56 protein-coding genes and 1 tRNA gene (1 of these 57 only partly in view) are annotated in these 57174 nt (G+C 45.6%); 32 read left to right on the forward strand and 25 right to left on the reverse strand.

The annotated features are described in order from the left end of the window. The first annotated feature begins 194 nt into the window (after window positions 1-194). From ACN0QW_RS17540 to ACN0QW_RS17595, 12 genes are all read left to right on the forward strand, one after another. Window positions 195-1103 (forward strand): hypothetical protein, encoded by a 909-nt coding sequence (locus ACN0QW_RS17540; RefSeq protein WP_417433303.1) that lies wholly within the window; start codon window positions 195-197, stop codon window positions 1101-1103. Further along, window positions 1100-4636 carry a hypothetical protein gene (locus tag ACN0QW_RS17545; protein WP_417433305.1) on the forward strand — a complete coding sequence of 1179 codons (3537 nt, stop codon included), beginning with the start codon at window positions 1100-1102 and terminating at the stop codon, window positions 4634-4636. The genes ACN0QW_RS17540 and ACN0QW_RS17545 overlap by 4 nt, the downstream gene beginning before the upstream one ends. A 2-nt stretch (window positions 4637-4638) precedes the next feature. Next, complete coding sequence (locus tag ACN0QW_RS17550) at window positions 4639-5193, forward strand: hypothetical protein (protein ID WP_417433307.1); 555 nt, start codon at window positions 4639-4641, stop codon at window positions 5191-5193. Then, the gene (locus tag ACN0QW_RS17555) at window positions 5190-5390 is read left to right on the forward strand and encodes a hypothetical protein (RefSeq protein WP_299075791.1); all 201 of its coding nucleotides are present in this window, start codon (window positions 5190-5192) and stop codon (window positions 5388-5390) included. The genes ACN0QW_RS17550 and ACN0QW_RS17555 overlap by 4 nt, the downstream gene beginning before the upstream one ends. Next, window positions 5387-5758, forward strand: a complete 372-nt coding sequence (locus ACN0QW_RS17560) for a D-Ala-D-Ala carboxypeptidase family metallohydrolase (RefSeq protein WP_417433309.1) — start codon at window positions 5387-5389, stop codon at window positions 5756-5758. The genes ACN0QW_RS17555 and ACN0QW_RS17560 overlap by 4 nt, the downstream gene beginning before the upstream one ends. 2 nt (window positions 5759-5760) lie before the next feature. Further along, window positions 5761-6078: a hypothetical protein gene (locus ACN0QW_RS17565; RefSeq protein WP_417433311.1), complete on the forward strand. Its 318-nt coding sequence runs from the start codon at window positions 5761-5763 to the stop codon at window positions 6076-6078. Next, complete coding sequence (locus ACN0QW_RS17570; protein WP_417433313.1) at window positions 6075-6263, forward strand: hypothetical protein; 189 nt, start codon at window positions 6075-6077, stop codon at window positions 6261-6263. Before ACN0QW_RS17565 ends, ACN0QW_RS17570 begins: the two co-directional genes overlap by 4 nt. After that, window positions 6256-6678, forward strand: coding sequence for a DUF1353 domain-containing protein (locus ACN0QW_RS17575; RefSeq protein WP_417433314.1), 423 nt, complete (start codon window positions 6256-6258; stop codon window positions 6676-6678). The genes ACN0QW_RS17570 and ACN0QW_RS17575 overlap by 8 nt, the downstream gene beginning before the upstream one ends. A gap of 280 nt (window positions 6679-6958) precedes the next feature. After that, window positions 6959-7174, forward strand: coding sequence for a hypothetical protein (locus ACN0QW_RS17580; protein WP_417433316.1), 216 nt, complete (start codon window positions 6959-6961; stop codon window positions 7172-7174). A gap of 204 nt (window positions 7175-7378) precedes the next feature. Continuing rightward, a tRNA-Ser gene (locus ACN0QW_RS17585) sits at window positions 7379-7469 on the forward strand. 141 nt (window positions 7470-7610) lie between these two features. Continuing rightward, on the forward strand, window positions 7611-8438 hold the full coding sequence (locus ACN0QW_RS17590; protein WP_417433318.1) for a substrate-binding periplasmic protein: 828 nt from the start codon (window positions 7611-7613) through the stop codon (window positions 8436-8438). Between the two features lie 490 nt (window positions 8439-8928). Beyond that, window positions 8929-9531, forward strand: coding sequence for a paraquat-inducible protein A (locus ACN0QW_RS17595; protein ID WP_417433320.1), 603 nt, complete (start codon window positions 8929-8931; stop codon window positions 9529-9531). On the opposite strand, the gene ACN0QW_RS17600 is transcribed toward ACN0QW_RS17595, so the two are convergent. Beyond that, entirely contained in the window at window positions 9528-10463 is a 936-nt protein-coding gene (locus ACN0QW_RS17600; RefSeq protein WP_417433322.1) for a DMT family transporter, read from the reverse strand. The genes ACN0QW_RS17595 and ACN0QW_RS17600 overlap by 4 nt on opposite strands. Window positions 10464-10701: 238 nt before the next feature. Between ACN0QW_RS17600 and ACN0QW_RS17605 the strand changes: the two genes are divergently transcribed. Next, window positions 10702-11601: a glycosyl hydrolase family 18 protein gene (locus tag ACN0QW_RS17605; RefSeq protein WP_417433457.1), complete on the forward strand. Its 900-nt coding sequence runs from the start codon at window positions 10702-10704 to the stop codon at window positions 11599-11601. A gap of 16 nt (window positions 11602-11617) precedes the next feature. Here ACN0QW_RS17605 and ACN0QW_RS17610 read toward each other — a convergent pair whose 3' ends face one another. Continuing rightward, entirely contained in the window at window positions 11618-11971 is a 354-nt protein-coding gene (locus ACN0QW_RS17610) for a winged helix-turn-helix transcriptional regulator (protein ID WP_417433324.1), read from the reverse strand. A gap of 184 nt (window positions 11972-12155) precedes the next feature. Here ACN0QW_RS17610 and gstA point away from each other — a divergent pair, with 184 nt between their 5' ends. The 3 genes from gstA to ACN0QW_RS17625 all read left to right on the forward strand — a co-directional run bounded on the left by gstA (window position 12156) and on the right by ACN0QW_RS17625 (window position 13478). Continuing rightward, a complete protein-coding gene (gene gstA / locus ACN0QW_RS17615) occupies window positions 12156-12764 on the forward strand; it encodes a glutathione transferase GstA (RefSeq protein WP_299372668.1) in 609 nt (202 codons plus the stop codon). An 80-nt stretch (window positions 12765-12844) separates the two neighbouring features. Further along, on the forward strand, window positions 12845-13225 hold the full coding sequence (locus tag ACN0QW_RS17620) for a nuclear transport factor 2 family protein (protein WP_417433326.1): 381 nt from the start codon (window positions 12845-12847) through the stop codon (window positions 13223-13225). 46 nt (window positions 13226-13271) lie between these two features. Then, complete coding sequence (locus tag ACN0QW_RS17625) at window positions 13272-13478, forward strand: tautomerase family protein (protein ID WP_299372662.1); 207 nt, start codon at window positions 13272-13274, stop codon at window positions 13476-13478. 85 nt (window positions 13479-13563) lie between these two features. Here ACN0QW_RS17625 and ACN0QW_RS17630 read toward each other — a convergent pair whose 3' ends face one another. From ACN0QW_RS17630 to ACN0QW_RS17640, 3 genes are all read right to left on the reverse strand, one after another. Beyond that, window positions 13564-14982, reverse strand: a complete 1419-nt coding sequence (locus ACN0QW_RS17630; protein ID WP_417433328.1) for an HD-GYP domain-containing protein — start codon at window positions 14980-14982, stop codon at window positions 13564-13566. A 150-nt stretch (window positions 14983-15132) separates the two neighbouring features. Continuing rightward, window positions 15133-16644, reverse strand: a complete 1512-nt coding sequence (locus tag ACN0QW_RS17635; RefSeq protein ID WP_417433330.1) for a malonate--CoA ligase — start codon at window positions 16642-16644, stop codon at window positions 15133-15135. Window positions 16645-16683: 39 nt separating this feature from the next. Further along, window positions 16684-17343, reverse strand: a complete 660-nt coding sequence (locus tag ACN0QW_RS17640; RefSeq protein ID WP_417433458.1) for a GntR family transcriptional regulator — start codon at window positions 17341-17343, stop codon at window positions 16684-16686. A gap of 262 nt (window positions 17344-17605) precedes the next feature. Here ACN0QW_RS17640 and dctP point away from each other — a divergent pair, with 262 nt between their 5' ends. From dctP to ACN0QW_RS17665, 5 genes are all read left to right on the forward strand, one after another. Continuing rightward, window positions 17606-18613, forward strand: a complete 1008-nt coding sequence (gene dctP / locus ACN0QW_RS17645; RefSeq protein WP_417433332.1) for a TRAP transporter substrate-binding protein DctP — start codon at window positions 17606-17608, stop codon at window positions 18611-18613. A gap of 84 nt (window positions 18614-18697) precedes the next feature. Next, window positions 18698-19225, forward strand: a complete 528-nt coding sequence (locus tag ACN0QW_RS17650) for a TRAP transporter small permease (RefSeq protein ID WP_417433334.1) — start codon at window positions 18698-18700, stop codon at window positions 19223-19225. A gap of 2 nt (window positions 19226-19227) precedes the next feature. After that, window positions 19228-20544, forward strand: a complete 1317-nt coding sequence (locus ACN0QW_RS17655; protein ID WP_417433336.1) for a TRAP transporter large permease — start codon at window positions 19228-19230, stop codon at window positions 20542-20544. Window positions 20545-20873: 329 nt separating this feature from the next. Continuing rightward, window positions 20874-21803 (forward strand): glutaminase, encoded by a 930-nt coding sequence (locus tag ACN0QW_RS17660; RefSeq protein ID WP_417433338.1) that lies wholly within the window; start codon window positions 20874-20876, stop codon window positions 21801-21803. 111 nt (window positions 21804-21914) lie between these two features. After that, complete coding sequence (locus ACN0QW_RS17665) at window positions 21915-22079, forward strand: hypothetical protein (protein WP_299372641.1); 165 nt, start codon at window positions 21915-21917, stop codon at window positions 22077-22079. Window positions 22080-22127: 48 nt separating this feature from the next. Here the strand turns inward: ACN0QW_RS17665 and ACN0QW_RS17670 are convergent, their stop codons facing one another. The 5 genes from ACN0QW_RS17670 to ACN0QW_RS17690 form a co-directional block, all read right to left on the reverse strand. Continuing rightward, window positions 22128-23234, reverse strand: a complete 1107-nt coding sequence (locus tag ACN0QW_RS17670; RefSeq protein WP_417433340.1) for a heparan-alpha-glucosaminide N-acetyltransferase domain-containing protein — start codon at window positions 23232-23234, stop codon at window positions 22128-22130. A gap of 236 nt (window positions 23235-23470) precedes the next feature. Next, window positions 23471-23929, reverse strand: a complete 459-nt coding sequence (locus tag ACN0QW_RS17675) for a hypothetical protein (protein ID WP_417433342.1) — start codon at window positions 23927-23929, stop codon at window positions 23471-23473. A gap of 143 nt (window positions 23930-24072) precedes the next feature. Beyond that, entirely contained in the window at window positions 24073-25479 is a 1407-nt protein-coding gene (locus ACN0QW_RS17680) for an RNA polymerase sigma factor (RefSeq protein ID WP_417433344.1), read from the reverse strand. A 95-nt stretch (window positions 25480-25574) separates the two neighbouring features. Further along, window positions 25575-27443, reverse strand: coding sequence for a type I secretion C-terminal target domain-containing protein (locus ACN0QW_RS17685; protein WP_417433346.1), 1869 nt, complete (start codon window positions 27441-27443; stop codon window positions 25575-25577). Window positions 27444-27569: 126 nt separating this feature from the next. After that, complete coding sequence (locus ACN0QW_RS17690; RefSeq protein WP_417433348.1) at window positions 27570-28253, reverse strand: GntR family transcriptional regulator; 684 nt, start codon at window positions 28251-28253, stop codon at window positions 27570-27572. Between the two features lie 158 nt (window positions 28254-28411). Between ACN0QW_RS17690 and ACN0QW_RS17695 the strand changes: the two genes are divergently transcribed. From ACN0QW_RS17695 to ACN0QW_RS17720, 6 genes are all read left to right on the forward strand, one after another. After that, entirely contained in the window at window positions 28412-29389 is a 978-nt protein-coding gene (locus ACN0QW_RS17695) for a tripartite tricarboxylate transporter substrate binding protein (protein WP_417433350.1), read from the forward strand. A 26-nt stretch (window positions 29390-29415) separates the two neighbouring features. Continuing rightward, window positions 29416-29862: a tripartite tricarboxylate transporter TctB family protein gene (locus tag ACN0QW_RS17700; protein ID WP_417433352.1), complete on the forward strand. Its 447-nt coding sequence runs from the start codon at window positions 29416-29418 to the stop codon at window positions 29860-29862. A gap of 11 nt (window positions 29863-29873) precedes the next feature. Next, window positions 29874-31379 (forward strand): tripartite tricarboxylate transporter permease, encoded by a 1506-nt coding sequence (locus ACN0QW_RS17705; protein WP_417433354.1) that lies wholly within the window; start codon window positions 29874-29876, stop codon window positions 31377-31379. Between the two features lie 29 nt (window positions 31380-31408). Next, on the forward strand, window positions 31409-31789 hold the full coding sequence (locus ACN0QW_RS17710) for a hypothetical protein (protein WP_417433356.1): 381 nt from the start codon (window positions 31409-31411) through the stop codon (window positions 31787-31789). A gap of 73 nt (window positions 31790-31862) precedes the next feature. After that, window positions 31863-33143: a hypothetical protein gene (locus tag ACN0QW_RS17715; protein WP_417433358.1), complete on the forward strand. Its 1281-nt coding sequence runs from the start codon at window positions 31863-31865 to the stop codon at window positions 33141-33143. Window positions 33144-33161: 18 nt separating this feature from the next. After that, the gene (locus tag ACN0QW_RS17720; protein ID WP_417433360.1) at window positions 33162-33890 is read left to right on the forward strand and encodes a sulfite exporter TauE/SafE family protein; all 729 of its coding nucleotides are present in this window, start codon (window positions 33162-33164) and stop codon (window positions 33888-33890) included. A gap of 63 nt (window positions 33891-33953) precedes the next feature. Here ACN0QW_RS17720 and ilvA read toward each other — a convergent pair whose 3' ends face one another. Further along, the gene (ilvA, locus tag ACN0QW_RS17725) at window positions 33954-35231 is read right to left on the reverse strand and encodes a threonine ammonia-lyase IlvA (RefSeq protein WP_417433361.1); all 1278 of its coding nucleotides are present in this window, start codon (window positions 35229-35231) and stop codon (window positions 33954-33956) included. 304 nt (window positions 35232-35535) lie between these two features. Between ilvA and ACN0QW_RS17730 the strand changes: the two genes are divergently transcribed. Continuing rightward, window positions 35536-35958: a hypothetical protein gene (locus ACN0QW_RS17730; protein ID WP_417433363.1), complete on the forward strand. Its 423-nt coding sequence runs from the start codon at window positions 35536-35538 to the stop codon at window positions 35956-35958. Window positions 35959-36141: 183 nt separating this feature from the next. Here the strand turns inward: ACN0QW_RS17730 and ACN0QW_RS17735 are convergent, their stop codons facing one another. From ACN0QW_RS17735 to ACN0QW_RS17755, 5 genes are all read right to left on the reverse strand, one after another. Next, on the reverse strand, window positions 36142-37434 hold the full coding sequence (locus ACN0QW_RS17735) for an amidohydrolase family protein (RefSeq protein WP_417433365.1): 1293 nt from the start codon (window positions 37432-37434) through the stop codon (window positions 36142-36144). A 72-nt stretch (window positions 37435-37506) separates the two neighbouring features. Continuing rightward, window positions 37507-38454, reverse strand: coding sequence for an ABC transporter permease (locus tag ACN0QW_RS17740; protein ID WP_417433367.1), 948 nt, complete (start codon window positions 38452-38454; stop codon window positions 37507-37509). Window positions 38455-38458: 4 nt separating this feature from the next. Further along, on the reverse strand, window positions 38459-39508 hold the full coding sequence (locus ACN0QW_RS17745) for an ABC transporter permease (RefSeq protein ID WP_299377162.1): 1050 nt from the start codon (window positions 39506-39508) through the stop codon (window positions 38459-38461). After that, entirely contained in the window at window positions 39498-41075 is a 1578-nt protein-coding gene (locus ACN0QW_RS17750) for an ABC transporter ATP-binding protein (RefSeq protein WP_417433369.1), read from the reverse strand. Before ACN0QW_RS17750 ends, ACN0QW_RS17745 begins: the two co-directional genes overlap by 11 nt. A gap of 250 nt (window positions 41076-41325) precedes the next feature. Next, entirely contained in the window at window positions 41326-42330 is a 1005-nt protein-coding gene (locus tag ACN0QW_RS17755; protein ID WP_417433371.1) for a BMP family protein, read from the reverse strand. Window positions 42331-43058: 728 nt separating this feature from the next. Between ACN0QW_RS17755 and ACN0QW_RS17760 the strand changes: the two genes are divergently transcribed. After that, window positions 43059-45218, forward strand: coding sequence for a YgiQ family radical SAM protein (locus ACN0QW_RS17760; RefSeq protein ID WP_417433460.1), 2160 nt, complete (start codon window positions 43059-43061; stop codon window positions 45216-45218). 74 nt (window positions 45219-45292) lie between these two features. Here ACN0QW_RS17760 and ACN0QW_RS17765 read toward each other — a convergent pair whose 3' ends face one another. The 3 genes from ACN0QW_RS17765 to ACN0QW_RS17775 form a co-directional block, all read right to left on the reverse strand. Next, window positions 45293-45982: a 50S ribosomal protein L11 methyltransferase gene (locus ACN0QW_RS17765; protein WP_417433373.1), complete on the reverse strand. Its 690-nt coding sequence runs from the start codon at window positions 45980-45982 to the stop codon at window positions 45293-45295. A gap of 131 nt (window positions 45983-46113) precedes the next feature. Next, window positions 46114-47244, reverse strand: coding sequence for a vWA domain-containing protein (locus tag ACN0QW_RS17770; RefSeq protein ID WP_417433375.1), 1131 nt, complete (start codon window positions 47242-47244; stop codon window positions 46114-46116). 161 nt (window positions 47245-47405) lie between these two features. Then, a complete protein-coding gene (locus tag ACN0QW_RS17775; protein WP_417433377.1) occupies window positions 47406-48152 on the reverse strand; it encodes a CARDB domain-containing protein in 747 nt (248 codons plus the stop codon). 228 nt (window positions 48153-48380) lie between these two features. On the opposite strand from ACN0QW_RS17775, the gene ACN0QW_RS17780 reads away from it, so the two are divergent. The 3 genes from ACN0QW_RS17780 to ACN0QW_RS17790 all read left to right on the forward strand — a co-directional run bounded on the left by ACN0QW_RS17780 (window position 48381) and on the right by ACN0QW_RS17790 (window position 49915). Next, complete coding sequence (locus ACN0QW_RS17780; protein ID WP_417433379.1) at window positions 48381-48791, forward strand: DUF3010 family protein; 411 nt, start codon at window positions 48381-48383, stop codon at window positions 48789-48791. Window positions 48792-48897: 106 nt separating this feature from the next. Continuing rightward, the gene (locus ACN0QW_RS17785; RefSeq protein WP_417433381.1) at window positions 48898-49377 is read left to right on the forward strand and encodes a hypothetical protein; all 480 of its coding nucleotides are present in this window, start codon (window positions 48898-48900) and stop codon (window positions 49375-49377) included. Next, window positions 49370-49915 (forward strand): hypothetical protein, encoded by a 546-nt coding sequence (locus ACN0QW_RS17790; protein WP_417433383.1) that lies wholly within the window; start codon window positions 49370-49372, stop codon window positions 49913-49915. Before ACN0QW_RS17785 ends, ACN0QW_RS17790 begins: the two co-directional genes overlap by 8 nt. Here ACN0QW_RS17790 and guaD read toward each other — a convergent pair. From guaD to xdhC, 6 genes are all read right to left on the reverse strand, one after another. Next, the gene (gene guaD, locus ACN0QW_RS17795; protein WP_417433385.1) at window positions 49874-51199 is read right to left on the reverse strand and encodes a guanine deaminase; all 1326 of its coding nucleotides are present in this window, start codon (window positions 51197-51199) and stop codon (window positions 49874-49876) included. The genes ACN0QW_RS17790 and guaD overlap by 42 nt on opposite strands. Window positions 51200-51613: 414 nt before the next feature. Beyond that, on the reverse strand, window positions 51614-52681 hold the full coding sequence (locus tag ACN0QW_RS17800; RefSeq protein WP_417433387.1) for a BMP family ABC transporter substrate-binding protein: 1068 nt from the start codon (window positions 52679-52681) through the stop codon (window positions 51614-51616). A 182-nt stretch (window positions 52682-52863) separates the two neighbouring features. After that, window positions 52864-53784 carry an ABC transporter permease gene (locus tag ACN0QW_RS17805; RefSeq protein WP_299377614.1) on the reverse strand — a complete coding sequence of 307 codons (921 nt, stop codon included), beginning with the start codon at window positions 53782-53784 and terminating at the stop codon, window positions 52864-52866. 5 nt (window positions 53785-53789) lie between these two features. Next, a complete protein-coding gene (locus ACN0QW_RS17810) occupies window positions 53790-54875 on the reverse strand; it encodes an ABC transporter permease (RefSeq protein ID WP_417433389.1) in 1086 nt (361 codons plus the stop codon). Continuing rightward, window positions 54872-56464: an ABC transporter ATP-binding protein gene (locus ACN0QW_RS17815; RefSeq protein WP_417433391.1), complete on the reverse strand. Its 1593-nt coding sequence runs from the start codon at window positions 56462-56464 to the stop codon at window positions 54872-54874. The genes ACN0QW_RS17810 and ACN0QW_RS17815 overlap by 4 nt, the downstream gene beginning before the upstream one ends. A 92-nt stretch (window positions 56465-56556) precedes the next feature. Next, window positions 56557-57174, reverse strand: partial view of a xanthine dehydrogenase accessory protein XdhC gene (gene xdhC / locus ACN0QW_RS17820; RefSeq protein ID WP_417433393.1) — the 3' portion only. It continues 393 nt past the right edge of the window; 618 of the gene's 1011 nt are visible here — the last part of the coding sequence; its start codon lies beyond the right edge, outside the window; the stop codon is at window positions 56557-56559.

A 57174-nucleotide genomic window follows, 5' to 3' on the forward strand; every position in this document is an offset into this window, starting at 1 on the left:
CTCTTTCAAGAGATGCACCACCCTTAATTCACTCTGGTGAAAAGAGGGTGGTGTCAGATTAAGTCGGAACTAATTCAGTTAATGTATTATTGTTTTGAATTGCTCACCAACGATCCACCATTTATAATCGTTCTTGGATAAACAGGTCTCAACCTCTGCTTTTTAGCAGAGGTTTTTTATTGGGAAAATCTGACATGACTATTTCTGCGACACTGCGGAGAGCCTCTTACACTGGGGATGGCTCTACGGTAACTTTTGCTGTGCCCTTTAAGTTCCTTGCCGATAGCCACTTGAAGGTTGTGGTGACAACTGTAAATGGGGGAGAGGCTGTTGTTACGCCGTCACAAATCATGGGGACGGGAAGAGAAAATGGCGGCTCTGTTACGCTTTCCAGTGCACCTGTGGCGGGGGATACGGTTACTGTTTTAGGTGCAACACCGTTGGAGCAGCAAACTGATCTCGCGGTATCGGATGGTATGCCCGCTGATGTTATTGAAACGGCTGTTGACCTCTTGACCATTCAGAACCAGGAACAGGATGTGCAGATCGGAAGGGCCATCAAGTTACCTATTGCCTATTCAGGGGATGAGTTGCAATTCCCGGCACCCGTGCCCAATGAAGTTCCTTATTATGATGAGAATGGCAAGCTGGTGATGTCATCAGTTGGGTTTAGTACCTTAATGTCTTCTGTTCAGGATTTGATTAACTTGGCCAGTGACACTGGTCAGGCTCATACCCATGATTTTTCAGTTCTGACAGGGACGGATCAGGTTCTTTTGGCAAACTTATCTCGAATTTTGGGGGTGAGTTACCCGACCACGGTCAATTCCTATGGTAACACGACTGATAACCCTGTTATTGATTTGACCCAAACCTTTCTGACATCCATGACGAATAATGGAAATGGTGTCATTACGGCTGATAAAGCCAATAACAACTCTGTTGATGTCTGGTTGACCAATGGTCCAACAGCAGGGGTGTTGGATATTTCCAGCTTTGATTACGTGAAGGGGGCATTCGGTGAAGGAGACGGGGTGATTACCATTATGCATATGTCCACTGTCAACGGCATTGCCCGCGTTGCGTTAGAGGTACTGGAATGAGAGCACTTTATGCTGGGACGGAAGGTTGGAAAAATGACCTGACAAATTCCCTTGTACTCAACAACAATTCATACTTGCGACGCGTACCAACAGTTACCGGAAATCGACGTCAGTTCACAATTTTGATGAATGTACGGCGAACGACCCATGATCAGCAACATTGGTTATTTAGTGCGGGAACATCTTTTTATTACCGGATCCAAGCTGGGGGAAAAATTGAAGTTGGAGGGGTGAATGCTGCCGGAGCCTTCGTTTCTGATAAGGTTGTTCGTGACACCGAATGGTTCTTTTTGGGGCTGGCTTATGACAGTGTGGCGCAAACCATTAAAGTTGTGATGAATGACGAAGAATTAACAGGAACGTTTACTCTTCCATCGGTTAATTATCAAACAAATATGAACCTTGAAGGTGCTAATCAAGATATTGGCACGTACAATAATAACGCCTCTAATGAGAGTAATTATTGTATCTCTGATGTGGTTATCCTGGATGGTGAAGTTCTAACGCCACAGGAAATGGTTAATTACCGAACACAGAATGTTCCTTTCGGTAACAACGTTATTACGACGACCAAGAAGTTTACGACAGAGGGGCAGCAGGAAAGGTTTTACACCCTGAGCAGTAATGTCCCTGGAGTAGCTGATGTCATTATAAATAATGAAGGACAATTTATAAAACGTAATACGGTGGGATGGGCAAGTATAGGTACAGAAATTTTACCCCAAACTGGTCTATTTCAAGTCGAGTACGAACTACTTGATACAGGTAATTTACAAATATTTATAGGGGAGGCCAAGGATGTATCCATCACGGGTGCATGGTCCAACTATACTACGCCAACTGGTATCTACGCTGGGGGGAATGCTTTTATCCAAAATGACAGCGGGACCGAGAGCGGGTTGTTGCAGAACCCGGCACCAGTTGTCGGACAAATTATTTCGGTTCAGTTGAATTTAACCATTCGAAAGCTTTATTACTCCCTCGACGGTGTGCCGCAATTAGGAGATCCGGCATCCGGCACCGGGGGGCTAAATATACAGTCTGGTGAGATAAGACTGTATAATAATATGCATAGTCTACAAGGTGCTAGGGTTAATTTCGGTCAGCAGGATTATGCTTATCCTGCGGCGGGGTACGCCCAGCTTAAAGAACCTGCCAAATCTGATTTAAAGCGATGCAAGCTTCAAGAAAGTGGTGCGGAAAATGGTTGGGGCATCCCCTTAAAACAACGACAATTAAGTTCTGAAAATACGCAATCAGGTTGGAGACACGCCTGTTCAAATTTTGTTCTTAATTCAGGTAAGATTTATATTGAGCATAAGTGTGGGGCGTCCGATATTGCTTCTCTTTCATGGGGAGTAATTCATGATTTAAATCAGGCAAATAATTTCCAATCTAATTTGAACCTTGGGCACTACTCCGCCAAGTCAATCGGCTTTTATCTTGATGGAGCTGATCACTATCATCAAACATATGGAAATACAGGGGCGAGCTGGGACGCTAATGTTGGTGGTGGAAAGTGGTCTGGGGCACATCGGGTAAACGAAACAACCAAAATTGCCATCGATTTTGATGCAGGTCTTTGGTGGTACGGATCAGATAACGAGTGGGTGGGGGATCCTTCTGAAGGGACAGGTGGTTTAGCTATTCCAACGGGACAAGACTGGAAGCTATGGGTTAGTGCTCATACTTATGGTGGTGGGATTCTTAACTTCGGAGACACCTCTTGGGAACACGCCCCTCCAACAGGGTTTAAAGGTCCTGCTGAGTTTGATTTTGATAGTTTGCGATCTTCTCAGGACGCAAGGGATTATGAATATGGCCCCAATGGTTGCCAGATTTTGTTCGAGAATGGGGGAGCTTTAGGAGCGGTAACTGCAGGTAATCTCGTAGATTGGACGTTGATGGGGATCACTTCTGACGATCAGCTAACGGATACACCAGGTGATCCTTACGCGGTGTTAAGTGCCAGCGCCACCTTTGGTACAGGCGTGGATGTTACCCGAGGTGGCTTGCGATCTACAGCCAGTGGTGGTTCAGATGATCGAGGAAGTTATGCAAGCCTTGTCCCTTCTCATAAAATGTACTGTGAAGCCTATTTTGAAACTTCTAGCGCAGATAATAACGGGGGCATAGGTCTTGGACCTATTGGGATTGTACCTGGCGAAACCTCTGATAGCTTCCGATGGATGAATGCCTCCTCGGCTAGACAGGGCGGTGTGTCCACTGCGCTTGGGACAAACATTACAGTGGGCCAGACTATAATGATTGCTTTTGATCCTGAGACTGGCAATGCGTGGATTGCTAAACAAGGGGCGTGGATTGGGGGCGGTGACCCTGCTGCGGGTACTAATCCAACTGTTATGGGGCTTGCATCTGACAGCGTACCTTCTAGTTACCACTACAATACCAGTGCTTACATTGTCTTCAATTTTGGACAAAAGGCGTTTAATTATACTCCGCCCACGGGTTTTATAGAACTTAAAAGCTCTAATCTTGAAACGCCTAAATACCATGGGCGCGACAAATTCGATGTTGCCCTCTCTGTTGGGACGGGAGCACCCCGAGATATCGATACGTCCTTTGATCAAATCGGACTAGTCTGGGGTAAAGCAAGATCTTCAGCATACAGTCATCGACTTGAAGACCGGTTACGTGGTGCTGGAAAAGGATTGTATTCCGATATTCCCAATGCGGAAAATACACGCTTGGATAGTCTTACTTATTTTAGCTCTGGGAGTTTTTCTCTCGGTAATGATGTTGGGTCTGGCTACAATCAGAACGGTGTAAGTTACGCCTATTGGATATTCGGGAATGATGGCACAGAAGTTACAAACAAGGAAGGGACGATCCCTTCTCAGATTATTGCGGATAACTCAGGTTACATGTCCTTAATTACTTTTACAGGGACTGGTGTCTCAGGTGATACAATAGGCCACGGTGGGCTAAAAGAACCTGACATGCTCATCACGAAGAACCTCACAAAGGCAGCCTCTTGGGTGGTGTATAATTCAGTTGATGGACCTTTATATTTCACACAACTTGATGCCAACGGTAGTAGGTTGTCTGGGTATAATGTGTATGCGGATACGGCACCTACTAATTCTGTCTTCTCAACAGGCGGCGGCTTAAATGATGGTGAGGCAGGTAGTAACTACGTGTCCTATGCGATATTTAATGTTCCTGGATTATGTAAGGTAGGTGGGTACCCCGGCAACGGTAGTGTGAACGGCCATTATGAAGATTGCGGGTTTAGGCCCCGGTTTATCATGATCAAGCAGCTCAATTCCTCTAGAAACTGGTTAATCTACGATACGGAGATTAACCAGTTTAATCCTATCAATATGGGATTATACGCTGATCTCAATAATTCGGAAAGCTCTAGCTCGACCCGTGATATTGACATCACGGCAAGGGGTTTCAAAGTACGTGCAACGGCCAACACCAACAACGTGAATGGAGGCGATTTCCTCTTCCTTGCCATCGCAGACGTTGCTGGTGGGGGCAACCTTCCGGCTATTTTGGGGAATTAATCATGAAATATGTAATCGAAAAAAATGGAATTCTTGTTTCTTCGATCAGTGCTTGGACGCCGGGGTTGGCTAAAAAATGTAATTTGGTCGGGAATAATCAACCACCCCAATCCTTGCCGTTTGATCTAGGTGAAGGGGCTACACTTAGGACCGTCAGGATAGTTCGGGTAAGCCCAACCCCTTATCAATTAGTTATAGATAATGGGGGGGCATTGGTCGGTGGTGAATGGGTTATCACGCAGTCTTTACAGGATAAAACTGTTGAACAAATTGCGGCTCAGAAACGAGATAAGGTAAATGCTGAAGCGGCGCGTCGTATTGAAGACATCGCGCCACTTTGGAAGCAAGTACGCGGGAGCGAGCGCGCAATTGAGCTAATCGAAATCAAAAGTGCTCGACCTTGGAGTACTGTCGAGAGTAATGAAGCAACTTTTCTTAGACAAAAGAGACATGAAATTGAGGCTATTCGCAAACGATCAAACCTTTTGATTTCCCTATCAGATCGCGATTTGGCTAATACAGATATTTTTGATGACGGTAATTGGAGTACGCCATGATTGATACGGTTTTAAGAGGAGAAAACGTAGATAAATTTATTGGCGTTACGGCAATTTCTACTCCGTTGTGGTTTCATTACTTCAACACAGGTGTCGCCGTCTGTCTCGGGATCGGTGGTCTTGCTTTGCTCGCGTTTCGCATCGCCAAGGCTCGGCAGGAATACCTGAAGGCAAAAGAGGAAAGGGCGCAGTTATGACAAGGCTTAACTGGTCAGATTACCCCAACTTCTCTGCATCCGAGTTTGCTTGTAAATGCGGCTGTGGCCGTGCGGATATGAAGCCTGAGTTTATGGCAAAGCTGCAAGAGCTTCGGGACCAGGTTGGGCCTTTGGAAATCACAAGCGGGTTTCGCTGTCGGAATCACCCTGTTGAGAAAAACAAAAAACGACCCGGCGCACATTCCGTTGGACTTTCGGCAGATATCGTTCCGCTGAAATCAAGGCGATACGATTTACTCACCACCATTAGCGACATGCGTTTTAAAGGCATTGGGGTTGCTAAGAATTTCATCCACATAGACGAGGGCCACCCATACGCATATCGCCCTGCGTCATGGAGTTATTGACCATGAAAAACATACTGATGACAGTCGCTCTTGTAGCGGCTTTTTTTGTGTCTGCTTGTACGACACCGGGCGGTAACCGCTTGAGTGCAGAACAGCAAGTGCAGATTACCTGCGAAGGCATTATCTCAACCGTTCGTATCCTTTCTGGATATCGAGCAGCCGGCGAAATTTCAGACGAAACAATCAAGACAGTTTCTGACCTGATGCCATCCACTGTGAAGCTCTGTTCTGGTGAGGTGACGGATTATCAATCTGCGCTGACAACTTTGCAGGAAACGGCTTTTATCCTTCTGACTGTTAAGAAAGGTGTTGAATCATGAACCCGGCAACAATTGCAACGGTAAACGCGCTTATTGAAATTGGTGTGTTTGCTTTTAAGGCTATCGGTTCCGTCCAATCCGGTGATAAGACGCCCGAACAAATCCGCGCTGAGTGGCCCGCTATTTCTGTCAAGCTAGATGATGCTTGGGCAGCTTGGGCAGCAGCGGGCAAAGACAATGGCTAAGGTGTACGAGTTCACACCTGAATACGATATGGCCCAGATTAAAGCATCGCGCCCAACTGGTGCGGTGCTGGTCTGGGTGTCGCCCGAAGATCCTGACAACCCTTTTACCGCGGCTTGTGCTTATAAGATAACCGGACCAAGGGGTATGGATGTGATTGTGCCGGGTGGGTTTAACTACGACGGGGCAAGCGTGCCTCGTGCGCTGTGGTGGTTTATTCCCCGAGCTGATGCGCGTTTCTTCCGAGCAGCAACATTACACGATTTATTGTACGCAAGTCGTGAAGGTTCACGCGCTGTTGCTGATGCCATTCTGCGGATTGTGGCAGAACAAGACCGTATGCCATGGCTCAAAAGGTGGGCGGCTTATATTGCTGTCCGTCTTGGAGGTCAGGCGGCTTGGGACGATGATGACTAGGAATGGACTGATGTTTAATCAACCTGACAATTTAACTCCGGATGAGTTTGTAGATCGAACATTCGGTGAGAAATGTAAGGGTCGTGAAAATAAAATTCACTTCGCCAATGTTATGATTCAGGCCGGATTGGGGAGAAAAGAAGAACCTTGTTTGCACGGCAGCTTTACCTCATCTCCTGACGGAACAGGCATTACTTGCTTATCATGCTCTTGCCCAAAATGTAGACCACGCTGCTTACACCCTAGTTGAATGTCCCGCCCGATCCAGCGAAAAGAGGTGATGCTTAAATACCTTTCACTCCTTCCTTTCCTATTTATATACCCCACCTTTGCAGACGGGCTATCCGTCCCCGCTGACGTTGTACCCGTTTATGATGGCCTTGGCGGTATGGTCGGCGTGACTGGGCCAAAACTTCATAAGGTGGTCTATAAGAATCATGGTGACGTGGAGCCGTCTGAAATGGGGTTGGATGATTTCGATTGTTGGGTTGAATGAGGGTAAGAATCGGAGTGTAGATTCTCTCCGATTTCTTTACTCAAAATGCGCAAGTCGCCGGATAAAATGAGAACGTGTGTGTCAGATTTGTGCCAGTAATAGCGCGTGTTCTTGCGATGTTCTGCATAAATGCGTTTTTTTTATTTTTTTTACCCTTTACAGATATGCTGGAAAACCTTAGTAATTCCGGCGTTCACAGATTGTGGAGAGTTGGCCGAGTGGCTGAAGGCGCTCCCCTGCTAAGGGAGTATACGTTAATCGCGTATCGAGGGTTCGAATCCCTCACTCTCCGCCATGACAAAATAGCGTCTTCAGGGCGCTTTTTTTGTGTGTAATACGCAGTTCAAAACGTCTTTGGCATCATTTAAATCCCAAGTTACCTAACCGGATTTTAATAAATTTGGTGCTAAGGAGTATAAGTAGTTTTTGAACAAAGATGAATTTAAAGCTTTATGCCAAGGAATCCATCATTTTGCGCAGCTTATATAATCTAACATTTATAGTGGTTACTCTTTTCGCTTTAACTGAAATTATTTCTTCTCGCGCGGGGGCTGACGAGTTGAAATTAACAACGGGTGAATATCCTCCTTTTACTTCTGAGCATATACCCGGTGGTGGAGTGGTTTCCGAGATCGTGGAACTGGTCATCATGGAAATGGGGCATGATTTTGTGGTCGATTATTTGCCCTGGAAACGAGGATACATTCTTTCAAAAAAAGGTAAATACGCAGCAACATACCCCTATTTGCTAACTGAAGAACGTGAAGATGAATTTCTTTATAGTGCCCCAATAATAGAGTGGGAAAGTAAGGTTTATGTGCGCAGAGATTCTGGTATTGAGTATCATAGTTCGCTCGATTTATTAGGGTTAAGAGAATGTCTTCCTCATCACTACGGTGGTTTACCCGAATTAGATAAACTTCATGCCGCGGGAAGTATCAAACGGGTAAGCACACCTTATATTAAAAGTTGCTGGTTGATGATTCTAAACGGTCGTGCTGACTTCTTTGTCGAAGATGTCTTTGTTGCAGATATTTTTCGTCGAGAAGTGTTAGCGGAACGATCTGATGAGGTTGTGGAGCTGCAAAAAACGATAAGTACTGATTATGGGCATATCATTTTCCCAAAAGGATTTGATCAATCCGAAGAACTCGTTGCAGGCTTTAATGATACTTTGGCTAAAGTAGCCGAGCGTGGTGAGATCGCAAGAATTAAAGAAAGCTTTTTAAAGCAGCATACTCAACTTGTAGATCTAATAAACTAGCCAGAGGGTTTTGTGTGGTAGGTGAAGGGCAAGTTGTAGAAAAGGTTTGCTTCCTTTTAGAAAGTTTCGTGAAAATATTTGCCTGACGAATTCGATTATTTTTCTGTTTAATCGCTTTTTATAAATTTAAGTTCTGCTCTGAATGATAGGAATTTTTAAAATTAATTGAACTTTATTTTTGAATTAAAGTTGATTGAGGAGGGGGAAAAGCCTAAATAGAATGATAGCAAAAGAAACTAGGAATAAATTATTTATGTTATCTGCTTTGATCCTTACAGTTCTCCGTGCTTTTAAACCATCATATGAGCCTGCCCGCGCAGTGGTGCCTGTACGTGCAAAACGTCGCAGCCAAAATACAAATAGCAAATATTCCCGTTATTAATAACGGATAAAGGCTTGATTTCTGGGGTAATTTCCGAAAGATCATACGAAATTTACCAAGGGTATTAGGTTTTTACAGGATCTTGTATCTGGTTTTCAGGGAATCTCCATGAAGGAAATTAGATTTCTGAAACAGGCGCAGAAATTCTGGTCTTCAGATCATGAAAGCCTTCGTTGGTGGCATCTGTTTTTTACTTTTAAACGTGCTGAAAACTCACTAGCTAAGCGGTCGTCTGGTATTGCCCGGCTAGTTCCTATTTTGTTGCTTGTCGCACTGATCACTTTATTTGCCGGGCTAACTATTCCAATTTTGCGGGTTGAGAAATTTTTTCTCTTCGAAGATCTTATCTCTATTTCTGGTGCAATTGATCAACTGGCCAGTAGTGGTGAGTATCTAATTGCTATTGTTATTCTCTTTTTCTCGGTGATCTTTCCGACGGTTAAAATCCTGGTCGCTAATTATATTTGGCGGGCGCGGTCTGTTGGCCATAAATCGGTGCAAAGGGCAGTGAAGTTAATCGATCTGTTGGGAAAGTGGAGCATGTTAGATGTTTTTATCGTTGGCATGATCGTTATTTCCGCAAAATCATCCGGGATGGCAAATGCAACATCACAACCGGGAATGTATTATTTCGGTGCTTCGGTCATTTGTTCAATGCTTGCTGTTGTTTTACTTAAGCGTTCGCTTGATAAGATAACCCAGATTAATTAGCTTGGCGTTGTTTTTTGTCGGCTTTTGGTTGAAAATTTTCTCCAAAATCTCCCATCGATTGCGGATAACCCTATGGCAATAAAGGCCATGCCAATAAAGTGAGGAACATCAAGTTTCTCGTCTAAAAATAATGCACCGAGTAAAATAGCAGAAACGGGGACAAGTAAGGTGACAAGGAGAAGGTTGGTTGCACCTGCTCGTTCTAGGATTTTAAAATATAGAATATAGGCTATAGCTGTTGAAAGTAGGGCAAGTGCGACTAAAGATGCCCATGTTTCATTTGAAATGGCTGGTAAAGATGGCATTCCGTCGATTGCGTATGTGATCGGAACAAGAAGCAAAGTTGCCCCCGTGACCTGTCCTGCTGCTGTTACAATCGGATTTATTGCCATCGTTTTAAAACGCCGGCCAAAAACGCCCGCAAATGCATAGCTTAATGTCGCCCCCAAAATAGCGAGTTGGGCAAGAAGATTTTGGTTATCATCTGGTAAACCAAACATGAGAACTACGCCAAAAAAACCAACGATAACCCCAAATATCTTTAAGATAGTGGCCTTTTCATCGGGTAGAAATAGGGTTGCAACAATAACACCGAACAGTGGGGTGGTTGCGTTCAAGATCGATGCTAGACCAGATGGGATGTATATCTGTCCCCAAACGATAAGGGTAAAGGGGATGACGTTATTTAAAACACCCATAGCTAAAAGAGCTCTCCATGCCTTTATCGTTGTTGGTGCAGGCATTTTGAGGGCGAAGATAATAGTCCATAAACCGATGGCCGCAAGCCCAACGCGGAATGTAACAATTGTAAAGGGTGGTAGTTCGGATACCGCGACACCAACAAAGAAAAAAGAACCGCCCCACAATATGGACAGGATAATTAACATAAGCCATTCACGGGCGCCCATAGCGGTATTAATCGATGCGTTCATGTCTGGGTTTCACTTTCTTAAGTTTGTTTATGTACATATATAAGCGAATATATGTACAAAGTATCCGTTTCTTGCTTTTGTAGGTGTAAATATAGTTAAGGGGCGTTGATTGTAAAAAATAATGTGTAATTAGTTTTTTATAGGACGGAATGATGTGTTGTTTTTTATCCAAAAAGAATACCGTAAACTATACACCAAGTTGCCGTGGTTAGTTATTTTCAGTTATTTATTTTTGTGGGTGGACATAGCGTGTTCGTCTCCCCGTTTTATTATCTATTACAATAGTGATGCTTCTTCCTTGGTTGAGGTTTCTCAGTCGGAATATACCCATGTTATTTTAGCCTTTTTGAACGCCAGAATTGATAAGATGGGTGTAATTGTTCTTACCCCACCAAAAAATATGTCTAATCAGTGGGAAAGTGTACAAATACTTAGGACCAGAGGTGTCAAAGTTATAGTTTCTTTTGGGGGCGGCTTGGCCAAGACAAAAGATTATCAAGGCTTTGTCGGGCGAGAAAAAGAACTGGCTACTGCAATTGGGGCATTTGTGCGTGCAAAGCAACTTGATGGTGTGGATCTTGATTTTGAAGCAAGTGATATGCTCCATAAGGAACGCAAGGCTGGAGTAGCTGATGGAAAAGCTTATTTGATTAAGCTTACAAAGGCTTTGCGACAGGAATTACCTGGCCCGAATTTTTTGATTAGTCACGCGCCGCAATCGCCGTATTTAAATCCCGAATGGCACGGTGGACCGTATCTGGATATCTTGAAAGCATCAGAAAAGGCAATCGATTGGATAACAGTACAGTATTATAATAATCCGGGACAGGATGGCCCTGTAAACACAAAGGTCGTCGGGCTGGGAAAAGAAGCTTACAGTACGTCTTATCGAGGGCTTGTGGCCAAAGATGGTGCCCTAGCTTGGCCAAGCGGGAAAATTGTTATCGGTAAACCTGTGTATAAGGCCGATGCCTTTAGCGGACATATATCACCAGAAGATATTATCACGCAAATTATTGCCCCATTGTATGCCGAGTTTGGTGATCAGTTTGGTGGTATTGCTGGATGGCAATTTTCGACACACACCCAAGATCAACGAGATTGGAATAGCCAAGTCGGAAAAGTACTATTCCAATAGATGGTACCTGGGGGCGTTATATCCTGCCGTTTCGTGCTTTGATTTTATGTCCCACTTCGACAATGGCATTGATTGCGGGGACAAGTTCTTCGCCGAGATCTGTCAGGCTATATTCTACGGATGGTGGTGATGTTGGCAATACTTTGCGATCCACGACCATCTTACTTTCAAGTTCTTTCAGGCGGGTGGTGAGCATTTTGGCTGAAATCCCATCCAAGTCGTTTTTTAATTCGCTGAAGCGGCGTGGACCCCCCGATAGAAACCAGATTAAGTTTGTCGTCCAGGCGCCACCAAGAATGGCCATGCATTCTGATAGGGGACAATTGTAGGGGACATCTCCGCTCTGATTTTTTCGCATTTTTAAAGCCATGCTGATGCACTCCGGTCCGACGTTTATACTGTTTAATCTTTTATATTAATGCGTTACCAAAAGGAAACCGAGTTACCTTAGTGAAACTTCATAATTAAGTATCATAATATCATATGGTTTACAAAAGTAACTAAGGATCTTACCTCATTGGCTATCACGAACAACTTTTTTGAGGAAAGATCTTATGAAACTTTATTATAAACCCGGTGCATGTTCTTTGGCGTCCCACATTGTTTTACGTGAACTAGGGCACGATTTTGATATTGAAAAAGTCGATACAGATATCAAACAGACTGAAAACGGTGAAGATTTTTTACAGGTTAATCCAAATGGATACGTTCCAGCGTTGAAGCTTGATAACGGCGAAGTCTTGACCGAGGGAGCTGCTATTCTTCAATATTTAGCTGATCAAAACCCGGAATCAGGTCTGACCCCTGTAACTGGGTCTGTTGAACGCGCCAGACTACAGGAGCATCTTAACTTTATCTCTTCAGAGCTACACAAAGCTTTTAGTCCTTTCTTTTCTGGTAATGCCGACGGGGACGCACGCCAACCAGCGGAAGAGAACGTTGCTAAGAAATTGGCTCACTTTGAAAAAGTTCTCTCCGATGGCAGAAGCTACCTTTTGGGCGATACTTTTTCTGTCGCTGATGCTTATCTTTTTGTTGTGAGCAACTGGTCTAACTTTGTTGGTATCAATTTGGATAAAGTTCCAAATCTGGCGGCCTTTGTTAAACGGGTAGCTGCGCGCGAAAAAACACAGACAGCACTTGCAGCCGAAGGTCTTGCTTAATTGATTGGTCGTGTGTGTCCGTCCTTTGCTTAGGGCGGGCACCCTTTCAATGTGTTGATTGATAAAAAGGTAGCCATAGCATGTCCAAGGATTATCAGGCTGTTGTAAACACAATTCAGGTTTATTTTGACGGTCTTTTTCATAGTGATACAGAACGACTGGCAAAGGTATTTCATCCCAAGGCGCATTACGTTTGTGCGACGGATGACCCGCTTCTTTATCTGACGATGGATGAATATTTTCCAATCGTTGACAAAAGACCATCACCAGCAAGTCGGGGAGAGACCCGTCAGGATCAAATACTTTCTATACGTTTTGCTGGGGATAATACTGCTTTTGTGCATCTCAACTGTGCGATTGGCGAGAAGTTTTTTACTGATTTCCTGACACTTATCCTTGTGGATGGGCGTTGGCAGGTTATATCAAAAGTGTTTGATTTTGAAATCAAGAAGCTTTCTTGAAATCCCCGTTACCAATTATATTTTAATAACTTATAGGATGAATGTAATGCCGTACGTAAATATAAAAGTTACTGATGAAGGCGTGACCAAAGATCAAAAAGCCCAATTGATCAAAGGTGTTTCCGACCTTTTACACGATGTGCTTGGGAAAGACCCAAAGACAACCTATGTGGTTATCAATGAAGTAGCACTAGAAGATTGGGGAGTAGGCGGCCTACAGGTTGATGAATACCGTAAGCTTCATTCTTCTTAGTGTTTGGAATAAGTCGCAGAAACGGGCCGCAAATACTTGATAAAGTGAGAAGTCATTTCTGCGACTTAAAATGAAATTTTTCTGATCAGACTGTTTCCTTTACACCGACTTGGGCAAGGGTGCCTTGAAGAGGAGCATTTAGTTTTGATACCTCTTTAATTGCTGATTTAAGCGCTTTGTAACATTGCGAGTCAATTGCGTTGTCCACCATGTCATCCATAATTGAAATGGCTTTTTCAATCGGCATGGCTGCACGATAGGGACGATCAGCAGTCAAAGCATCAAATATATCGGCAACTGTTACAATTCTTGTTTCCATATCTATTTCATTGCCATGTAATCCATGGGGGTATCCCTTGCCATCAAGCCTTTCGTGATGGCCGCCAGCTATGGGGGATATATCTGAAAAAGCGATGATGTTTTTTAGGATATTTACGGAAAACACCGGGTGCATTTTTATCATGGCAAACTCTTCATCTGTGAGCTTGCCGGGTTTATCCAAGATACTGTTGCTGATGCCTAGTTTACCAATATCATGTAAAAGGGCAGCTCGTCTTAGCCAACGCCTTTTGTGATAGGGAACGCCCATTTGTTGCGCAATTAAATCACTATAGCCCATAACTCGTTCACTGTGGCCGTGGGTAAAGGGGCTTTTTGCGTCGATAACCTTGGCAAATGCGCTTGCGATATCGTCCAGATAGTCTTCGTCGACTGTAATGTCGTGGGTCGGGAAAACTAAACCTTGGATGATGTTTTCCAGATTGGGGGCCTTTATTCCATCCCAGAATTGTTCTTCAATAGCGGTGCGTTCAAACGCTTCAACCATCTCTGGTTCAAACCAAGTTCCTGATCTGGATCGAACTTCTTCTAACGCGGCGCGTCGCCCTTCCGAGGTATGAAAAACATCTATTACCTGCGATAACAGGGCAATACGGGAAAAGACAGGGATATCATTACCGGAAACGCCCGTTGGCAGGCCTGTGCCGTTCCAGCGTTCATCTAGATTTAGAATGCCATCTGCGACCTTTTGCGAGAAGCGCATTTTAAGAGCGATTTCTGCCCCGCGATGACACCGTGTTTCGATGAGTTCACGTGCAATTTCGCCGCCGTCTTGCAGTATGTTGATGATTGCGTGGAAGCGTTCGCTTAAGCTGGCCTGTAATCCGGTGTGGGACAGCACAAATCGCAGAGCTTGCGGTAGGCTCCCGTTTGTTTTTTTGAAATCGTGCTTGAACTTCTGATCATCTGTCAGGTAAAGCTGGCAAATGCGCGCTGCATTGCTACTACACCCCAAGTCTTTCAGAAGTATCATATAATAGAGTTCTGAAAGATCCTGATCGCTCAGGCCGATTTCTTGCCCGATATGAATTCCAATCCAACAGCTTCGAACGCAATGTCCCATGGGCTGCCCTTCGGTCATGTCCAAAGCGGTACTGATTGCACTGACAAGCTCAGATAAGTGCAAACTGTCTGATTTATCAATATCTTGGTTAAGGGTGTTCATATACTGGCCATGAGTCACTAATAATCACGCAGTAAAGTAACCCCAGAGAAATTAAGGTATGGTTTATTTTTGAGTAATCCGCACGTGCTTAGAGGGCCTTTACATAAGGTTATGCGTTGAATTGCTTAAGCCGTGATCTGGCGACAGGGCCTAATTCGCTACCTTATAAAGATCTGCATAGTTCTGTCTTAGAATATTTTTTTGTACTTTTCCCATTGTGTTTCGGGGGAGCTCATCAAGAAAGAAGATATTTTTTGGTTGTTTAAAACGGGCAAGTTGATCCCTGAGGTTTGCCAAAATGTCGTCCTGATTCAGGTCCTGTGTAGGATCGGCAATAATGACGGCAACGACGGCTTCGCCGAAATCAGGATGCTGAACGCCGATAACGGCAGATTCCTTGACGCCTTCAATAGTGTCTATAACTTGCTCTATTTCCTTGGGATAGACGTTGTATCCGCCACTGATAATTAAATCCTTGGCACGCCCGACGATGGCAACACGGTTGTCATGAGAAATCGTTGCGATATCACCGGTTATGAAATATCCGTCTGGGGTAAATTCTTCGGCTGTTTTTTCTGGCATTTTCCAGTAGCCTTTAAAAACATTGGGTCCTTTTATCTCAAGCACACCGGCATCTTTATCCGATGCATCTTGGGATAATCTGGCTTCAACACCGGGCAGGGGGTATCCAACAGTACTTGCGACGCGGTCTCCATCAAGCGGGTTAGAGGTAATCATACCAGCCTCTGTCATGCCGTAGCGCTCGAGTATGGTCATGCCTGTCAGCTTTTCAAACTGGGTAAAGGTGTCTTCCAATAGCGGAGCCGAGCCAGAGATAAATAACCGCATATTTTGACAGGTCGTGCGGTTGAATTCCGGTTGATCCAATAATCGGGTATAAAAAGTTGGAACCCCCATCATCACGGTGCTTTGGGGGATGAGCGTGATCATTTCCTTTGCATCGAATTTGGGCAGGAACCACATGCTTGAACCGTTCATTAGTACACAGTGGATTGCAACAAAAAGCCCGTGGACGTGAAATATTGGCAAAGCGTGTAAAAGAATGTCGTCGGGAACCCAGCCCCAGTATTTATGTAAAACGGTCGCGTTACTTGCCAGATTGTCGTGGGATAGCATTGCGCCCTTGGATCGCCCGGTCGTCCCGGATGTATAAAGGATAGCGGCAAGATCATCCCCGGTTACGTCTGCAATATTTGTATGGGGTTTGGCGCCTTGGAACTGATCCATCAAGCTACCTGTTGCCGTGTTACTTAGCGTTAACAGGTGGGGAACAGAATTTTTCTGTGCGACTGGGGTAAGCTTTTCGTACTTTTCCGGGGTGCAAACCATAATATGCGGTCTGGCATCCCCCATAAAGTAATCAAGCTCGTCGGCGGTATAGGCAGTGTTAAGAGGCAGGTATATGGCGCCGATACGTAAACAAGCTAGATAAAGAACGACGGCTTCTTTCGTTTTCTCCACCTGTACGGCAACACGTTCCCCGGTTTTGGTGCCCATGGTTAAGAGGGTACCTGCCATTTGCGCTGTTTGTTGATCCAACTCTCTATAGCTCAGATTGTTGCCGTCTGGTGATTTAATAAAATCAGCTGACATATCTTGGGGAAAACGGGATTGGAAAAGGGCATAGAGGTTTTTAGACATAAATAAGCTCGGTGAAAAATGTATATACTGGGAAGAGAACTAGGCGGATTGATCGATGAGATCCATGGGCAAACTGGCCAGAAAGTCGTTAAAAGATCCTTGTTGAACGGTTACGTGGGTTCCTAAAAGCTGTTCTGCCAATTCTTTGTTTCCGTTTATAATTGCGTCTGTAATATCAGCGTGTTCCTGAAACGAATTGTTAAGACGGTTGCTCTGTCGTAATTGAAGGCGGCGGTATGGGGTTAGACGATTACGTAGATTTTTTGTTTGCTCGCTGAGAAACTCGTTATGACTTCCCTTGTATATTGCTTCGTGAAAAGCAACATTTGCCTTGTAATAGCTGTCATAATCTTTGTCAGCGACCAGTGGTTCTGATACAAGATGTAATGCTTTGAGCTTGTCACGTTCTTCATCTGTCATGCGGTCTGCAGCCAGCTTGCCACAAGTTCCTTCCAGTTCGGCCATGACTTCAAACATGTCCACCAGTTCTCTCAGACTCATTTTTTTGACAAAAGCACCGCGTCTGGGGCGAATTTCTACCAACTGCATCATGTTCAGTTGTTGAAGGGCTTCCCGCACTGGGGTTCTAGAGACCCCAAATCGTTCAGTTAACGCAATTTCGTCCAATCGTGTGCCGGGAACAATCTCCCCCAGGACAATTTCATGCTCAAGCTGTCTTCTCAAGTCATTTGACGACATGTTCGCCACGTGCAGAACTCCTGATATTTTATTGTTTTGCTCTGTTGCTTTTAACCAAAGCTTATCTCTCAAAAGCAATAGAATTGAAAACTATAATACAGGTTATTTTGTATATTTAAATATAATTATTGTATACAAGAATTATTGACTTGTATTTCAAAGCTGGCTTATTGTGTTCAGGATTGAGCTTAGGATTTAATAAAAAGCAACGGATCATGTTCCTGGTTTGGGGAATAAATTGATCCAAACAGGGAGACTATCAATGAAAATGACAAAAAAAGCGCTAGGTCTGGCGCTGGGCAGCTTTGTGCTGACAGGTGGATTACTGGCTGAAGCTGCAATGGCAAAAAGCTTGAAAGCTTCGCACCAGTGGCCCGGTGGTAAAGGCGACGTCCGCGATGAAATGGTTCAGATTATCGCGCGTGAAGTTAATGCGGCTAATGTTGGTCTGGATATAAAGGTTTATCCGGGCAAGGCACTTTTCAAACCCAAAGAACAATGGGGCGCAATGGTAAAAGGGCAGCTAGATATTTCTGCTTTTCCACTGGCCTATGCGGCGGGGCGCCATCCAGAATTTAACGCAACCAATATGCCGGGTCTTGTTAAAAACCATGACCATGCGACACGTTTGAACAAATCGCCCTTTATGGATGATATCAAAAAAATCATCGATGACGCGGGTGTGGTTGTTCTTGCTGATGCTTGGCTTGCTGGTGGGTTTGCTTCTAAAAAGGAATGTATTCTCGGCCCAGACACAATGAAGGGTCAGGTAACTCGTGCCGCGGGTAAGTCTTTTGAACAAATGTTAGTTGGGGCGGGGGCTTCGATTGCGTCTATGCCAAGTTCTGAAATTTATTCAGCTATGCAAACGGGTGTACTTGATGCGGCGAATACGAGTTCAGGAAGCTTTGTTTCCTATCGTATTTATGAACAGGTTAAATGCCTGACAGCACCGGGCGATAATGCGCTTTGGTTTATGTACGAACCCCTTCTTATGTCCAAGAAAAGCTGGAACAAGCTGAATCAAGAACAGCAAGATGCTTTGATGGTAGCGGGTAAAAAATCCGAAGATTTCTTTCTTGATGCAGCCAAAGGTCTGGATAGTAAGCTAGTTGAGGCTTACGAAGGTGCGGGCGTTGAAGTGGTTACGATGAGTAATGATGATGCTGCGGCGTGGCTCGAAATTGCCAAGGGAACATCTTATAAAGCCTTTGCTGAACAGGTGAAGGGTGGGGAAGAGCTGATTAACAAAGCTCTTGCTGTTGAGTAAGAAAGATACAGGTGCCTTGCAGAATTATCTGTGGGGCACTTTTCTTTGCGTTAATTTATAACTTTCGTCTCTGGTCAGTTCAGTATGAATTCTTTCATTGATCTCGTGCGCCTTCTTTCTCGTATATGTGGCGTATTTGCTTCTATTCTTATTGCTTCGGCGATTGTCGTTGTCTGCCAAATGGTTGTTCTGCGTTACTTTTTACAGGAATCCACGGTATGGCAGACAGACTATGTGACCTATGCGTTGGTCGCGGCGACATTGATCGGCAGCCCTTATGTTCTTTTGATTAAGGGGCATGTGAATGTGGATTTACTCCCTCATTATCTGAGCTTGTCAGCACGAAAAATACTCGCCTTTGTTGCCAGTGTGTGCGGTCTGGCCTTTACCGCCCTGTTGGCATGGAAGGGCTATGAACTCTTTGCCGAGGCACTGGACGGTGGGTGGGTGACGGACACCATTTGGGAATTACCTATGTGGATACCGTATTTATCCCTTCCTCTTGGTGTTGGGTTGTTATCTCTGCAATACGTTGCTGATATATTGGCGCTATTAAGCGGGCGAGATATGCCCTTTGCAATGGACAGCCACAGTTCATTTGAGGGGGAATAGAAATGGATCCGCTTTATATTGGTTTATTGGTTGCGATTGCGACCATCTTTGTCCTTTCATCTGGCATTCCTGTTGCTTTTGGGCTGGGACTAGTGGCCGTTGTTTTCCTTTTTGTTTTCGAGGGTTTTGATTCACTTGATGTTGTTGCGGAAACTTTCTTTTCCGGCTTGGCCGAGTTTGCACTGGTTTCCATTCCGATGTTTATTGTTATGGGGGCGGCTGTTGCTTCTTCCCCGGCTGGCAAGGATTTGTACGCCGCGCTTGATCGCTGGCTTAACCGTGTACCGGGTGGCCTTATTATCTCAAACATTGGGGCCTGTTCTATTTTTGCGGCCTTAAGCGGCTCGTCGCCTGCAACCTGTGCCGCGATCGGAAAAATGGGCATTCCGGAAATGCGCAAACGCGGATATCCAGACGGATTGGCGACAGGATCGATTGCGGCTGGGGGAACGCTTGGAATTCTTATCCCGCCGTCGATAACGATGATTGTTTATGGTATTGCAACAGAAACATCTATTGGCCGTCTGTTCCTGGCCGGATTGTTACCGGGATTGCTTCTGACAGTTTTGTTTATGTGCTGGTCGCTCTATACGGCATGGCGGAATGGGTACAGCTTCAAGGCACAGATCGGTGGCTACAGCTGGCGTGAAAAATTTGAGGTTCTGCCACGGGTTTTCCCTTTCCTTGTGATCATTGTCGGGGTGCTTTATGTGCTCTATGGCGGTGTGGCTACCCCGTCCGAAGCGGCAGGGGTTGGCGCGCTGTTCTGTCTGGTTCTGGTTGTTGTGATTTACGGCATGTGGCAACCACGAAAGATTTGGGCCATCTTGTCAGATTCAATGAAAGAGTCTGTGATGATCCTGATGATTATCGGGGCCTCGGCACTTTTCAGCTATACGCTTTCGTCACTTTTTGTGACGCAATCGGTGGCGGAATACATTGCTAATCTTGATATTGGTAAATGGCAGCTCCTCATTATTATCAATCTGTTTTTGTTGGTCGCTGGATTTTTCCTGCCACCAGTAGCGGTTATTTTGATGACGGCACCGATCCTGTTACCGATTATCATTCAAGCAGGGTTCGACCCTTATTGGTTTGCTGTTGTCTTTACCATCAATATGGAAATCGGACTCATCACACCGCCTGTAGGACTTAACCTGTATGTGATCAACGGTATTGTGCCGGATGTATCGCTCCCCACTATCCTCAAAGGGGCACTTCCCTTTATGCTCTGTATGGTTTTGGCTATCGCCATTCTTTGTGTCTTCCCTGAGATTGCAACTTGGCTTCCCAATTATCTGATGGGTGGAGCATTATAGCGAAGCTGTCTTGTCCTTGGGATGGTGATAAAAATCGGTTGATCATTTTTGGTCAGCCGATTTTTTTTATCTCGCTGGTATCTCTTGTTCACTTAGATGCTGGATTGGCTTTATGCTTTTGCCAATCAGCAAAGTAATCTTGGCATGAATTGGTGTATTACCAAGTAATCTGGTCTTGAAGCGTGACAGTTGAAACATCTGGATGCTGAAATTTTAAATAAATGGGTTGCAAAGGAATCTATCTTCTTTATTGATTTGCTCGTTCATGGTTCTGTTCGTACGTTTTATATGTGTGCGATGTAACTCTTGTTTTTGGATCAGGCTATTATATGACAGTTGATACTACTGATTTCCCCCGAATTCTTAACGAGATCAAAGAAGAAATCCAACCTTTCTTTGGAAAGGGAAAGCAAGCAGATTACATCCCCGCTTTGGCGAATGTACCCGGCGATAAATTTGGCATGGCTGTTCGTACCGCCGATGGGCAAGAATTTATTGTGGGCGATGCGAAAGAAGATTTTTCTATTCAGTCTATTTCAAAGCTTTTTACCCTTATGCAGGTGTTAGGGCTCGGTGACGAAGATATATGGTCGCGTGTTGGTCGGGAACCGTCAGGAACGGCTTTTAATTCCTTGGTTCAGCTGGAATATGAACAGGGTATTCCCCGCAATCCCTTTATTAACGCGGGGGCTATTGTTGTAACTGATATTCTTGCTAGCCGTTCAGCAGATGCGTCCCGCCGAATTATTGACTTTTATCGGATGCTTTCGGGGAATGAGGAAAATCGTCTGGATGAAGAGGTCGCCATATCTGAAAAGGAATGGGGCTATCGGAATGCTGCTTTGGCGAACCTGATGTGTAGCTTTGGCAATATTAAAACACCAATTCCAGATTTGTTGGATGTGTATTTCAGGCAATGTGCGCTGACAACATCCTGTCTGGACCTTGCCCGTGCGGCAATGCCATTGGTTTGCGGGGGGTATTCACCGATTGCAGACGAACAGGTTATGACAGGACGTGATGCAAAGCGAATTAATGCTTTGTTGTTGACCTGTGGTCTTTATGATTCTGTCGGATCGTTTGCTTATACAGTTGGCCTGCCAGCAAAAAGTGGTGTCGGCGGTGGCATCATCGCGGTGCTACCAAAGGAATTTTCCGTAGCTGTCTGGTCACCGGAACTGGACCGCTATGGTAATTCTTATGTTGGTGGAAAAGCACTAGAGTTATTTACAACCAAAACCGATCTTTCAATTTTCTAAGTCAATTCTCTTCTGCGTCCAAAGGTCCTAGTCGTGTTAGGGCCTTTTAAATTGACTTCGTCGGGTTTATCAATAAACATGTATATGTAATGAATGTTTTGAGAGAACAAAATGGCTTTACTACATTGGCTTGAAGTTGCGTTTCTTTTTCCGGGAAATATTGTCGTTCAAAAGTTGGGTATTAGCTTGGAAGAGGACGGCGGAATTTTACGGTCTTTTATTAATATGTGTGTTTGGGGCATCGTAACCGGCACTATAGCCTTTTACGCGTTATAGGCTTTTAAGATGATCTACCGGCCCGAATTTTTTGCCTTGCCGTCATCTTTATCTGGTGATGAGACGCATCAGATTTTCGATCGGGCCACGTGTGAAGAACTTGGAATATGCCCAGACATAGAGGCCTGTCGCGAAGATAAAAATCCCAGAGGCAATAATTGCATCATCTGTGGTGCCAGATGCATTCTGTCCATCAAGAAGTCCTAGATATTCCAGTGTGCCCATGCCGAAAAGGATATGGGCAACATATAGGGTAAGCGTTTGCCTGCCGATTTGAGTAGAAAGCTTAAAGCCAAATATTTTCGACAAACGAGGGGACTTTGCAAACAAAGAGCTTACCCACAAGCTAAAGGCCAGAACCATACAAGCGCTCGCCATGCCCGCGATCATATAAAAAGGCATTGGCGGAAGAGGCTCGGTCGTGGCGATATCCAATAAATCCTGTTCAACCCCAGAGAGCAGGGCAAGGGTGAAAAGGGATAGCCCCTCAACAGTAAGCAAGGCGATCAAACCGAAAGTAAAAAGCTGTAGCTGTGTTTGAACTTGGTCCAGTGACAATCTACTGAGAAGGATGCCGAAAAGAAAGAAGGCCAACCAAGGGATAACGGGGTGCCAACCATTGAAAAAGAGATTGGTAATGAAACCTTCCAAGGTCCAAAAATTCTTATAAGTGTAAGTTTTCCAGTCCCAACCGACATCGTAATCCAGGGTGAATAACATAATCACAAAGCCGATGATCAGGATGATTATTGAGAAGATCAACCCACTGGAACTCATGCGGGTGAAAAAGACACCAAAAAAGAAATACAGCGCGTAGTAATGCAAAATATCTGCATCAAAAATCAGGCTGTTTAAAAGGCCGATCACAAGAAGAAACAATGCTCGCTTTGTGGTGAGCCAGATAAGCTGATCATTAAATTTGGAGTTATTTACGGCTTTATTTGCTGCAAGTCCAAGACCAATACCCGCAAGTACGACAAAGGTTGCTGCTGCACGTCCTTCCAACCCGCCAACAAAGCTTGTTGCCAGAAAAGATCCTTGTCCTTCTGCGCCCGCCTCAACCCCCATGGCAACCGTAAAGTTGACCAGAACCATACCAACAAAGGCAATGAAGCGGGCAAAATCCAAACCTTCGAGGCGTGTTGTCGTTGTCATAAATCTTTCCTGTGTAATGACTTAATCATTAATACCCAGATGTTGATTTGTTTTACAGAACAATTCTATAGGCATTAGACAGGTGGTCATACGCGACTTAAGCTGACAGATTACTGACAAGTAATGGAATTGTAGGATGCGCGGTTTATATATAACTTTGCTTACAGAGCCACAAAAGTAAAAAAAGCAGCCGCTGGAACGACTGCTTTTACATAAAAATGTTGGAATATTCTAGCTTAGCTTGCTTTTAAAATCGCAACCATTGTTTCCATCGACGCTTTAAGTGCTTCAAGATCTGCACCTTGTGGAACGGCCTGTTGCGTACAGTTGTTCAGGGCGACGACATGATCCATAAAGAGACGGTTTTGCGGATATCTCTTGTTATATCCTGCTACGACTTGGCTTTTATAAGCATCCACCTGTTCTTGTAATTTGCTCGCTTTACCCTGATCTCCGTTGCTGAATTTAAGCAGTCCAGGTGTAACAATTTCGTTTTGTATGTAGCTGTCATAGGCGTTCAGGCCGTCTTGTACCTTGGCAACATCAGATGAATCATAAGACGTTTGCTCAAGCTTGGTATTGAGAAAGTCGATGAGGGCCTGACACCCTTGCATATTATTGATGGATGGTTCTGCCATAGCTGGTTGGCTTAGAGTGATAAATGCACCTAGTACGAGGTAAGTAACTGTTTTCATTTTGTTATCCATAGCTAAAAAGTAGAGGGTTTATCAAATGATCTTTAAAATTTGAACAGAGAGATCCTGTTCACAAAGATCGGGGATCTTGTGTTTAAGGGTTTTTCTTAAACGGTACTTGTGTGATTGTTTATGAAAAGGGGCTATATGATGGGAAGTGTCGGGTCTCCGCCTAATAAAGTAGGATCGTTCCCTAGGACGGTTTCCAGTATGCTGCCGCCGCCAGACGTGGTGACAACTACAAAGCCGTCGCTAGCGGTATTCGTTGTTGTTTGAGGGTCCGTAAATACGGGTGAAAAACCGGACCCGAGTAAATCGCTCAGCGGAATGATAGATGTGGTGACTTCATCTGATGTGCTGATATCTTCCGACAACGTTTCTGTCTCGTCGATTGGTGCAGCGGTGCTTAATATCTCTGTGGGGTCCAATACACCTTGCGTACTCAACAATTCCAGAATTGTACCAATGCTTTGGTGGTATGATTGTCCGCTTAGGCTGGTGGTGTCTTCTGGGGACAACGCAGTTTCTTTTGCTGCGCCTGTGATGATAAGGGACGCCAAAGGGTCATCAAGCTCTTCGTCCAGTAGGTTGAGGTGTTGGGTATCTTCTAAAATAGAATGGTCGTTACCCTGTGCTGTGGGTGTCTCTCGAATTTCTGAAAGCTGAACGGTTCTATCTTCTGCTTGCGGATCAATTGATGCTGTTCCAGGTAAAGCGATATCTTCCTCGGTCTTGAGTGCAGGAAGCGTTTCAAACAGACCTTCAACCCCCAGAATGATAAAAGAGGCGTGCAGTTGATAGTCATAGAGATCGCGCTGTGTATTTTTTTGACGCTTTTTATAATACAGTGCCAAAAGATCAGATTTGCTTTTCCATGCCAGTCGTTTGGAACTGGACGTCATAACAGAGGTGGACGAACCTGCGTTCTTTGAGGTGTCATCTTGATCTGATTCAGGGGTTGAATCTGTAAAGAGAGTATCCAAAGACGTATCCGCATCCTCCGGGTCGTAAAACACAGGAGGGATGAACATAAAGATAAACTCTTCGCCGAGTTGTAATTTCTCTTTCAGGCGTTTTCTGGCGCGTGACAATCTACTCATTACTGTGCCAATTGGCACGGAAAGGCTTCTGGCAGCTTCTTCATAGCTATGGCCAAAGGAAACGATTTGTTCCAGAACTTCCTGATCCTTTTGCGGCAGGTTCTTAAGAACATCCTGCACACGATTCAAGAGGGATCGGTGCTCGATTTCCTTGGCAAAACAGATGTTGTTCTGGATGCTGTCATTCTCAATTTCGGTTTGAGACTGTAGCTCCTTTTGACGTCGCTTTATCTGGTTAATCCAGAGGTTCTTCATAATAGGGAACAACCATTGTTCCATTTCGTAAGTCTCGTCATAGAGATGCTTTTTGGCATGGGCACGGCCATAGGTTTCCTGAAACAGATCGGAAGCCAGGTCGTCGTCTTTTGTTAAATATCTGGCATAGCGTTTAAGCTTTGGCATAGAGGATTCTAATTTTTGCTCAAAATTCAACTGCTTGGGCCTTATCAAATATGTTTGTGTCTAATTGTTTTTGCGTAAGCATTGATGCCGCGCGTATTAAATAACATCTTCTGGTGGTAAAATGATTGCTGCACCATACCTGCCTAAGCCAGAGTATCAAGCGTATTATGGTTCAACATGTTGGTCAGGATATCAGTATCTGAGGTTCCAGTCGGCCAACCAAGGCTAGAGAGTGTTTGGTTTTCGAGAACAATGATGTGATCTGTAACACCATCCTGATTGGTATCAATATTAATATTAACGCCGTTTGTTCCCTGACTGAAATCCAGATATTGATCAAGATTGGATACTGTTTGCGCGGTATTGAGTAAATCACCGAGGTCGATAACATCATCAAACCGGAAGTCTTTGATGGTATCTGTTTCAACCGGACCATTGGTGGCAATGTCTGCCTGACGGAATACAAATCGATCACTTCCACCTACGCCGTACATAATGTCATTCCCACGACCACCAGTGATTATGTCATCCCCCCCGACATTATGACCGGTACTCATTGAATAGGTTTGGCTATCCCCGTAAATGATGTCATCGCCATCACCCCCATCGATAATATCATCGCCTCCCAATGCGAAGTTAAACCCGAAACCTTGGATATAGCCATTTTGATGTATAGAATCTCCCCAAATACGGTCGTTTCCATTTCCACCATAAATGATGTCATCTCCACCGGAATAGGTGTTCGTGTCAAAGACGTTTATGCTCCCTGCGTCCCCAACGATACCATCATCCCCATCCCCGCCGTAAAGGATATCATTTCCGCCGTTTGAATCATTAAGAAGTCTGCCATCCCCATAGATATCATCATTCCCATCATTACCGTAAATGATATCATCGCCACCGACTGAATCGTTGATGACACCAGCATCACCGTAAATACTGTCGTTCCCGGTTCCCCCGGAAAGCGTGTCATTCCCCCCCACAGAGTTGGTCAGATAGTAGCTATCACCATTCATGTAATCGTTTCCGCCACCACCGTTGATAACATCATCACCTGCAATAGCGTTCGTTAAGAAAGTATCATCCCCGAAGATCGTATCATCGGTTGAAAGCCCTGTGATATGGTCATCCCCAAAAGACGTTGACGTTTGGTGGGTGATCGTAACTGACGATGCCAGCCCGGCGCTGGTTGCCTGAATGTTATAGGGACCAGCCGTCCAGGCATTATCGGCTGAAAAGATAATGGATGAGAAAGGCGTAGTTACTTCCCATGCGGTGCCGTTGCTTCCGGGAACCATTGCGCCTTGGTTAAGGGTGGTTCCAGCGGGGAAACCTTGTAATAGAATGGTTTCTGTCGGGGACAGATTGTGGGCAAAGCTAATCTGATAAACATTATTTGCGCCATCACCAACAATAATACCGCTATCGACCAGAACATCATTTCCGTCTCCGCCCCTCAGCGTTATTGGCTGATTGTTAAAGGTTCCCTGATCACGGATTGAAGTGGGCAGTAAGTTCAGTGACAGGTTTAAAAAAGGTGCGAGCGGGGTATCTAAACTTCCTGTATTCCCCCGATCCGTTGTATCAGGCTGATTACCGATAAGACCAAATTCCAACTCTGTCGGATCAATAACGCCCTGTCGGCTTAACAGGTCGATTGCGTTTCCCAAGTCATCGCTGTATTGGCTTCCTCCGCCCCCAACGAGTGCTACGGCATCCCCCGCTGCCGTCTCGATGGGGGCCTGATCCAATATCTTGGCAAGCTCTTCTTTTTCTTCTTCGGAAAGGGTCGCAATGATATCTGCAAAGTAGCTGGGGTCACCCAAAGCACTTGCAAATTCAACCAAGACCTCATCTGTATTGACAGAATTTCCAGAAGGCATCACGCCATCAGCATCTGTGTCAGATGTGATAAGATGGCTTAAGTTCTCATAAAGCTCTTGTGAAACTGCGTTTGTCTTTGTGTTTGGTTCTTGGGCAAGTTCAGAATTTTTTTCAAGGCGCGTCGTCATAGCTTTGTCCCGTAAATTCTTTGTCTGACAAGCAAACAAATTCGAAAGTTACTAGGACTACAGCTCGGATTTCTTTTTATTCCATTTTTTTGAATTATTTTTCGTTATGAGAGAAATTAATCTCGTTTATTTGTTCGTTCGGTCTTGAAAAGATGTTTCTAAATGGATTTGAAAAGCGCGCTTTATATGCTGTTGAGCTGCTTTTTCAGCCGCTTCAGGATTACGATTTTTAATTTCTTCAATTATGCGGTGGTGCTCTTCATAAAGTGGATTTGGTCGATCTGAAGGAAGATATTTCACTCCACGAAGGAGAGCCATCGAATCTGAGATCGCTTCAAAAGCTTTAATTAAAAAGCGATTATGTGCTGAATTATAGATCGCGTGATGAAGCTCCCAGTTGATTTGGTTTAAATCTCTAGGGTCCTTTGCTTCGCGCCCTTTCTCCAAGATATATTCCATATTCGCTATTTCCATGTCTGAGGCATGTTGAGCGGCGAAACGAGCTGCGATGCCTTCTAGTTGCTGGCGTAGGGCATATAATTCTGCAACTTCTTGCGGGTTTAATTCTGCAACGATAGCACCTCTTTGGGGTTCGAACGTGAGGCGACCCTCGGACTGTAATCTCCGAAAAGCCTCACGCACAGGCGTGCGGCTCACATTCAAAGATTTTGTGAATTCTGATTCTCGGATCCGTTCCCCAGGATGGTATTGTCCATCACGAATAGCTTGAAGTACTTCTTGGTATACATATTCACCCAGTGAGGGTTGGGCACTTTTACTCTCTTCTATTTTATTATTTTTATCACTCATGATCACTACGTTAACTTATTGTTTTCAAAAATATAAGTTACGATAAATTAACTCATTTTGCAATATGTTGACTTCAATGTATTAAAATGTATACAATCAAATACATAATTAAACTCCCCTAAAGTGGGTCGTTAAAATATAGCAGGAGGTTCCTTTCCATGAATGGTAGAATCAAAATTGTCGCCCTAGCCTTAGCTTTGGCGACCGCAACAACAATACTTCCGTCTTTTGAAACAAAAGCGGCTGACTTTCCGAAAAAGCCTTTGGCAATGATTGTGGCTTATTCTCCTGGCGGTGGGACGGATACAGCAGCACGCGTAATTGCTAAATATGTTCAACCTCATTTGGGGCAAAGACTTATTATCCAAAACAAGCCTGGGGCCGGTGGTCAAATTGGTTTTACGGCATTAGCAAATGCTAAGAATGATGGTTATAAAATTGGATTTATTAATATTCCGTCGATTTTCATGGTTAAAATGCTGCGCGATAATGTGCCGTATGAAATGTCAAATTTTGAGGCTATCGCGAATATTCAACTTGATCCCGTCGTCCTAACAGTCAAAGCCGATAGTCCTTATCAAACATTTGAAGAGTTTATGGATGCGGTAAAAAAGAGCCCTGGTAATGTTAATGTTGGCGGTGATGGGCCTCAATCTAACAATCAATTACAAGTTGTTGTTGCTGAGGATAAACTAGGAATGGATGTGAATTTTGTTCCATTCAGTGGCTCTGGACCTGCAATTACGGCGACGTTAGGCGATCAGGTTGTTGCTTCTGTACCGTCTGCTAGTTCGGCTACAAGCCATATACAGAATGGTCGGTTGCGTGCCTTAGCTGTCTTTGCCGATGCACGGTATAAATATCTTCCTGATGTTCCAACGATTAAAGAAGCATCTGGTGTTGCAGTACCAACTATCGGTGCCTCAATGCGTGGTGTCGCTGTTCCAAGGGGTATGGATCCTGCTCGTAAAAAAATCATTGAAGATGCATTTGCAAAAGTGATGAAAGATCCAGAATTTATAGCTCATGCAGATAAAATGGGCTTACCGCTACATTATATGAATGCAAAAGATTTTGATGCCTATCTCAAAACGGCTGCTGAATCTGTTGAGAGCTATATTTCATTATTAAAATAGTAGAAAAAGCCTGAAAGGAGTATGTGATGCGCCAAGACTTTATGGATAAATTGTTTTCTTTATTGATGATAGTTTTTGCTATCACCAGTGGGATTGTGGCTTTTCAGTATTCTTATGAATCGTCATATTTTCCACGTCTCCTTTCGGCATTCATTGCTGCGGTAGCATTGCTTCTTTTCGTCCGCCTTAAGTCAGCTTCAGGTAAGGACGAAAGCGCTGTGGTTGACGGGATAAAAGACCAAACTCTAGCTGGTCTTAGTGTCTTTACGGGCATTGCGCTCTATGCCGTTAGTATACAAATTATCAACTTTGAACTTTCAACAATAATTTTTATTGCCGGGTTTGTCTTCTATCTCGGGTACCGAAATTTATTGATTATCTGTGGTGTTAGCCTCGGCGTTACAGTTCTTCTTTACGGTATTTTCTTTGAATTCTTGGCGGTAAGTCGTCCTGAAAGTCTCTTTTTACGATAAGGACGAAGGTTATGTTTGATAATATTTTGCTTGGTTTATCAGCACTCTCGGACGTTACAATGTTGGCTGCTATTGCCGCAGGTGTGCTCGGTGGCGTGATGATTGGGGTTCTGCCGGGATTAAGCAGTACGATGGGTGTTGCTTTGCTTATTCCGGTAACATTTTCTATGCCGCCGCAAGTCGGTTTGGCTATGCTAGGCGGCATTTATCTCTCTTCTACTTATAGTGGTTCAATTAGTGCAATTCTATTAAATATCCCTGGTACTTCAGCGGCGGTCGCGACGTTGTTAGATGGGCATCCTATGTCAAAGAGAGGACAGTCGACACGGGCAATTTCTTTAGCAACTTTCGGATCCTGTATTGGTGGATTAATTAGTGTTGTTGCTCTTCTTTTTATCGCCCCACCATTAGCAGAGTTTTCTTTAATGTTCGGCTCTCCCGAATATTTCTTACTGGCTGTATTTGGTATTACAGTTATTGCATCTTTATCCGCAGGAGCGATGGAAAAAGGCTTAATTGCCGGCGCAATCGGTTTGATCCTGAGTACTATCGGCAACCACCCTTTGACAGGAGAGATGCGCTATACCTTAGGATTACCTTCTTTATATGATGGAATTCCATTGGTTGTATCGTTAATTGGTCTGTATTCAATTCCAGAAGTAATTGATATGATCGCCAAGCGTAATCAGTCTGAACGCCCGCTTATCGATACTGATGCTTCCAATCCGTTCACTTTTTTACCAGAAGTTTTAAGCCAGAAAATAAATCTACTTCGTTCTAGTTTAATTGGGATAGTTGTTGGGATTATACCTGGTGTGGGATGCAGTGTCGGAGGCTTTTTGTCCTATGATGCTGCTAAGCGTATATCCAAGAAACCAAAAGAGTTTGGTAATGGTTCACCTGAAGGCGTCATAGCATGTGAAACGGCTAATAATGCTGTAACCGGGGGGACATTGATTCCGTTGCTCACGCTTGGAATACCCGGAAACCCAGTGACAGCGGTTTTGTTGGGGGGGATCATGATACATGGTTTACGCCCTGGCGCTGAACTTTTCACCCTGAACGCAGAAATCACCTATGGCTTTATTCTCAGCTTGTTTGTCGCCAACCTTTTGTTTGTGCCCGTTGGATTATTTATTGCGAAATATTGCGTGCGCATCATTCAGGTGCCGCGATCAATTCTCGCGCCGACAATCATGACTTTGGCAGTTGTGGGGGCTTACTCTATTCGTAGCTCGATTGAAGATATCGCGATTATGCTTTTTGTTGGTGCCGTTGGGTTTATCTTTCAGCTCTTTAATGTGCCCAGGGCACCCCTAGTACTTGGCTTGGTACTGGGAACTTTGGCCGAAGGCGAATTAGCAAGATCCTTAGCGTTGGTTCATGGTGATGTCCTTGCTTTCGCAACTCAATTGGTAACGCGTCCTATCTCTTTTGTAATTCTACTGTTTTGTTTCTATGCCCTATATCAAGGCATCGTACAGCATCGTAAAAAATCTAAAATTCTTGATGATTAATAATGTCTTTATGGACAGAGAGGAAGATTATGAAATCACTTTTCGCAACCTGTGTTCTCGCCTGTACTTTGTTGGTCAGTGCTTGTGGAACCACATCAACGCCAGATCCTGAAATTAATCTAAAAGGGCCACTAGCACTTGATGAAAAAGGAATAGTTGAATTATCTGGCAGTGGATTTGTTCCAAACTCAGATGTGACATTGGTCTTTAGAACGATAGACGGTGTAGAAAGCGATATCACTTATGCCGTCGATCCTGCGCCAAAAGCTGATGGCAAGGGAAATTGGGTCACGACATGGTCTTACGGTCGCTTTGTGAAAAAGAAATTAGTTGCTACGGGTGACTATACCCTGATTGCAACAGATACTGATTTTACGCCTTTGGCCCAAGAGGTTGTAAGCTTCAAATAATCCATTTGAGTATGCACCTGTCATGAATTTGGCAGGTGCATATTTTTGTCATAAGAAAAGTGAAAGATTATTCATGACCAACGTTCGTGCCATTCGACATTTTTGCCCTATTCGCCGTGTAGGAGAGAGTGAGTTACATCATTTCTTTGGGTATTATAATAAAAATGTATGGGACCGTACTGGCAGATATTTTTTATCAAACCAGGTACAGATGATGACACAGAATTTAACTGGCAATGAGGTGGCGAAGGTTGGATATTTCGACTTGGAAGATGGTGATAAATATATTTCTATTGGTTCTACAACGACATGGAATTGGCAGATGGGGTGCCAGTTGCAATGGTTAGAGGGCAAGAAAGGTCATCATATTATCTATAATACACGTAGCGAAGATGGTGAAGGGACTGTTTATCCTGATTTCTGTTCCACTATTTACAACGTGGAAACAGGCATAGAAAAAAAACTACCTTTACCTATTTATGTCGTTGCCCCAAATAGTGAGTACGCTTTATCTGTTGATTATTCACGCTTTCAAGAAACACATCGTACAATTGGTTATAGTGCAACACATCAGGAGCCTGAATTACCTTTGGCACCAGATAATGATGGCATTTGGCGTATGGATATTGAAACAGGCAGCTATAAGTTGATCCTGAGCTTGAAAGATCTATTCAATTTCCGTCATGTAGCTTCTATGGATAAGGCAATTCATTGGGTCACACATTTGGAAATTTGTCCAAATTCTTCACGATTTTTATTTATCCATCGCTGGACAGAGCGTGTTGAAGATGAGTTCTGTTTTTTACATCGACTGTTTACCATTAATGAAGATGGTAGCGATCTAAGATTATTGGAATGTACAGACCATCCAATTCCACAATTGGCGAAAGATTTTGACCCAGATGCTTTGGGAACTTTTGATTATGAAAAATCGGAATACCAAATTTCTCACCCTGTTTGGAAAGACGACGATACAGTAATCGTATGGGGGCCACATAAGGGGAATATTCATTATCACCTTTATGATGATAAAACCAATCAAGTTAAGGTCCTTGGCAAAGAGCATCTGACAGAAAATGGGCATATGACCTTTTCAAATGATGGTCGTTGGCTGTTGTCGGATACTTACCCTGATGATGTTACGAGTGAACGTTTCTTAATCTTATATGATGTTGAGAACAATCAGCGTTATAATATTGGCAGTTTTTATACTCCGGCAGATCTTGGCAAACACAATCGTTGCGATCTACATCCAAGATGGAGCCCGGATTGTCAGCAAGTTTGCATAGATTCTGTTCATGAAGGTTCCCGCCAACGTTATATTATTGATGTCTCAGAGCTGGTGAATAGCTAGGTATTTTGGGGGTGACAGGTGGAAATTCATGTCATTGTTATCATTGCAATAGGAACTTTCCTTGTCTCCTCCTTTAATGCGGCTATTGGACCAACGGGCGGCATTCAACTGGCTTTGGTTGCATCTTTATTGCCTCCGCAACTCTCTATACCTGTACATGCTGTTATTTCGGGCACATCTAGTCTGACACGGTTTTATCAGTTTAGATCGTCGGTTGATTGGTTTTTTGTTCTTCGCTTTTGTCTTGGTTCTATTATCGGCACCAGCGTTGCTATTGCTGTTTTTTTTCAGATTGACGAAGGTCTTTTACTCGTCGTTATCGGCAGCTTTGTTCTCTTTAATAATTATATTCCTTATAAGGACTTTATTGGGGGCAAAGCTGTATCTTATCTGGATTTTATTATTGGATTAATTACGGGTGCTTTGACCGTTTTTGTCGGAGCAACAGGCCCTGCTGTTTTTACGTATATAGCAGCATCAAGAGGACATCGGGAAGCCGTTCTGGGAACTGATGCTGCGTGCATGTCATTTCAGCATTTTACTAAGGTTATTGGTTTTTCCTTGTTGGCCTTTTTACCTCTAAAGTACCTTTCGATTCTTATAATTTTCGGGTTATGTGGAATTTTTGGCACTGCAATAGGTGTTGTGTTTGTCCGAAAAATGCCAGAAATTTTTTTCCGGGCTGCCTTTAGGTTTGTAACTACTTTAGTTGGGGTTTACCTGATTGGATTGGGTTTGTGGGCATAACAATGTAATTCCTGATTTTTTCACTTATTATCAAAATAAGATTGGTTGTTTGAAAAATATAAATCAAATCAAAAAGTTCGCCAAAATTTCATTGTTGGTGATGTCCTGGAACTGGATGCCGTTTTCGTGGAATTTTTCCATCAGAGTGTCAAAGTTCTTCGGGTTCTTGGTTTCGATACCGATCAGGATGGAACCGAAGTTTCGGGCGGATTTTTTCAGGTACTCGAAACGAGAAATATCATCTTCATCGCCAAGCAGGAAGAGAAAGTCTTTCAGCGCGCCAGGACGCTGGGGCATGCGAAGGATAAAGTATTTCTTGAGGCCAGCATGTCTTAAAGCGCGTTCCTTGACTTCGGGCAGGCGTTCAAAGTCGAAATTACCGCCAGAGGTAACGCAGACAACATTTTTACCCCGGATGCTCTCGGGATCAAGAGATTGCAGAATATCAATGGTCAGCGCACCGGCGGGTTCCAGCACGACGCCTTCGATATTGAGCATGGTAATCATAGTGGCGCACAGGCGATCTTCGGGGGCGAGGAGGACGCGATCCGCGGCAAAATCCTTGAGTGCCTCAAAATTATGTTCCCCGATCAGGGCAACGGCAGCGCCATCAACAAAGTTATCGATGCTGTCCAGTTTGATGCGTTCGCCTGCGGCAAGGCTTTCTTTCAGGCTTGGCGCGCCTTCGGGTTCCACAAACCAGAAATCAGTGTCGGGGGATGTTTCTTTAAGGTATTGGGTCACGCCCGCCGCCAAGCCACCGCCGCCTGTTGGCATGATCAGGGTATCAAGAGGCTCACTGCCCAGCTGTTCCATGATCTCCAGCCCGATGGTTGCCTGTCCTTCTATGATATCGGGATGATCAAAGGGCGGCACCATAAAGGCATTTTCTTCATCGGCGAACCTGTGGGCGGCTTCGTAAGCCTCGTCAAAGATATCGCCGATCAGTTTCACATCAATGTACGGACCACCAAAGGCGCGGGTCTTGTGAATTTTCTGCTGTGGCGTTGTGGTCGGCATAAAGACCGTGCCGCGCTTTTTAAAATGATTGCAAGTATAGGCAAAACCCTGCGCATGATTGCCGGCAGAAGCGCACACAAACTGTTGGTCTTCTAACCGTTGACTTTCTTCTGGATCATGGCCATTCTCCAGCGCCTTGCTGAAAAAGTTAAAGGCCCCACGGATTTTATAACTACGAACCGGGGTCAGATCTTCACGTTTAAGATAAACATTACAGTCGTATTTATCCGACAGAAAACGGTTATGCTGTAGCGGCGTTTCCGAAAAAACAGTCGAAATATTCTGCCGCGCTTTCTGTACGGAACCCTTGAATGCAGTCATTATCTCTTAACCCTTGAAGAACAACAGCTATTTCTATACGCGCTCTTTAGGTTTTTGTATAGGGGATATGCGAATAGCTCTCATGCATAAGCGGCAGATCTGTGAATGCATTGCATCTTGAACAGTTATTATCCTCAATTATCAAAGTGTTCTAGCGTCAAGAAAGAGGCAGTATTTATAGGGTTTGAATGTTATGCTAATGGTTGTATTTTGAATTGTTTAATATAGCATCTAATCTTCTGGAGTAACCCGTAATCGACCCATTGCAGACATAGGCTTTTTGGGAATTGGCGAGACAACATTCATGGACCCAAATGTTTTAATATCAATAATATCTGCTTCAGCAGCAATAGTAGTAGCTGCATTCACGTATTGGGCAACAAAGCAACGAGAGCGCGAAGCGGAATGGCGCAAAGAAAAATTAGGGCACTATAAAGACTATTTTGCAGCTTTGGCTGCAAATGTTGGCGCGCATTCTTCTCATGAAAGTAGTAAAAGATATGCTATCGCATTTAACACTGTCGGTTTATTTGCTTCTCAAGAGGTGATTAATTGTTTACACAATTACCAATACTTAACACGTCTGCAAGCCGACAAAGTTCCAAGAGATGAACATGATAAGTTATTAACAGAACTGGTACTGGCAATTAGAAAGGATCTAAAACTAAAGCCCAAAGATGATGTTTCATCCTTTAAATATATGGTAATAGAGTCAGGTAAAAAATGAGCATAACGAAACGTTCTGCTACAATGTAGTGAGCGTAGCGTTAATTTCCGCTTTTGGCGCAAAGCGGCATAAGACTATGATCTGTTTGTTATTTGCACGTAACTTGATTTCATTCGCAGTTAACGTAATTTAAATAACACGATAAATGCAGTTTGAGGCTCTAACAATCTCAGCTTGTCACAATCATCTCAGGAAATTCACCGTTTCCTTTTTCCCATCCAGATTAAGCTGTGCCTCAACGGGGGCGGTTGTGCTGATAACCTTTCCGCGTCGTATGACAAACAATCGGGCAGGGCGCAGGCCGATGGCTTCGATGGCATCTTGTGCCTGCAAGATTACCAGATCAGCGAAGTTGCCTTTGGCAATGCCATAATCTGGCAGGTGCATGACCTTGGCGGAGTTTTCTGTCACGGCTTTGAACATGGCTTTGGTTTCGGCAACGCCTGTCATCTGCGCGACGTGGGTTGCCATGTGGGCGACTTCGAGCATGTCGTGGCTTCCAAAGCTGTACCAAGGGTCCATCACACAATCATGGCCTAGGGCGACATTAATACCCATGGCGGTCATTTCCTTGACCCGTGTCATGCCACGTCGTTTTGGATAGGTATCGTGGCGGCCTTGCAGGGTTATGTTGATCAGCGGATTGGGAATTGCGGTGATATCAGCTTCTTTGATCAGGGGCAGGAGTTTGCTGACGTAGTAGTTATCCATGGAATGCATGGAGGTCAGGTGAGATCCGGCAACGCGACCCTGTAAGCCCAAGCGTACCGTTTCGCTGGCAAGGGTTTCGATATGACGGGAATGCGGATCATCGCTTTCGTCGCAGTGCATATCAACCAGCAAGCCGCGATCCGCCGCAATTTCACAAAGCGTTTTTACGGAACGGGCGCCATCATCCATGGTGCGTTCGAAATGGGGGATGCCGCCAACGACATCAACGCCCATATCCAGCGCACGGTTCAGGTTCTCTGCCGCTTTTTCATAGCGGTAATAGCCATCCTGTGGAAAGGCAACCAGTTGAATGTCAATCCAGGAGGCGAGTTCTTTCTTGGCTTCCAACAGTGCGCCAACAGCCAGCAAACGGTCGTCGCTGGTATCCACATGGCTGCGTATCGCCAAGGTACCACGGGCGATGGACCAACGGGCGAGGCCGTGTACACGTTCCTTGATTGCTTCGTGGGTCAGGTGTGGTTTTAGTTCCCCCCAAAGCTGAATGCCTTCCAGCAATGTCCCGCTTTCGTTCAATCTGGGTTGACCAAGACTGAGGGTGGAATCAAGGTGAAAATGCGGATCGATAAAGGGGGCGGTGACCAGATGCCCTTTGGCATCAATGATCTCTGTCTGTCCTTCGACAATGCCATCCGTAATATGCGGGTTAATCTCGACAATACGGTCGTCCTTTACGGCGATATCAACGCTGTTTTTAGCATCTGTGCTATCAGCAAGTCGGGCGTTTTTGATAATGAGATCAAACATAGGGAGTTCCGTTAATTATCGTTCGTTAAATACAGTTGCCGAGATTAAGTGCCAACATCGTGTCCGTTCGCCTCAAGTTCGTTCTCCTCTGCGGAAGGGAACCAGAAGTGCTTTGGGGTAACTGGCTTTGCGGGCCATGATCACCATTGCAACGATACTGAGAATATAGGGCATCATAAGGAAGAATTGATAGGGGATCAAAGCCCCAGCCGTTTGCTGTGCACGTACCTGTAACGCATCAAGCCCGGCGAACAGTAGTGCGCCGATCAAAGCCTTTCCTGGCTTCCATGACGCAAAGATAACCAGTGCGATGCAGATCCAGCCGCGACCGTTGATCATGCCAAAGAAAAAGGCGTCAAAGGCCGACATGGTAATAAAGGCCCCGCCCACTGCCATAAAGGCACTGCCGACCATCACTGCGCCTGTCCGGATCGTCAGAACATTGATGCCCTGTGCTTCTACCGCCATGGGGTTTTCCCCGGCCATACGTACGGCGAGACCAAGTGGCGTCTTGTACAGTACATACCAGACAATAGGCACTAGGATCAGAGCGAGATAGGTCAACGGCGTCTGGCTAAAGAGCGCTTCGCCCATAACCGGGATTTCTGACAGAAAAGGAACTTCGTAAACTTGAAAGGGTTCAATCTTCGGGGGCGTGGTCGCATCTGGTAGCAGCATACGATAGACATAATAGCTAAGCGAAGAGGCAAAGAGCGTGATGCCAATCCCGGTCACATGCTGGGAAAGGCCAAGATAGACGGTGAAGATGCTGTGCAACAGGCCGAACATCAGGCCCAGAAAAGCCGCGAACATAACCCCAGTCCACAGATCACCGCCCATATAGACCCACATCCATCCAGACATGGCACCCATGGTCATAATGCCTTCGATCCCAAGGTTGAGAACGCCAGCCCGCTCGCAGATAAGTTCACCAAGCGTGCCAAGAATAAGTGGGCTTACGATGCGAATTGTTGCCGCCCAGAAGCCAGCAGAAACGAGTATTTCAAGAATATCCATCATGGCTTTATCTGAACCTCACGCGGTAGCGGGTTAGCATCACACTGACAAGTATGGAAAGAACGGAAAGACCGACCAGAACATCCGCGATATAGGTTGGGATGTTAATTGCCCGGCTCATGGAATCTGCACCGACATAGATCATGGAAATGAACAACGCCGAAAGGATCACAGCCAGTGGATTGAGCTGTGCCAGCATGGCAACGGCAATACCCGTATAGCCAAACCCCGGTGAAATATCGAGGGTAAGATATCCCTTTAGTCCGGCGACTTCACTGACCCCGGCAAGACCCGCTAGACCACCACTGATCAAGGCAGTGCGGACCACGGTGGTGTTTACATTGATGCCGGCGAACTTGGCAGCGGATGTGTTTAGCCCGACGGCCCTGATTTCATAGCCCCACACCGTAAAGCGCATCATGGCCCAACAAAGAACAGAGCCGATAAGGGCAAACACAAAGCCAAAATGAAGCCGGCTTTTATCAACAAGGCTTGGGAAAAGACCTTCGTCAATAATGGGGGCGGCCTGTGGCCAGCCCATAGACATGGGGTCTTTTAAAGGGCCTTCCAAAAAGTATCCAACAAACAGCAGGATTACAAAGTTAAGCAACAGTGTCGTGACAACTTCATCAACTTTCAGGTGGGTTTTCAGCATGACGGGAACAGCTAGGGCCGCACCACCCGCCAAGGCCCCGACCAGCATCAGGAAGGGGATCATCAGCAACGGGGGTAGGGTGATTAACCCGGTGCCAAAGAACGTCGCAGCCAAGGCCCCACAATAAAGCTGTCCCTCTGCACCGATATTATAGAACTTGGCGCGAAAGGCGATTGTCGCTGCTAATCCGGTGAAGATGAGGGGGATAGAGCGCGTGAGTGTTTCTGTCAGGGCAAAGCTGGACCCGACGGCCCCTTTGACCAAAAGGCTATAGGCTTCTAACACAGGTGCGCCGACCCACAGGATCAGGACAGATCCAATTAACAGTGAGACAAAGACGGCGGCAACTGGTGCCAAGGCAATACGCCAGGCGGCAACGTGTTCCCGAGGTTCAATTTGCATGGGGCTGTTCCTCGTTACCAGAATTTGTTGTCACCGAGTGAGTTGTGTTCTCGGATTGTTGTCCGGCCATCATCAAGCCAACTTCGGCAGTTGTCAGCGTTTTGGCATCATAACTTTGGGTCAGGTTACCGTGGTACATAACGGAAATCCGGTCACATAGGGCAAAAAGCTCGTCCAGATCTTCGGAAATCAGCACAATAGCTGCGCCCCGTTTTCTCGCGGCAAGAAGCTGTTCATGGACATAGGCGATGGCCCCTTCATCTAGGCCGCGCACAGGTTGGTTTGCGAGGATAAAATCAGGCTGGGGCGATAGAGCCCGAGCGAGAATGAGTTTTTGCATGTTCCCGCCGGAAAGCAGCTTGGTTTCTGCTTCGGGGCCTTCACATCTGATATCAAAGGCGTCGATCAGTTTGTTGGCCCGTTCCAGACAGGCTTTTCGATCTATTAAAACACCTGCTTTAGACACGGGTGCATGTCGTAAGTCTTCACTGATAAGGTTTTCCCACAGCATCATCTCGCCAACCACGCCAGAGCTATGGCGATCTTCGGGAATACGCCCGACGCCCCGGTGTACGATATCGGCGGGCGAGGCACTGGTTACGGCATTGCCGAGAAGGGTAAAGGTGCCCGCATCAGGTTTTTCCAGACCGGAAAGCAGATCGGCAAGGGTTGATTGCCCGTTCCCGGCAACCCCAGCGATGCCTACAATTTCATGCTGATGTACGCTCAGGTTGACTTTATTGAGTTTGGGAACGTTGCTGGTATCTTTGCTTTTGTCTTCAACACTGACGTCTTCAAGTTCGACAATTGGTTTTCCGATTGTCATTTGTTCCAGAACCGGGCGTTCAACGGTGCGGCCGACCATCATTTCTGCCAGTAGTTTTCGGTCAGCTTTTTCTGTTTCGATGCTGCCAACAATTTTTCCACGGCGTAAAACTTCTACCCGTGTACTGATGGCAAGGATTTCGTGAAGCTTGTGGGATATAAAGATAATTGCAAAGCCTTCTTTGGTCAGGCTTTTTAAGGTCTTGAACAGGCTGTCAGCTTCTTGTGGAGTTAAAACTGCTGTGGGTTCATCGAGTATCAGAACCCTGGCGTCGCGATAGAGTGCTTTTAGGATTTCTACACGTTGTCGTTCACCAACGGAAAGATCAGCAACACGGGCGTCCGGGTTAATCTTTAAGCCATAGTCTTTGGACATCTGTGCCAGCTTTGCTTTGGCAGGGGCGCGTTTTTGGCCCAGTGACCACAGGCTTTCAGTGCCAAGCATGATGTTTTCAAGAACGGTAAGGTTTTCAGCCAATGTAAAATGCTGATGAACCATGCCAATTCCAGCGTTAATTGCGGCATCTGTCTGTCCGGCAGGGAGTTTCTGTCCCTCAACTTCGATATATCCCTGATCCGCTGTATAGTGCCCGTAAAGGATATTCATCAGGGTGGTTTTCCCCGCGCCATTTTCCCCGAGCAGAGCAATGACTTCACCCTTATCAAGAGAGAAGGAGATATCGTCGTTGGCGGTAAGGGAGCCAAAGCGTTTGGTAATGTTATGAAAGGCAAGCAAAGCCATGTTATGCCTCAAGAGATGCAAGAACAGAAGTGTCTTGAAATAGCCGAAACGATAAAGGAATGAATAATTCTTGGATTGATACTCAAACAAAGCTTAAGTATCAATAATAATTACATCTTTATCTGTTCGTCTAAATACGTTTCCACGAAAAAACTGTTTAAGTTTTCTCAATAAAATCCCCGGTCCTCCATCAGAATGGTTCAGGCATAAAAATGGTTCAGTAAAGAACAAGACCGGGGATGGAAGGCGGTTAGTAAGTCGATTTGGGCTCTTCGTCGTTGATCTCAACAACAAATTTACCCGAGAGGATATCTGCTTTTACTTGTTCGACCTTGGCCTTTGCATCGGCTGGAATTTTATCGTCAAACTCATAATATGGGGCAAGTGAAGCACCACCCTTTTGCATCATGGTCCATTCTTTATAATCAGCAGCAGAATAGGTTCCGGCTTTGACCTGGCTGATGGCATGTCCGATTGCTGATTCCATGTGCCAAAGGGCAGAAGTCACAACAACGTCCTTGCCATTTTCTTCCTTGTTCATGTCGTTTACGTTGCCAAAGGCAATAATACCTTTGTCACGTGCTGCATCAACAACACCAGCACGCTCTGCATAGAGAACATCAACGCCAGCCTCGATCTGGGCAAAGGCGGCTTCTTTTGCTTTCGGTGGGTCATACCATGATCCAATGAAGTTCACTTTGAACTGTGCATCGGGGTTCACGGATCGTGCACCCGCCATAAAGGCGTGGAACAGACGGTTGACCTCGCCAATCGGATAGCCACCGACCATGCCGATCTTGCCTGATTTGCTCATGCTTCCGGCAAGGATACCCATGAGATAACAGGGTTCGTGAATGTAGTTATCAAAGACAGAGAAATTGTCGCCGTGCGGTTTAAAAGGATCGCCCATCAAATAGGCAACATCTTTGTAATCCTCAGCTACTTTCCGGGCTTCGCGGCTGATGCCAAATGCTTCCCCGACGATCAGATCGACTTTGCTTTCAGAATATTCTCTCAAAACACGGACATAATCTGTATTGGCAACTTTTTCGGAATAAACGTATTCGATTTCACCGGCTTCTTTTGCGGCGACCAAAGCTTCGTGCAGGCGTGCATCCCATTTTTGCTGAATAGGCTGTGTATAGATACCTGCGACCTTAATGGTTTTTGCAAAGGCGCCCGTTGCGCCAAGGGTTGCACTTGCTAGGCCTGCAGCGGCAAGCGCAAGAACGGTTCTTCTGGATAAACCTGTCATGTAATCCCTCCCTGGATAGATGTAAAACAGCTCTGAAAGCGCTCAAATACAAGATCGGTATCTCACCGTTAGTCGTTATTTATTTGCTTTCAGGAACTGTGGTTCCTGTTAATCGACTTGTACAGAGCTCTTTACTTCTACAGTCAGGGCAAATTGTTCCGCCTCTTTTAAACTGTGTTCCAAATGCTAAATTTTTTTTATCACTTGGTCAAATAAAACAGCGGAAAATCTTTGTGTATCTTGAACTCTGTACTTGGCCTTGGTGTGGATTACTTATCTTTATATTATTAATGTGTCAATATTATCAAAGTTTTAGTATTCAGGTCTTCCAAAAATAGATGGCTGGTCTGCGGGGGAAGGTAAACAGGAATACTTGACCTAATCGCTCAAGTAGTTAAAAGGGGGCAACAGATTTTGGCTGGGCATTGATCGTTAGGTTTTAAGGTCGTGCTATAATAGCCAGGCGGCAATGACCGCAATTAATCGTCAGAGAGAATTTAGCGAAGGCCAGAGTAATGCCCGAAGCCCGCCCCGAAGCCCGCCCCGAAGCCCAGAATTTTGCCCAAAATGGTACCTGCAACTTAGCTAAGAATGCTATGAATAACGAACCTGTTAAGGGCGCTAATTCAGGTAAGCTTGCGAAGAAAGAAGCGGACATCGACGCCAAGAATATCTTTTCTTATCGTAAATACTGGGCGCAGCGTTTTGGTATTGCGCCGTTCCTGCCCATGTCTCGGGAAGAAATGGATCTTCTTGGGTGGGATAGTTGTGATGTCATTATTGTCACGGGTGATGCCTATGTGGATCATCCCAGCTTCGGCATGGCGATTATGGGACGGCTTCTCGAAGCACAGGGCTTTCGTGTTGGTATCATTGCACAGCCTGAATGGTCAGACTCAGAAGCTTTTAAGGCGCTGGGCAAACCTAATCTTTATTATGGTGTAACCGGCGGCAACATGGATTCAATGATCAACCGCTATACGGCTGATCGTCGCATTCGTCATAATGACAGTTACACCCCGAATGATGAAGGCGGTAAGCGCCCGGACCGTTCGGTCATAGTCTATTCACAGCGTTGTCGTGAAGCGTACAAGGATGTGCCGATTGTTATTGGCGGTATCGAAGCTTCCCTGCGTCGTACTGCCCATTATGATTACTGGTCTGATAAGGTCCGTCGTTCCGTCCTGATTGATAGTAAAGCTGATATTCTTCTTTATGGAAATGCAGAGCGCGCCATTGTTGATCTGACTCACCGCGTCGCTGCAGGGGAAGCGCCAAAGGATATTGATGATATCCGCGGCACAGTGGTTGCCCGCAAGGAAATCCCCGAAGGCTGGACCGTTGCTGATATGACGGACATTGATGATGATAATGATCTTCATCACATTCCCGATCGTGCTGAAGCCCGCAAGAAACTGCGTGACGCAGATACAAATAAAACCGCTGTACGCCTGCCGTCATACGAAGAAGTTATCGCAGACAAGGCGTTGTACGCACAGGCATCCCGGGTTGTTCATCTGGAAAGTAACGCAGGTAACGCCCGCGTTATGGTGCAAAAACACGGTGATCGCGATATCTGGATCAACCAGCCGCCGATCCCGCTGACCACACCTGAAATGGATGGCGTGTTTGATCTGACCTATGCCCGTGCACCGCACCCGGTTTACGGTGATGCCAAGCTTGCTGCGTGGGATATGATCCGCTTTTCCGTGAACATTATGCGTGGTTGTTTTGGTGGTTGTTCTTTCTGTTCTATTACCGAGCACGAAGGCCGGGTTATTCAAAGCCGGTCTGAGGAATCAATCCTCAAGGAAATAGAAGATATACGTGACAAGGTTGATGGCTTTACCGGGCAGATTACCGATATGGGTGGCCCGACGGCCAACATGTACCGCATGGCCTGTAAGGATGACAAAATTCAAAAGGTCTGTCGTCGCTTGTCTTGCGTCTATCCTGACGTTTGTAAGAACCTTGATACCAGCCATGAAAGCCTGATCCAGCTTTATCGCAAGGCTCGTGACATCAAGGGTGTCAAAAAGATCTCTATCCAATCCGGTCTTCGTTATGACATTGCGGTGAAAAGCCCGACCTATATCAAGGAACTGGTGACCCATCACGTCGGTGGCTATCTGAAAATTGCGCCGGAACATACCGAAGAACGTGCACTGTCCAAGATGATGAAGCCGGGTATTGGTACCTATGAGCGTTTCAAGTCCATGTTCGATGCGGCGGCGAAAAAGGCTGGTAAAGAGCTATACCTCATTCCTTATTTCATTGCGGCACATCCGGGCTGTGAAGATGAAGATATGATGAACCTTGCTGTCTGGCTCAAACAAAATGGCTTCCGGGCTGATCAGGTTCAGAACTTTATTCCATCCCCAATGGCGCTTTCCACGGCTATGTATCACAGCGAGCGTAACCCGCTACGCCCGATCCGTCGTCACAGCGGTGAAGTTGTTCATACGGCAAAGGGTATGAAACAACGTCGTTTGCACAAAGCTTTCTTACGCTACCACGATCCTGAAAACTGGCCAATCCTGCGGGATGCGCTTAGAAATCTGGGGCGTGCCGATCTTATTGGGCCGGGCAAAAAGCATCTGGTTCCTGCGCATCAACCCATTGGTACAGGTGATAACAAGCCAGGTGCCAGAGGCTTCGCGAAAAAGAAAGACGGCAACAGCAGCGGCAAGGCTTTCTTTACCACACATGCCGGGCAGGGACGTCGTCGGGCAAATGACAGAACATCTGTTGCAAGTGGTGCTGGCGCTTCTGACGGTCCAGCCCGTGGCGCAACAGCACACGGCAAAGCCAAACCCGGTGGCAAACCTGCGCGGGGTAAACCAACTTGGGGCAAGCCATCAGGTCAAAGACGACGTACTCGGACTTAAACCAAAGTCTGTTTTGGTTTAGAATATGAAGAAGGCCTGGAATGTTATGAACAACATTTCAGGTCTTTTTTCGTTTAGGGCATTTCTCGGTATTTGGCCTCTACCAAATAAACAATTTCAGAATGGATGCCGTTGATTTCAACAAAATGGGCATCACCTGTGCGTTGGTTATGTTCGACGCGGTGCCAGAATTCCTGATAGTGGTCTCTGATGTCAGTTTGAAAGACGCCGATGATTTTATAGTTAAAGCCTTTGTTATGGGCATAATTTGCGGCTTTGTTGATTGACGACAAGCTGGTTTGCAGAAAGAAAATGCGTCCGTCTTCTTTGAGTCTTGTAACGCTGAAATCAAAAAGATCCTGGATCATTTCGATACCATAGATCCCGCCGCTGAAAAACTCTTTCCCGGATGCTTTTACAGTCGGCAGAGACGCAGGGTTAGAGATAATGAAATCGTATGTTTCATCAATAACACTGTCATCAATGAGATGAGGTTGAAAATGAGAACAGTCATTTAAGGTAATGTTTTCTTTACTTAAATCTATCGCATCTGGATCAATATCAAATCCGGTTACTGAATGAGCGCCCCGTTTGGCGGCATAAATACCAAGTACCCCGGTGCCACAGCCAAAATCACAAATTCGCTGGTGCGAAAATTCCAGGTTTTCCAGATAGAGCAGAAGAAATTCAGAATAGCGAGTGACACGAATTTTCTCGGTTTCGAGAATGGATAGTTCCTGTAGCCCTGCGCTGAATTTCTTCATATAAAATCACCGATGCTGTTGATCCGTTTTATCTGCTCGTTGCTCGTTGTTTCCCATTACTTAGTGTTTCCTGATACTCACTATAACATATGGGGATGAATTCTGCTCTATCATCCCCAATCACGTATAGTTTAATAGAGTTGCTGCTTCAGTGTTTCCTGAACAGCGTGGTCAAATGAGTCCGTCTCGCCCTGTTCCTTTGCCTTCTCGGCGACGTAGGCATCATACTTTGTGATAAGTTTGCTCATGGCTTTTTCAAGCTGTTCGCGTTCTTCAAGCTTGGCATCGATATAAGCCTGTTTTTCCCCCTCAGATTTATCCTGTAATTCTTTTGGAAGGTCGCCGTCTTCAATTTTATCAAGCGTAACAGCGCCATTTTTGATATCAGCTACCAAATCGCCACCGCCTGTTATGACTTCCTTGACCGAAGAGCGTTTGGAATAAAACTTGGAATTCTCTACCTGTACAGAACTTGGTGCTGCTTCTTTTAGCTCCATTTTATCCTGCACAGCGGATTGTTCTGCCTCTGATCCATAGGGAACAACCGTGTCATCAATACGCTTTTGCAGGATAATGATATCACCATCGAAAGGTGTTTCGATAATTTTAATCTGCCCGCCATCCTGTGGAATGGGGATATAGCGTCCGTTACCCAGTTGGGCGATTTCTTTCCAGATTTTCTTGGTTTCCCGATCACCGCCTGCCTGTACAGCATTGACAATAATGCCTTCTTTTCTGGCCGCTTTGATAACCTCGGGGTATTTCGGGGCGTTGTCGTAATCCATGTGCGGCGGCGCATCTCCGACGAGGAAGACAATGCGTTGGGTATCTTCGCCTTCTGTCCAATCCAGTTGGCGAACAGACGCATCTAGGGCTTCATTGACGGCTTCGGGTGTATCACCGCCGCCATTGGCTTGGAAGTGCACCAGATTGCCGTACAGACCCTGTATATCCGGGCTCATATCGTAAGACTTGATGACGTAATCATCACCAATGTCGCGATAGCCGATCAGGGCCATTTCGATGTTGGCATTGGGGTGAATGTCCACGATGGTATTGGCGATGGACCAGATCTTGCGCTTTGCCCCGTCAATCAGATCGGCCATTGATCCGGTGGTATCCAGAACAAAGGCAACCTCTATGCGTGGTTGCCCGTTTTGATTATCTGCAAAGGCCGCTGTGGCCACGAGGGAGGAAGAAAATCCATAAAGTGCTGTTGATGTTAAAAGCCCTGTCATTAATCCGCGTACTGATTTTTTCATCAGATTGGTCCTATCTTTTTGTGAGAATAGGTTTTCAAGATGAACGATTATTGTGGTGTAAAAGGGAGAGGAAAAAGGCAAGAAAAGGTTACTTTAAGGTGCAAATAAGACCGTGGAATAAACCCACAATCTTATTTACAAACTTAAATAGGGGTCAGATTCTAGGTTGCTGGTCCCAAGCAGCGGGCGTATTCCACATGATTGTTTGCTTCGGAAACCTCATCAATGGTTGCGTGATAATCAGCAAAGAAACCAAAGCTTACTATGGGATGTGCGGTTGGTGACCAGGATACCGGATCAATTGGGTGTGACATCGCAAATTGTTGTCCGGGGGCGAGTGGTGGCACATTTAAGCTCTGTTGCGTTGGGTAGGTATCATTCCAAGGCTGACCAAGGGGAACATCAAATCCGACACTCACAACGCTCGCAGGGGCCATTCCTGTGCCGGCATTTCTGATGATCCAGCGAATGGATTGATTCCCGCCATTCCAGCTGCCGCAATAACCGCTGTTCGGCATGCCGTTTGTTCCTGCTGATGCAGGCAATACAACAAGGTCTGGCGTACCATTGGGCAGACCATAAACCGGACCATTACTTCGTTTGTTCAGGGATCTGGTCGGGGCGATGTTCTTTCTCTTCTGCACTATCGTTCTGGGTGCCGTGGGCCGAGGAGGGACAACAACTTTGTATTGTGTCCTTTTCACGGACAATGATCTTGCAGTGACTGTCCGTGGTGATGTCGTTGCCGCCGACGCGTTACGATTGCAGTTTTTCTGTGCTGACGTTTGCCCCGTAGCCTGAGTTGCGCATTCTGCCATTACTGGTGTTGTTGATAACGTAATGTAATTCACGGCAACCAGGCCGGATGTAATGATGCAAAGAGTTTTTAGTTTTGGAATGTTACTCATTTTTCGTACTCCTGTTTTAAGATCAGGGCGGAAATCTGAGCCTTTTCCATTTCAGATATGGATGCTGAATTCCGCTGGATACCTAATAGGTCGGGCGTACAGAACATAAGGTTCATTTTATTTTTGTTGGATGCGCGTTGATCCTATTCAAAACTTTGCAGATTGCTTTAACTGCTTTAAGAATAAATAGAATTATTAACCCCTTAACCCTTTAATGGTGGAATTCTGATGAAACTTTGTGGGATTGAACTTAAAGGAAACGATGCCGTCTTAGTTGTTTTGGAAGCCAGCGAGGAGGGGCCAAAACACATTGATTTTCCGACACGAAAAATAGCATTGGGCGACAGTGATAATGCAGCAGATGTCATCTGCTTTCAAAAAGAGATCGCAGCATTCTTTGTGAACAACAATATCTCTCAGGCAGTCATCAAAAAACGAGCCAAAAAAGGCAAATTCGCTGGCGGCCCCGATACCTTTAAAATGGAGGCCTTGATACAAGTTATCCCAGATCTGGAAGTAGAATTGGTGACGCCACAAGCTTTGGCCGCGATGGAGAAAAAGCAGAATATTATCTACCCGAACAGTCTAATGAAATATCAAGAGGTGGCGTATTTGGCAGGTGTTTGGTTGTTCAAGTGATTGTAAGGTTTGATAGTAATTTACGTGAACTATTGAGATGAATTGTATTAATAGACTTCTGGACTAATCCTTATCTCTGATCATTAAGATAAGGGGAGTCATAAGAATGGATCATGCTGGAGCTTTGTATCGTCGTCATAGGGAAGAGCAAGCTGAACAGAAAAGAGAACAGCTAGACGACAGGATGTTCAGAATGTTTGTTGATGGGCATGCTGGTAAGGGCAACAAGCTGACTTATGAGCAGGCAAAGTGGTGGTGGAGAAACGCAGGTGGAAAACCACTTGTTGTTGATGGCAGGGAATTAACAGTGTGGAGAACCAGTAAAAATATTCAGATAGCAGCTCCTATGCCTCTTGATGATCTTAAAGTTCATGGTTATGTGTCCACCAATCCGGCGAATGGTCGAATATATGACGCAGGATATGATTTTGAACCCAAAGCAATGGCTATGCCCCAAGACGCAAATATTGTGGATAAAGTCAGGATCACCTCCAGAAATTTTTTAAATGAACTTGCGATAGATGAGCATGGTAAGGGAACTCCTTTTAAAATCGTATATCGCTACGAGGACAAAGATTTTGAGTAAGATCAAAAGATATCTTATATATTTCGGTGTCATTCTTGGTTGGGGAGTGCTTTATCTCGTTTTTCAGGCATTCAACTCTGATAAAGAATATTCCTATCACAATTTTACCCGGCCGGATAATTACACCATTCTTAGAGATGGTGACGTTATTATTCCGGCGACAGTCGTCGACCATGATATTATGCCTGGATATTACGTTGGTTTACAGCTTCCTGCGGAATATCTGGAATGTGATGGCGGACGTAACGGATATAAAATTCGTATCCGTAATGAGGAAAATTATTTCATTCTCTCTACAGATACAGGAGAAGCCCTCTTTTACAAATCCCGAGAAGAATTTGAAAGAAAACTTAAAAGATTGGGCCTCGATAACGATTTAGAACTAGATTCACAGCTTTTAAGACCAGTTGGAAATATCTGTCCAATGGCTATCACAGAGTTGATTGGGACGACTGTGAGTTGGCTGACAGCCGTCCCAATGGATGAAGATGAATATTTACCCCTTATAAACCCGTTCTCCCGCCACATAGGTAGCTGAGATTGCGCGGTCGTCGCCGAGGATCATGAGCGAGAAGAGGATGTCTTCGAGGTTCTCTGAAACTTCCTGACGGCTTTCAAGTACGGGCGTGGCTTTGGGATCTAGTACCACAATATCGGCGTACTTTCCTGCTTCCAGATTACCGATCTCATTATCCTGTTTGAGCTGCTTGGCATTGCCAAGGGTCGCGAGATAGAAGGCATCGTGGGCGGTTATTTTCCGGCCCTTGAGCATAGCGACTTTATAGGCTTCGCCCAGAGTTTGCAGCATGGAATAGCTGGTGCCGCCGCCGACGTCTGTGGCAACGCCGACACCCACGGGACGTTCCGGTTTGGACAGGTGGTCGATATCAAACAGGCCGGACCCGAGGAAGTTGTTGGATGTCGGGCAATGCACCACGGTGGAACCGCTTTCGGCAAGGCGCTGGCATTCCCGTTCAGACAGGTGGATACCATGGGCAAAGAAAGAATTTTCGCCCAACAGGTTAAAGTGATCGTAAACGTCGGTGTAATCCTTGGACCACGGGAATTGTTTTTGCACTGTGGCAATCTCGCCGGGGCTTTCTGACAGATGGGTTTGCATGAGGCAATCTGGGTTATCCTTATAAAGATCGCCTGTCACCTGTAGTTGTGCATCGGTTGAGGTAACGGCAAAACGTGGCGTGATGGCGTATTTTAGGCGACCCTTGTTATCCCATTTGTTGATTAGATCCTGTGAGTCCCTTGCCGCTGTTTCGGGCGTATCAAGTACGGTATCAGGCGCGAGCCTGTCCATCATGGTTTTCCCCGTGATCATCGACATACCGCGCTTTTCAGCAGCAGAAAATAAGGTGTCGGCACAGGTTTTGTGTACAGAGGAAAAGGCGAGGGCCGAGGTGGTGCCATTGGCAAAAAGGCGATCGAGGAAAATTTCTGCGGCTTTGGCGGCATATTCTTCAGAGCTATAGCGGCTTTCTTCGGGGAAGGTAAAGCGGTTGAGCCAATCCAGAAGGTCTTTACCGGGGGCTGCCAGAATACGGTATTGCGGAAAGTGAATATGCGGATCAATAAACCCGGCCATAATGATTTTATTATCGTAATCATCACATGGAAGGTCTTTAAATTCATCCGGCAGTTGGGCAAAAGCGCCTTGCCAGAGTATACGCCCGCCTTCGCTGATAACCACAGCGCCCTTGGTTTCGTATTGAACCGAATTATCATCACCCTTGATGCGGGGATTATCAGTAAAGTTAACGGTCGCACCGCGGAGTAGTTTGGCAACTGTTTGATCTTTGTTTGTCATCATATGACCTTGGCGTTATCAGCCGTAAATTCGGCAGTTAATCTTCATTGCGATAAAGTATCTCTGTTTAAGAAAGTGTGAACACCTTTGACCGTGATTTATGCACGACGAAACAGATGCCAAATCTTTCCCAACTGGCACGTTATAAATCCAAGGTTATCGATCTCTGCGGGTTTACCCACCAGACAACAGGCCTTGGGACCATAATTTTGATTTTTTTAATCTTGTTTGGATGGACGAATGAAAAGGTAATCCGTTTTAGGTCCTGATCTTTTCGATTATCCAGCTTATCTTTTTAAAGCTTATCTTCTTATCTGGGCACCAACCCCCCGATTTTTCAGGGGTTGGTGTTGTCCCAGTATTTTTCTTCAAGATGCCAAGTTCAAGATATTAAGTTACCGGACACCTTTGTAACTTTTATTGTGGCAACTGATCGTCAACACCCTGAACATACCAGTTCATGCCAAGAAGATCGCCATCGGCAACTGTCTCGCCTTCTTTAACAGCTACGGAACCGTCTTGTTTGGTGATTGGTCCCTGGAATGGGTGCAGATCGCCAGATGTGATTTTGGCTTCAGTTTCCTCGGCCATTTTTTTCACATCGTCGGGAAGGTTTGTGTAATCAGCCATGACAACCATCTTCTCGTCCAGGCCACCCCAAGTATCTTCGGATTTCCATGTACCATCCAATACAGCCTGTGTACGGTTTACATAGTAAGATGCCCAGTCATCGATAATGGCGGTTAGCTGAGCTTTTTCAGCAAAGGCATACATGTTTGACGCCTGACCAAAACCGTGAACACCCTGTTCCTGTGCAATTTGAAGCGGTGCTGTAGAATCAGTGTGCTGAGTGATAATGTCAGCGCCCTGACCAATCAGAACCTTGGCGGCATCGGCTTCTTTACCGGGGTCAAACCATGAATTTACCCAAACGACTTTTAGTTTGAAATCAGGATTTACGGACTGAGCGCCAAGCATAAAGGCGTTGATACCACGTACAACTTCTGGAATTGGGAAAGAACCAATATAGCCAGCTACACCAGATTTTGATTGTTTGGCAGCAATTTGACCAATGATGTAACGGCCTTCGTAAAACCGTGAAGAATAGGTCGAAACGTTATCAGAGCGTTTGTAGCCTGTGGCGTGTTCAAACTTTACATCTGGGAAGCGTTTGGCAACTTTTAGGGTTGGTTCCATAAAACCAAAGGAAGTTGTGAAAATTAGTTTGGACCCTTTACGGGCCAGACGTTCAATTGCACGTTCTGCGTCCGGACCTTCGGCAACTTTTTCGACATAAGTTGTTTCAATTTGATCGCCAAATTTTTCTTCGATGGCTTTGCGTCCTTGATCATGTTGGTAGCTCCAACCGTGATCACCAACGGGGCCAACGTATATAAAACCAACTTTCAGCTTATCTGCAGCAGATGCCGGGACTATCGCGAGGGATAGTACGATTGCGGCGGCAAATCCCAAGATTTTCTTCATGTGGGTTATCCTTCCCTGATTACTGAATTCCCTTGGGCAAGAGAACTCTTTGCGGCCGTTTCATTCTTTTGACGTCAACGCTGGCCGATGTATGCGATGACACCTGTATTAATTTCATTCTTCTCTCTGTTGGCCTCGCCTGAATTAACGCTTTGGGTGTTTGGCTCAACAGGGAAATCATATTATCGATCTGGAACAAAGGTTTGACCGATACATGCTGGTGTATTTACACGAGTTAGCGTTTTGTTGCCAGAAATAATGACCAATGCAATGATGGTTACAACATAAGGCAATGATGACAGGAACTGTGATGGTATGCCAAAGCCAAGCGCTTGAACATAAAGGCCCATAATCCAAACAGCCCCGAACAGATAGGCACCAATCGCAAGACGTTTGGGCAACCATGTTGAAAAAACCACTAAAGCCAGGGCAACCCAGCCACGTCCGGCGGTCATGTTCTCAATCCACTGTGGTGTATAGGCGAGCGACAGATAGGCCCCAGAAAGACCGGAACAGGCCCCCCCGAACATAATGCAGGCATAACGTACAGCGATCACATTGTACCCAAGTGCATGGGCTGAATTGTGATTATCTCCGACAGAGCGAATGATCAGGCCTATTCTGGTTTTAAATAGCACATAGGTCGTGCCAAAAATCAGCGCGATAGAGGTGTAAACAAGGATGTCCTGTCCAAAAAGGATTGGCCCGATGAAAGGAATGGTGCTCAGAAACGGAATGGAAAGCTGTTGTAGTTTTACGCCGGGAAGTCCGACAAATGATTCCCCGATAAGTCCTGATAACCCAAGCCCCAAAAGGGTGAGAGCCAGTCCGGTCGCAACCTGATTTGTCGCCAATGTTTGTGTCAAAATAGCAAAGAAGAAGGAGAGGGCAACGCCCCCAAGAACGCCAGCAAGAATGCCGATGTAGGGGTTACCTGTTGTGTAGGCCGCGGCAAATCCGCAAACAGCCCCCATAACCATCATGCCCTCGACACCTAGGTTGAGAACGCCGGACCTTTCGGTAACCAACTCACCAATTGCTGCAAGGAGCAAGGGGGTTGAAGCGGTAATAATTGTCAAGATGACAGCTTGTGTTGCATCCATTGGTTTTACTCCGCCGCTACTGATTGTTGTTTTGTTGAACCCAGCATCTTTATCCGATAGAGGATCAACGTATCACAGGCCAAAATGAAAAAGAGCAAGATACCCTGAAAAACCTGTGCTGTTTTATCGGATACACCCAAATCAATCTGCGCGGCTTCTCCACCGATATAGGTAATGGCCAACATGACCCCGGCAAAAAGAACGCCGATGGGATTTAAGCGACCAAGGAAGGCCACGATAATAGCTGTAAAGCCATAACCAGGTGAAATGGTGGGCTGTAACTGTCCGCTTGGCCCCGCTACTTCGCCAATTCCGGCAATTCCAGCTAATCCGCCGGAAAGCAACAGGCAAAACCAGACGACCTTCTTTCTTGAAAAACCTGCAAAACGTCCTGCACGCGGGGAATTTCCGATGACCAGTATTTCAAAGCCTTTAAGTGTTCTGCTCATAAGAACCGTCAGGATCGCAACAACGATCACGGCAAGGATAATCCCGATATGGACACGCCCATCGCCAAGTGTTGGGAGAAGTTGCCAACCTTCAAAAGCAATAGATTGCGGAAAGTTAAAGCCTTTGGGGTCCTTCCACGGACCACGAACAACCCAATCTAAAAAGAGCTGCGCGATATAGACCATCATTAGGGACGTTAAAATTTCGTTGGCGTTAAACCTGTTTTTTAAAAAAGCAGGGATTGCTGCATAGAGCGCGCCACCCAAAGCGCCGAGCGTAATCATGGCGACGAGGGCAAGTGGTGATTGCCATGATGTGAAAACGATCGGGATAATTGACCCCACAACCGCGCCCATGGTCAACTGGCCCTCTGCACCGATATTCCAGACGTTGGCCATGTAGCATACCGATAACCCGGCACCGATGAGGATGAGGGGTGCGGCCTTCACGAAGACTTCTTCAAGCGACCACATAGATGTCAAAGGCTCGATGAAATACACATAGAGTGCTTCGAAGGGATTAAGCCCTTGAACAGCAAAAATGATGGCACCAGTAAGAACCGTCAGAGCAATCGCCAGCAACGGTGACATAAGGGTCATGAATTCCGAGTGTTCGGAACGTTTTTCCAACACGAGTTTCATGCGCTTACCTTCTCATTTGTCCCTGTTGCATCGGGGTTTTTCTTCTCGTGAGCACCAGCCATTAGCAAGCCGATTTTTTCCAGTGTCAGATCGCCAGCCGGGAAAGCTTCTGAAAGCTGTCCGCGAGAGATAACCGCAATTCTGTCGGCTATTTCGAAAATTTCATCCAAATCCTGTGATATCACCAAAACCGCAGATCCAGCCAGAGCAAGATCAATCATGGCCTGCCGGATCAAGGCGGCGGCCCCGGCATCTACCCCCCATGTGGGCTGGTTGATAACAAGTACCTTTGGCTTACGATCCAGTTCGCGACCCACAACGAATTTCTGTAGGTTCCCCCCGGATAGTGACCTGGCTTCGGGATCTGGTTTGCCCTTGCGGACATCATAGTCCCGGGTGATCCGTTCGTTGATTGCAATGGCACTTTCACGGTTGATAAAGCCAGACTTTGACAGGCCGGCATCATCAGAATGACGGGTCAGGACGATATTTTCTGATAGGGAAAGTCCGGGAACAGCACCGTGCCCCAGTCGTTCTTCCGGCACAAATCCAGCTCCGTTGCGTCGGCGTTGGGTTATATTGTCCAAGCCACTGTCTCGTCCATCAATCTGTATTGTTCCGGCTCTACCTGAGATGCGTTCCCCAGAAATAGCATCAAAGAGCTCGGATTGACCGTTTCCGGCAACCCCGGCGATGGCCACGACTTCGCCTGCTTTGACATCCAGATCGATATCAACAAGAGAAACACCAAAGGGGCCATCCGCTGCTTGAGCCAGTTTATCGAGTTTTAGCAGGGTCTCGCCAGGTTTATGCTCTCTGTTTGCATTAATGGCATGGACATCGGCTCCGACCATCAGTCTAGCGAGACTGGCTGCGGTTTCTTTCTGCGGATCCACCTGTCCAACAACTTTTCCCATTCGCAAGATTGTTGCATCGTGACAAAGCCGTTTCACCTCATCAAGACGGTGAGAAATGTAGAGAACGGCACAGCCTTCTTTTGCAAGGCGCTCTAGCGTCAGGAATAGCTGATCAGCTTCTTGTGGCGTTAGGACGGCTGTTGGTTCGTCCATGATCAACAGCCGCGGCTCCTGTAACAGGCAGCGAACAATTTCAATACGCTGCCTTTCACCGACGGAAAGGTCAGCAACCAATGCTGTGGGTTCTAGGGGAAGACCGTATTCTTTGGAAACGTCGGAAATTTTTTGGGAAAGGTCTTTGATGTCTGTATCTTTGGGCAGGGCAAGGGCAATGTTTTCAACAACGTTCAAGGCTTCGAACAGGGAGAAGTGTTGAAAAACCATACCAATACCCAAGTTACGGGCCGCAGCAGGATTGGCGATGGACACTTCTTGCCCCAGCCAATGCAACGAGCCTGCGGTGGGCTGTAAGGATCCGTAGATAATTTTGACAAGCGTTGATTTGCCCGCGCCGTTCTCGCCGAGCAGCGCGTGAATTTCACCCGGGGCTAGCTTCAGCGTGACATCGTCATTTGCTGCCAGATCCCCGAACATCTTGGTGATTCCGCGTGCTTCCAACAGATATTCTGTTGTTGCAGCTGTGCCGCCTTTTGTGGATACATGATCCCCCAATTGCTGGCCCTCCCAGTAAGCCTATGTTCCCAGTTCAGTAAGTTTTTAACTCTCCGGTTTTTAACTTACTAGGTTTTATTCATTTTTTTGTCTTATTGGACAAACTTTAGGGCTTTTTTATCCCTTACCAAGTCGATCCGATCATTAGAATCCAAGACTGTACCCTGTTGGGCTATCTTTTCATCCCTGATGAGTAATTCTGCTGTAACTGATGCGGCGATTGCCGCGGGGTGTTTTGATTTTATACCGTCAATACCAATCGGACAGACGAGCTTGTTGATGTTCTGTTTTACCATGCCGAATGATTTCAGACGGCTTTTAAAGCGTGCTTTTTTGGTATCTGATCCTATAACACCGACATAGGCAAAACGTTCGGCGGATAAGGCTGCATTGACCAAATCCAGATCAAGCGCATGGCTGTGGGTCATGATCACAATAAAAGCGCCGTCTGGTGCTGTAGTTAAGGTTTCCACAGGTGTTGGTGTGTATATCTTTTCTACATTTCCGGGGGTAATTGATGGCAGGGCGTTGTGTCGTGAATCAATCCAGACAAGATCAAATGGCAGTGCAGCCATATTAAGCATCAAGGCCCGTCCGATGTGTCCCGCACCATAGAGATAAACCTGACGCTTCTTTTCGCCAAAACTTTCGAGAATATCTCCGTTACGATCAAAGCTCAGTTTCTGTTGTGATTCCTCAGTTATCTTTCG

The sequence above is a fragment of the Kiloniella sp. genome (assembly GCF_048259265.1).
Lineage (GTDB): Bacteria > Pseudomonadota > Alphaproteobacteria > Kiloniellales > Kiloniellaceae > Kiloniella.

Coding starts and splice junctions, on each gene's coding strand:
- ACN0QW_RS17540 (WP_417433303.1), top strand. CDS start 195: ATGACTATTTCTGCGACACTGCGGAGAGCCTCTTACACTGGGGATGGC.
- ACN0QW_RS17545 (WP_417433305.1), top strand. CDS start 1,100: ATGAGAGCACTTTATGCTGGGACGGAAGGTTGGAAAAATGACCTGACA.
- ACN0QW_RS17550 (WP_417433307.1), top strand. CDS start 4,639: ATGAAATATGTAATCGAAAAAAATGGAATTCTTGTTTCTTCGATCAGT.
- ACN0QW_RS17555 (WP_299075791.1), top strand. CDS start 5,190: ATGATTGATACGGTTTTAAGAGGAGAAAACGTAGATAAATTTATTGGC.
- ACN0QW_RS17560 (WP_417433309.1), top strand. CDS start 5,387: ATGACAAGGCTTAACTGGTCAGATTACCCCAACTTCTCTGCATCCGAG.
- ACN0QW_RS17565 (WP_417433311.1), top strand. CDS start 5,761: ATGAAAAACATACTGATGACAGTCGCTCTTGTAGCGGCTTTTTTTGTG.
- ACN0QW_RS17570 (WP_417433313.1), top strand. CDS start 6,075: ATGAACCCGGCAACAATTGCAACGGTAAACGCGCTTATTGAAATTGGT.
- ACN0QW_RS17575 (WP_417433314.1), top strand. CDS start 6,256: ATGGCTAAGGTGTACGAGTTCACACCTGAATACGATATGGCCCAGATT.
- ACN0QW_RS17580 (WP_417433316.1), top strand. CDS start 6,959: ATGCTTAAATACCTTTCACTCCTTCCTTTCCTATTTATATACCCCACC.
- ACN0QW_RS17590 (WP_417433318.1), top strand. CDS start 7,611: ATGAATTTAAAGCTTTATGCCAAGGAATCCATCATTTTGCGCAGCTTA.
- ACN0QW_RS17595 (WP_417433320.1), top strand. CDS start 8,929: ATGAAGGAAATTAGATTTCTGAAACAGGCGCAGAAATTCTGGTCTTCA.
- ACN0QW_RS17600 (WP_417433322.1), bottom strand. CDS start 10,463: ATGAACGCATCGATTAATACCGCTATGGGCGCCCGTGAATGGCTTATG.
- ACN0QW_RS17610 (WP_417433324.1), bottom strand. CDS start 11,971: ATGGCTTTAAAAATGCGAAAAAATCAGAGCGGAGATGTCCCCTACAAT.
- gstA (WP_299372668.1), top strand. CDS start 12,156: ATGAAACTTTATTATAAACCCGGTGCATGTTCTTTGGCGTCCCACATT.
- ACN0QW_RS17620 (WP_417433326.1), top strand. CDS start 12,845: ATGTCCAAGGATTATCAGGCTGTTGTAAACACAATTCAGGTTTATTTT.
- ACN0QW_RS17625 (WP_299372662.1), top strand. CDS start 13,272: ATGCCGTACGTAAATATAAAAGTTACTGATGAAGGCGTGACCAAAGAT.
- ACN0QW_RS17630 (WP_417433328.1), bottom strand. CDS start 14,982: ATGAACACCCTTAACCAAGATATTGATAAATCAGACAGTTTGCACTTA.
- ACN0QW_RS17635 (WP_417433330.1), bottom strand. CDS start 16,644: ATGTCTAAAAACCTCTATGCCCTTTTCCAATCCCGTTTTCCCCAAGAT.
- ACN0QW_RS17640 (WP_417433458.1), bottom strand. CDS start 17,343: ATGTCGTCAAATGACTTGAGAAGACAGCTTGAGCATGAAATTGTCCTG.
- dctP (WP_417433332.1), top strand. CDS start 17,606: ATGAAAATGACAAAAAAAGCGCTAGGTCTGGCGCTGGGCAGCTTTGTG.
- ACN0QW_RS17650 (WP_417433334.1), top strand. CDS start 18,698: ATGAATTCTTTCATTGATCTCGTGCGCCTTCTTTCTCGTATATGTGGC.
- ACN0QW_RS17655 (WP_417433336.1), top strand. CDS start 19,228: ATGGATCCGCTTTATATTGGTTTATTGGTTGCGATTGCGACCATCTTT.
- ACN0QW_RS17660 (WP_417433338.1), top strand. CDS start 20,874: ATGACAGTTGATACTACTGATTTCCCCCGAATTCTTAACGAGATCAAA.
- ACN0QW_RS17665 (WP_299372641.1), top strand. CDS start 21,915: ATGGCTTTACTACATTGGCTTGAAGTTGCGTTTCTTTTTCCGGGAAAT.
- ACN0QW_RS17670 (WP_417433340.1), bottom strand. CDS start 23,234: ATGACAACGACAACACGCCTCGAAGGTTTGGATTTTGCCCGCTTCATT.
- ACN0QW_RS17675 (WP_417433342.1), bottom strand. CDS start 23,929: ATGAAAACAGTTACTTACCTCGTACTAGGTGCATTTATCACTCTAAGC.
- ACN0QW_RS17685 (WP_417433346.1), bottom strand. CDS start 27,443: ATGACGACGCGCCTTGAAAAAAATTCTGAACTTGCCCAAGAACCAAAC.
- ACN0QW_RS17690 (WP_417433348.1), bottom strand. CDS start 28,253: ATGAGTGATAAAAATAATAAAATAGAAGAGAGTAAAAGTGCCCAACCC.
- ACN0QW_RS17695 (WP_417433350.1), top strand. CDS start 28,412: ATGAATGGTAGAATCAAAATTGTCGCCCTAGCCTTAGCTTTGGCGACC.
- ACN0QW_RS17700 (WP_417433352.1), top strand. CDS start 29,416: ATGCGCCAAGACTTTATGGATAAATTGTTTTCTTTATTGATGATAGTT.
- ACN0QW_RS17705 (WP_417433354.1), top strand. CDS start 29,874: ATGTTTGATAATATTTTGCTTGGTTTATCAGCACTCTCGGACGTTACA.
- ACN0QW_RS17710 (WP_417433356.1), top strand. CDS start 31,409: ATGAAATCACTTTTCGCAACCTGTGTTCTCGCCTGTACTTTGTTGGTC.
- ACN0QW_RS17715 (WP_417433358.1), top strand. CDS start 31,863: ATGACCAACGTTCGTGCCATTCGACATTTTTGCCCTATTCGCCGTGTA.
- ilvA (WP_417433361.1), bottom strand. CDS start 35,231: ATGACTGCATTCAAGGGTTCCGTACAGAAAGCGCGGCAGAATATTTCG.
- ACN0QW_RS17730 (WP_417433363.1), top strand. CDS start 35,536: ATGGACCCAAATGTTTTAATATCAATAATATCTGCTTCAGCAGCAATA.
- ACN0QW_RS17735 (WP_417433365.1), bottom strand. CDS start 37,434: ATGTTTGATCTCATTATCAAAAACGCCCGACTTGCTGATAGCACAGAT.
- ACN0QW_RS17740 (WP_417433367.1), bottom strand. CDS start 38,454: ATGATGGATATTCTTGAAATACTCGTTTCTGCTGGCTTCTGGGCGGCA.
- ACN0QW_RS17745 (WP_299377162.1), bottom strand. CDS start 39,508: ATGCAAATTGAACCTCGGGAACACGTTGCCGCCTGGCGTATTGCCTTG.
- ACN0QW_RS17750 (WP_417433369.1), bottom strand. CDS start 41,075: ATGGCTTTGCTTGCCTTTCATAACATTACCAAACGCTTTGGCTCCCTT.
- ACN0QW_RS17755 (WP_417433371.1), bottom strand. CDS start 42,330: ATGACAGGTTTATCCAGAAGAACCGTTCTTGCGCTTGCCGCTGCAGGC.
- ACN0QW_RS17760 (WP_417433460.1), top strand. CDS start 43,059: ATGTCTCGGGAAGAAATGGATCTTCTTGGGTGGGATAGTTGTGATGTC.
- ACN0QW_RS17765 (WP_417433373.1), bottom strand. CDS start 45,982: ATGAAGAAATTCAGCGCAGGGCTACAGGAACTATCCATTCTCGAAACC.
- ACN0QW_RS17770 (WP_417433375.1), bottom strand. CDS start 47,244: ATGAAAAAATCAGTACGCGGATTAATGACAGGGCTTTTAACATCAACA.
- ACN0QW_RS17775 (WP_417433377.1), bottom strand. CDS start 48,152: ATGAGTAACATTCCAAAACTAAAAACTCTTTGCATCATTACATCCGGC.
- ACN0QW_RS17780 (WP_417433379.1), top strand. CDS start 48,381: ATGAAACTTTGTGGGATTGAACTTAAAGGAAACGATGCCGTCTTAGTT.
- ACN0QW_RS17785 (WP_417433381.1), top strand. CDS start 48,898: ATGGATCATGCTGGAGCTTTGTATCGTCGTCATAGGGAAGAGCAAGCT.
- guaD (WP_417433385.1), bottom strand. CDS start 51,199: ATGATGACAAACAAAGATCAAACAGTTGCCAAACTACTCCGCGGTGCG.
- ACN0QW_RS17800 (WP_417433387.1), bottom strand. CDS start 52,681: ATGAAGAAAATCTTGGGATTTGCCGCCGCAATCGTACTATCCCTCGCG.
- ACN0QW_RS17805 (WP_299377614.1), bottom strand. CDS start 53,784: ATGGATGCAACACAAGCTGTCATCTTGACAATTATTACCGCTTCAACC.
- ACN0QW_RS17810 (WP_417433389.1), bottom strand. CDS start 54,875: ATGAAACTCGTGTTGGAAAAACGTTCCGAACACTCGGAATTCATGACC.